The organism is Peribacillus sp. NPDC076916, assembly GCF_050269675.1.
Taxonomy (GTDB): domain Bacteria; phylum Bacillota; class Bacilli; order Bacillales; family DSM-1321; genus Peribacillus; species Peribacillus aracenensis.
The window spans coordinates 57,672-115,342 of record NZ_JBNNIU010000002.1 but is presented as its reverse complement, the minus strand read 5'-3'; the positions used below and the strand labels follow the sequence as shown (position 1 = coordinate 115,342).

Below are 57,671 nucleotides of genomic sequence, written 5' to 3'. Positions count from 1 at the left end.
TTTCAATATCCGAGGCGATTTTTATGGCAGCAATGATGCGCCTTAAATCAATCGCAACCGGCTGCTGCTTAGCAATCAGTAAAATCGCAAAGTCATTGATTTCCTCTTCCAGTAAATCAGCTATTGTATCATCATCGATAACTTCAAGAGCATCATCTACATTATTGTTTTCTAGTGCGGCATATGATTTCGATATGGCACCTGAAGCTAAATTAGCCAATTTCACGATTTTCTCCTGTAGCTCTTTCAATTGAAGCTCGAAATTTTCACGAACGATCATTATCGCATCTCCCTTTCTCTTTAACCGAAGCGCCCGGTAATGTAATCTTCTGTTCTTTTATCATTCGGATTAGAGAAGATGGTGTTTGTATCAGAATATTCGATGACTTCCCCATTTAAGAAGAAGGCCGTTCTATCAGAAATACGTGCAGCCTGCTGCATGTTATGGGTAACGATGATGATGCTGAAATCCTTTTTCAGTTCTTGGACCAATTCTTCTATTTTCAAAGTGGATATCGGATCAAGGGCAGAAGTCGGTTCATCCATTAAAATGACATCCGGTTCGATTGCCAAACATCTGGCAATACAAAGGCGCTGTTGCTGTCCACCTGAAAGTCCATATGCATTTTCATGCAGACGGTCTTTCACTTCATCCCAAATGGCTGCCCCTTTTAAACTCTTTTCAACGATCTCATCAAGAATTTTTTTATTTTTAATTCCATGGATCTTTGGTCCGTATACAACATTTTCATAAATTGATTTAGGGAAGGGATTAGGCTTTTGGAATACCATCCCCACCTGTGTCCTTAAATCTTCCACCTTATAGGACTGATCGAGGATATTTTTATTCCTATATTTAATCTGTCCTGTCGTTTTCACATCCGGGACTAGTTCTATCATACGGTTCAATGTTTTGATGTATGTGGATTTCCCACATCCTGAAGGCCCGATGATGGCGGTCACTTCATTTTGATGCATATCCAGATTAATATTTTTCAAAGCATGGTTTTCTCCATACCATAAATTGAGATTGGATGTTTCATACACCTTTTCCATCAAGGCAGCTGATCCGGCATTTTCGATCCCGATTGCCGGTGACTCTTTTTCTCTCGTTAAGGTCATATTCACGCTTCCTTCCTCCTATCAGTATCTTTTCTGGAATTTATTTCGAATTATAACCGCTATTGAATTCATGATTATTAACAGGATGAGTAGTACGATGATTCCCGCGGCAGCAACCTGCTGGAATTCCTCCTGCGGACGAGATGTCCAATTATAGATTTGCATTGGCAGCACTGTAAATGTATCCATGACCGATTGTGGCAGAAAGGCGATGAACATTGGTATGCCAACCACCACCAATGGCGCCGTTTCACCGATTGCCCGTGACAAAGCAAGTATTCCTCCAGTTAAAATGCCAGGTATCGCAGCCGGAAGGACCACTTTCAATATGGTTTGCCACTTTGTTGCACCCATTCCGAATGAAGCTTCTCTTAAATCACGAGGTACGGCACGTATGGCCTCTTGGGCAGCTACTATGATGACCGGGAGAACGAGCAGGCTCATGGTCAAGCCTGCTGCCAATATGGACCGGTCCAAGGCTAGAGCACGAACGAAAACCGTTAAGCCCAGCAGTCCAAATACAATTGAGGGGACACCTGCCAGATTGGAAATATTCACTTTGATAAAAGTGGTGATCCAATTCTTCTTGGCATATTCCTCTAAATAAATGGCCGTTCCAACACCAAGCAGCAGGGAAACTGGAGCCACGACTATCATCAACCATATTGAACCGATCAGTGCTGCTTTTATACCAGCCTCTTCAGGTTTCCTGGAAGCGAAATTCTGAAGGAAATCCCCATTCAGACTGCCAATTCCTTGAGTGAATATCCGATAAAATAAGATGGCCAATACGAGGAGGCCAACCAATGTTGCCAAGAAGAATAATCCTTTAAAAATCGTGTTAACAGCCAGCCTAGCTGGCATTTTTTTTGCAACATGACTTTTGTTTATCAGTTTCATGTCTTAATATTCCTCCCTGAACTTGCGAGAGATGAACTGCGCCAGTAAATTCATGACAAGCGTAAAGACGAACAGTGTCATTCCAACCGCATATATGCTGTAGTAAATCGTTGTCCCGTATCCTGCATCCCCTGAACTGACCTGAACGATATAAGCGGTCATCGTTTGAATCGATGAAGTGACATCCATGCTCATATTCGGAGTCGAGCCGCCGGCAACACTCACAATCATGGTTTCCCCGATCGCTCTTGATAAAGCAAGGACGATGGATGCCACAATTCCTGAAATGGCTGCTGGCAATACCACTTTAATTGTCGTTTCAAGTTTCGTTGCTCCTAAAGCATACGCACCTTCACGAATCGACTTAGGTACCGATACAAGGGCATCTTCCGACAATGAGGCTATCATCGGCATGATCATGATACCTACAACGATCCCGGGACTCAAGGCATTGAACATGTCAAGGGAAGGAAATAAATCGCGCAAAACCGGTGTTACGAAAGTTAAGGCAAAAAAACCGTAAACGATAGTAGGAATCCCAGCTAAAACTTCTAAAATCGGCTTAATGATTCTCCGTGTTTTCTCTGATGCATATTCACTCAAGAAAATGGCTGTTGCAAGCCCAACTGGAACTGCAACCACCGCTGCTATGATTGTTATCTTCAATGTTCCCACGATAAGGGGCATAATCCCATAGGAAGGTGTAGATGCAAATGGCAGCCATTTAGCTTCTGTAAAAAATTCGACGATCGATACTTTGTCAAAAAAGATAAATGTTTCAAATATAAGCGTCAAGATGATCCCGATTGTAGTAAAAACGGAAATTGCCGCCGTAAGGAACAAAAGCTTAGGTATTACTTTTTCCATATTTATTTTTTTCTTACTTTTCTTTTCCAGGATCATTTGCTGTACAGAATAGGTTTCTGTTTTTCTAAGTTCCAACTTGCATCCTCCATTTCAGACACGCAATATTTGGATTTACAAGCTGTTACCCCCGCCTTAATCGAATCAAGGCGGGATTTCAGTAGCCTGTAATATCGTTTATTTTTCCAGTTCTTTTAATTTATCAAGATCTTTCTGGTATTCTTCTTCCGGCAGGCTGATATAACCCACTTCTTCAGCAAGCTCTCCTGCATTTTCAATGACGAATTGAGTATAATCTGCGACTTGTTCCTTTTCAGCTACAGACTTATTAGCTACATATGTGAAAAGTGGACGTGATAATGGTGCATACTCCCCACTTTTGATCGTTTCATGTGTTGGCTCAACAGCGCCTTTGCCATTATCGATGGAAATGATCTTTAACTTATCCTTATTTTCTGCATAGTAGGCATAACCGAAGAATCCAATCGCATTTTTATCACCTTCAACACCTTGTACAAGGACATTATCATCTTCTGAAAGCGTAGCATTTTCCACCATCGGTTTTTCTTCAAGGATTACTTCATTGAAATAATCATATGTGCCTGAATCTGTTCCCGGAGAGTAGAATTTAATTTCTTCCTTCGGCCATTCAGGGCGTATATCAGACCATTTCTTCACCTTTCCATTATCCACCCACAGTTTTTGAAGCTCTTCGACTGTTAGTGAATCGATGAATTCATTATCTTTATTGGCGACGATTGAAATCCCGTCAAATGCCAGTTTCAATTCTGTATATTTAACTCCCTTTTCATCAAGTAAGGCACTTTCCTCTTCTTTGACCGGACGGGATGCATTGGCCAGGTCGGTATCACCAGCGATGAATTTCTTGAATCCCCCACCTGTTCCTGACGATCCTACTGAAACCTTCACATCAGGCTGTGTACCCATATATTCTTCGGCAACTGCCTCCATGATTGGAAAGACCGTTGAAGAACCATCCGTAATAACTTCTCCCTGCAGTTGGCTAGATCCTTTTCCTTCACCGCTGCTTGTCTTAGTGTCATCGGATCCACAACCTGCCGCTACTGCAATTACTCCACCCATCATTACAGTCATTGCCATACCTTTGAAACGTCTCATTTGTAAATCCCCCTAAGAATTTTTTTATGATTATTTTGTCCTACTCTCATATCATACTTTCAGACTGTAAATTCCGTTTAAAGCATTTGTAAATATTCAGTAAATAATTGTGTTTTATTTGTAAAGACGAAAAAACTGCACTGATCTCGTTCTCAAAACACAAAAAAAACACGTTTTCGGTTTTACCCAAAAACGTGTTTTAACCTTTTATTCATTTTCTTGGCTTTTCCTAACTTCAGCCTGATCCTTTTGAACGTCTTTACCATTCTCCACTTTCAAATCAGTCGAGGTTTCTGTATTTTCCTTATCCTTTTTAGCCCGTTCTTTTTTCAGTTCGAAATAAGTATCCATAATTTCTTCACCTATCTCTTTACTCATGCTGTGGCCTGTATGTCCTTGGTATGCCCACGGTACAACGACCGCAAAAGCGACCTCCGGATTTTTGGCTGGGGCATAGCCAACAAGCGTGATGTTCATCGTTTCTTGGGGCTCGCTATAATCCAACCGGTTCGGGCCGTCATAGAATGCTTCCGCCGTTCCGGTTTTAGCTGCAACTGTATACGATTTATTCCCAAAATACTTATAAGCCGTTCCGCCTTGTTCCATCGCCACTTTATCGAAACCGCTCTGAACACGTTCAATCCACTCTTCCTTCATATCAAGACGATTAAGGACAGTCGGTGAAACGTCTTCGGCAACAGGTCCCAATTCCTCATTATTATCAACTGGATCGCGGATTTCCTTGACCATATGTGGCTTCATGCGGTTACCGCCATTCGCAATGGTTGAAACATATTGCACGAGCTGCATCGGTGTGTACGTATCATACTGTCCGATAGCAAGGTCAAGCAGCTTACCTGGAGATGTTTCGGAGCCTTTGAACCCGCTCATTTCATTCGGGAGATCAATCCCCGTGCGGACACCCAAGCCAAACTGGGCAAATGAATTCCGCATGGTCGAAAAGGCGCTTGAACTAATATTCAATGGCTCATTCGGCACATAATGCGCACCTGCAATATTAATTGCCGTTCTGAACATATAAACGTTCGAAGAAACCTTCAATGCTGTCAAATCATTTATGTTTCCGAAGTTACTATACGAACCTTTGGCCGGTGTACCTTTGATTTTCAACTTCGTATCATAAAAGTACGTACCCGGCTGGATCGCACCTTGCTGATAACCGGTTAGAACGGTAGCACCTTTAACCGCAGAACCCATCGTATAGGAAGTCGTGATATTTCCTAATGCGAAGTCCTCAATCGAGGATTTCCCCGTTTTTGGGTCCTTCTCATATTTCTTGCCAGCCATCGTTAATACTTCCCCTGTATCGGGATCCATCATGACGACAAAGGCCCTGTCCAAGAATTTCGTGTTACCCATTCTTTTCTTGGCGATCAATTGCTTTTCAATGATTTCCTCTGTTGCAAGCTGTAAATCCATATCAACGGTCAATATTAGATCTTTTCCTCGCGAACCTTCGGTAACCACTTCGGAATCGACGACATTTCCTGATTTATCGGTCACATTCCTTACTTTCGCTTTCTGACCTTGGAGGATATCTTCATATTGCGCCTCAATATAACTCTTACCTACACGGTCATTCCGGCTGTAATCACGTGCAAGGTAGTAGTTCAGGCTTTCACTGGGCAACCCTTCTTCAGATGAAGAAACTTTACCCAATACAGATTTAAGTGTTTTATTATATGTATAAAAACGATCCCAATCTGTAGATATATCGACCCCTGGGAGAGAATCAAGGTTTTCACTCACCTTGGCGAATTCTTCTTTTGTTACTTTCTTGTTTTTCACAATTTGCGGGGTAAGGGCATATCCGCTTGCAAATTCCCTGTAGATGGCAAGGACTTCCAGATCTTTTTCCGAAAGCTTTGTTTCTTCATCAGTAATCCGTTCAATCTGAAGCTTATACAAATCACTTTCTTCCATCTCGCCCTCTTCCACTTTTTTCCGTTCTTTATCCGTTATCTTTTTCTCGGCCAGCTTTGGATTTTTTAAAATCCAAAAATCCTTTTTATCGCGCTCAGTCACTTTGTCTGTTTCCTTTTCGATCAACTTCGCGAGTTTCTCGGCCGTTTCCACCATTTCGGTTTGTTTCGTACCTTGCTTTCGTGTATATGTAATTGCATCCAGTGGTTGGTTATCGACCATCAATTTTAAATTCCGGTCATACATTTTCCCACGGGGCACCGAATTATTCACGGTCACTTCCTCTGTTCTTTCAATCTCACGCCGGTAATCATCACCATAAACAATCTGTACAACACCCAAGCGTAAAATTAAAGCGGAAAACAAAACAAACACTAAAAAGAAAAGAATATTCAATCTGAAAGGCACATGCGTCTTTTTCTTTTTCTTTTTATTCACACTAAGCCACACATCCTTTTTACATAGTCATAATAGGTCCTATACTATTCTATAGAACATTTATATTTTTTTCTACCTTAGTGTTCTAGAAATATTAAACAACTAACGAACTTTACATAAAAAGTGACTTACGGCTCATAAATCTTAAAACCGTAAGTCATGTATATTGAAAAGAGGCCGCTAAGGCCTCTTTTCAATCTTGGTCAATGATATCGATTTTCCGTACAAACCAATATATCACGGTATGCCCTGCACCGGCGATTAACAGATAAATCGGCAGTAATTGCTTTAGGTCGAATAACATGACGGAAATTATGAATCCTGATATGGATACAATCCTTCCAATATGAACGAACAGTTCCCTGACAACGATATATTCAATCCTCATTTCCGCTGCTTTCCAAGCGCGGCCTATAATGTCATAAGTCAATGATATATAAGGGACCAAAAGAATTGGATAAGCGGTAGCGACAATTGCCCCATAAATGAGAAGCTTCCCGAATGTGATATCAAATGCAATCAATAAGACCCCTGCATACAACAGGATTCCTCCAATAAGAATTGCTTTTTTTCGCATCGGCTGTTTTATATACCGTGAAGCTAAAAAATACGCAACGAATGATATGGCCGAATTTAACAGTCCATAGCTCCCTAATGCAAGTTCACTTTCCGTCTGAATGAAAACGATAATCGAAATGATGAACATGAATGTGCCCTCCCGTATCCCTTGAAAAAAGTGAGCACGAGTAATCAAGAGCCAATTCCGATTATTTTTCCGTTCCTGCAATATCCGAAGGAAACAGTATCTGCCATGCGCTGGACGTCTTTTTAACGAAAAGCTAAGAAACACCGCAACGGAAAACAAAAGTAAAGACAATCCGAATACAATGGAATAACCCGTGAATTTTTCTAGCCTCGAAATGATGAACCCTGAAAGAATCGGACCGACCATTCCCCCAAATGATGATAGAATCCCTAAAAAACCATTGAAGAAATCTCTTGTTTCCGGTTCAGTTATCTCAAAAGTCAATACATTATAGGCAAGCCAATAAAACCCATAACCAATTCCTAACAGTCCGCCAAGCAACCAAAGGAATTCTGTAGCCCGTGTGCCGACCAATAGGACTGATAAATAAAATAGGGCCAAAAAAATAACACCCAGACGCAAAACAATGATTCGATCAACCTTTTTCGCCAGCCTGCCAGCAAAGACAAAAGTCAGCGGTTGAAATAGCACCACGGTTAGATTATACACGGCAATATCAACAATTTGACCGGATTGTTTCCACAAGTACACATTAACGAATGTATTGGATAAAGCAATACTTAGGCTGTACAGTCCGCCAATAAACAAAAGGAGGTGCAGATCCTTCTTCCCTCCCGCTTCACCCAACCATCTCTCTAAAATACCCATTGTTTTAACTCTCCTTTAAATTCCACTCTAGTGTTTGAAAAAACAAAAGAATTTATGTAAAAAAAGGTAAAGAAAACTCTTCGATTGGCGAAGACAGAGAAGTAGTTGCCCTTACACTGTTTTCCTTTTGAACTTGAACAATAAGAACAGTGTAAAGAAAACTCTTCGATTGGCGAGCTAGGATAGCAAAGACGAAGGGGATGTTCATGAATTTGGAGTGATTACTCGTGAATTCGGGGCTTTTCCTCGTGAGTTTTGAGCGTTTACTCGTGATTTTGAAGATTTTACTCGTGAATTTCGAGATTTCACTCAGGAATTGGAGTGTTTACCCGTGATTTTGTACGTTACTCGTGAATTCGGGGCTTTTACTCGTAAATTGCGGGCGTTTACTCGTGATTTTTGAGTGTTTACTCGTGATTTTGAAGATTTTACTCGTGAATTTGTGCGTTTCTCTTAAATTCGCAGCGTTTACTCCTGCATTTCTTTCACTCTTTTGGCGAAACAGCAATACGAGTTGCCTTTATATTATTTTCCTTTAATGTTCCCGTTCGGATAAAAGAAACGAAAAAAAAGACAGGATTCCTTTTCACATAAGGAATCCTGTCTTTTTTAATTACAAATTATTTTGCAGCACTGTAACGTTTTGCAACTTCATCCCAGTTTACAACATTCCAGAAAGAATTGATGTATTCAGGACGGCGGTTTTGGTAGTTTAAGTAGTAAGCATGTTCCCAAACGTCCAATCCAAGAAGCGGTGTTTTACCTTCTGATAATGGATTGTCTTGGTTCGGTGTACTAGTTACTTCCAACTCGCCATTGTTGACTGCAAGCCAAGCCCAGCCAGATCCAAAACGAGTAGTAGCCGCTTTAGCGAACTCTTCTTTAAAGCTGTCAAAGCTTCCGAATTTTGAAGTGATAGCATCCGCTAATTCACCAGTTGGTTGTCCGCCACCGTTTGGTGAAAGGATTTCCCAGAATAAAGTGTGGTTAGCATGTCCGCCACCATTGTTGCGTACAGCTGTACGAACAGCTTCAGGTACTGCATCAAGGTTAGCGACGATTTCTTCAACGCTTTTGCTTAGAAGTTCTTGGTTGCCTTCTAGCGCATTGTTCAGGTTTGTCACATATGTGTTGTGATGTTTAGTGTGGTGAATGTTCATTGTTTCTTTGTCGATGTGCGGTTCTAATGCATCATATGCATACGGTAATTGTGGAAGTTCAAAAGCCATAATAAAATTCCTCCCTATGTAAGCTGTTTTTTTGAGGGCTTCAGTTCTCGAAAGATACCTAAAGCTCGCTAGCAATAGAGTATCAAATTTTTGTAACCGTTTCAAACCTTATGCCTCAAATTTTCATTTTTCGATTATATTTCCTATGAGAAAACCACGAATATAAAATATCCAATCATCAGAAGTTGAATGATGCCTTTTGTGATTACGCTGCTTATAAAGCCTACAACGGAACCAAGGCCGATTTTTGAAGCAGTAACCGGGTCTTTTTTATGTACAATTATCTCAGCCAGGAATGCCCCGATGAAAGGACCTATTAGTATTCCGACGAACGGAATCACGAATGGCCCGACCAGAAGCCCTATCGTACTTCCCCAAATCCCCGCTTTCGTGCCGCCATACTTTTTGACCCCGACCATATTCGCAATATAATCAGCTGCGAATAAAAGGATGACGAATAAAATTTGGACCGTCCAGAAAAACCAGCCAAATGGTTCAAAAGAATAAAATAGTCCATATAACAATATTCCGCCGAAAATGAACAAAACACTTGGGATGATTGGAAAAATCAGACCGACAAATCCCATTATGAACATGAGGGTAATTATTATCCAAAATAGTGTATCCATAACTAAACGCCCCTTTCTAAATCATTTATGATTTGACTTTATCTCTCCATAATTACCTCATTACTGATGATTGAAACCAATGAAGCGGAATACAGGTTGTTTTATTTTTCCGATATAGTTAAAATTGGTTAGGAATCTTATATAGTTAGGTGCTGAAAACATTGAACATATTCAAACAACTTTGGGTAAGCTTATATTCTCCTAAAGATATCGCTTCCTTTCAAAACCAAGGTATCGGGAAAACGATTTTATTCGTTTTCTTTATAAGTCTCATCGCCTTTCTCCCTTCAGCTTTTTATTTCGGTACAATGGTAGCTGACGGGATAGATGCCATGCATGAAACAGTATCCGAAGACTTACCGCCATTTGAAATCAAAAATGGCATGTTGACGACTGAAAAAGATGAGCCATTTAGCCTGAATAAAAACGGATATCAAATTTTTGTAGATGGCACGGGAACCTTGACCCCGGAAGATGTAGCTGCAAAAGCTGATGAGGCTGTTGCGCTTTTAAAGTCTGATCTGGTTTTCGTATCCGGAGGCAACGTGCAATCCTCTCCATATTCAGTTCTGGAGGGAGATAATCAGGAAATATCCACTTGGCTTGATTCAGTGGAATCTGTGCTGCCGATCATCCTTCCATTGCTTCTACTTATATTATACCTGTTTACTACTAGCGGAATCTTCATTAAAGTGACAATCCTTGCCGCTTTCGGTCTTTTTTTCAAAAATGCTCTTGGCCGTCCTCTTTCCTATAGGCATCTTTGGAGAATCGCTGCATACAGCATAACGCTTGCCACCGTATTCTTCACCATCATGGATGCTTTTCAAGCAATTGTACCATTCGCTTCCATCATTAGTTGGTTTGTGACATTGATGATGTTATATTTATCCATTAAAGAAACATCAGCCAATAAGATCGGAAAATGAATTAAAAAGATCCGAACTCATACTGTAGGCAAACTTGATTCTCATCCGGTTTGCCTACAGTCTTTATGCGTTTGTAAAATTCGAACGTTGATTGGAACGTAGGACACTGACTTTCTGCTGGCGGTTCTCTTTGCTCCTGAGGGTTCTATCAACTTGTTAAATTTAGATAGAACCCATTAGCCTCCAAACCAAGATCCGACGCACCTGGTCCGGATCTTTTTGCTCGTGTATAAAATCAATTAATCCGTGCCTTTCCCTCATATGACTACAGTAATCATTTTTTATATCTACTTAATTCGACAAAATACTCACCAAGTTATTCCTATACTTATGGTTGAAATAGTATTAAAGAGGTGATAGACGTGAAGGAGAGTCATATTGATGTACAGTGGTTGTTACTCATAATGGAGGCAAAAAAGATCGGCCTGACCCTAAAGGAAATTCGCTCCTTTCTTAGTACACATTCAAATATTAAGGATGTTCCTTAACCAAAATAGAAAATATGATTGGTCAATCCCACATTCCATTAAAAAAAACGCCCATTTTTAGGCATATTTTTTGTTCTCTCCAAGTATGATGAATTAAAGACAAGCTTGGGAGGATGGAAAATTGAAACGGCTACTGCTTTTTATCTCATTCTGTTTCACTTTATTCATTATTTATTTTGATTTGACTACGGGTACCCTGCCGGCTTCCCATCCACCGGCCTCTACAGGCGAACCGGCCGTGCCGGCCAGCCAGCCAGCATCCGCACCATCTGCCGCTTATAAAGAAATCACCATGAAACCCGGGGATACCTTACTCTCCATTGTTGAAACGGAAAAAGACGGATCCAATCAGCCAATCGAAACGATCATCGCTGACTTTCAAAGTTTGAATGAAGGATTGAAACCCGAAAATATGCAGATTGGCAAAACATATAAGATACCCGTTTATAAATAACTGTCAAAAGGGGTCTGAGCCTTCACAAGAACCATTAAAGTGGATTTCCAAGCACCAGGTATATCCTGAAATAGGAAATATCTCATATTGAAAAAAGATTATGAGTCCTATTTCCTTGTCAAGCGGTATGTACATTGATACAATATTTCAGAGAAGCAAATTAAAAATCAAAACTGATTTTTTCCTAAAGGAGAGAATTCCACTTGAGTGAAATCATACATCGCACCAAGACGCGGCCAATTAAAGTCGGAAACTTAACGATTGGCGGCAATAATGAAGTTATCGTACAAAGCATGACAACGACAAAAACACATGATGTTGAAGCAACGGTTGCAGAAATCCTTCGTCTTGAAGAAGCCGGATGTCAAATCGTACGTGTCGCCTGTCCGGATGAAAGGGCAGCTGATGCAATCTCTGAGATAAAAAAACGGATAAACATCCCTCTAGTAGTCGATATTCATTTCGATTACAAACTTGCTCTGAAGGCCATTGAAGGCGGAGCGGATAAAATCAGGATAAATCCTGGTAACATCGGACGCCGTGAAAAGGTTGAAGCAGTCGTGAAAGCTGCAAAGGCTAAAGGAATCCCAATCCGAATCGGGGTAAATGCTGGTTCTCTCGAGAAGAAAATCATCGAGAAATATGGCTTCCCGACTGCTGATGGAATGGTGGAAAGTGCTTTACACCATATCAAGATCCTGGAAGACCTCGATTTTCATGACATTATCGTTTCCATGAAAGCTTCCGATGTCAATTTAGCCATCGAAGCATATGAAAAAGCTTCAAAAGCATTCGATTATCCTTTACATCTTGGAATTACGGAATCAGGAACACTGTTCTCCGGGACCGTAAAAAGCGCTGCCGGACTAGGTGCCATCCTAAGTCAAGGAATCGGGAGCACGATGCGTGTTTCCTTAAGTGCCGACCCTGTCGAAGAGGTGAAGGTGGCAAGGGAGCTTCTAAAAGTATTTGGCCTTGCGTCTAACATGGCCACTTTAATTTCCTGCCCTACTTGCGGCCGAATCGAGATTGATTTGATTTCCATCGCCAATGAAGTTGAAGAGTACATCCAGACGATTAAAGCACCAATCAAGGTATCAGTGCTTGGTTGTGCGGTAAACGGCCCTGGAGAAGCCCGTGAGGCTGATATCGGCATTGCCGGGGCCCGAGGTGAAGGTTTACTGTTTAGAAAAGGTCAAATCGTACGTAAAGTGCCTGAAGAGACGATGGTCGAGGAACTGAAAAAGGAAATTGACAAAATCGCTGAAGAGTACTATGAAAAACAAAGAGCCGAAGCTGCAGCTACACTAAATAAATAAACCAAAAAAATCCCGAATTTTCATGATCGGGATTTTTTTGTTTTATTTGAAAAACCCTTTGATGCATAATGACATCAAAGGGTTTAATGATGCTAAAAGAACGGCAGGATGAATATAGCAACGATGATAGAGACTGCACCTATGCCGATGGCCCAGGTACCCAGGTTCGATCCACGGCTTCTGGCCACTATTCCTACAATGATACCTACAATCCCTAAAATGAAAGGCATCATGAATAACGATAAAATGGAGATGATCAATGATATGACACCAATCGCTTTTCCTCTTGATGCCACATCCCCCGAACCATTATCCTCTGCAGGTTCATCTTTTCTATATGACCCGATTCGCTGAGGTGGTGTTGAAATTTCGGCAGACGTTTCTTCCTGATACCGGTTATCCATATTCGTTATGGACCCACGACTCTCATATCGCCTGTCATCTTCAGGTGCATCTTCATTATAATACCGTTCATGATGCTGATCATCCACAACGGTTGGTTCACTGCCCTCTTTCGCCAATTGCATTTCATCGTCGATACTGGAGTATTGATCTTTTTCCATTCGCGCATCCCTCACTTTCGTTTGTGAAGCATTTATAGTGTATGTAAAAATTACAGGAACCATCGTGAAAATGGTTTCATGTCTTGGAAATAAATATGGGTTTTTCCCAAAGCTCTGAGGGGATATGTTACACTATTACAAGTATTGAAAATGAGGAGAGATTCATCATGAAAAAACGTTTTGGCATCGATATAGACGGGACTGTCACAAGACCTGATTCCATGGTCCCCTTTTTAAATAAAGCTTTTCAGCTGAATTTAGCTTATGAAGACATTACCGAATATGACTTATTCCCTTTCGTGAATGTTCCAAAAGAGGATTTCACTAAATGGTTCATTGAGACCGAGCCACTCATCTATTCCGAATCATTATTGGCTGAGGGTGCGAAAGATGTATTGGAAAAATGGACAGAACAAGCCAACCTTTACTTCATCAGTGCCCGGAGCACCCGTCTATTGGATGTAACGAAGGATTGGTTCTCGACTAATCAAGTCCTATATGATCATATAGAACTTGTAGGTTCACATGACAAGATTGCTGCAGCCAAAAAATTCGAAGTCGAACTCTTTTTAGAGGACAAGCACGATAACGCAGTGGCGATTTCAGAAGAGTGTAAAATACCCGTAATTTTATTTAATACCCCCTACAACCAAGATCCCGTGCCTGAAAGGGTGATTCGGGTCAACAATTGGCAAGAAGCCTCAGCCTGGGTAAATAATTGGATGTCAGGGAAAGTGGCGAGTATAAAATGAGACAAGAAAAAACCATTGACTGGAGGTCAATGGTTTTTATACTTCCAAAGATACGCTACATGCGGGACAGCGTCCGTAAATTTCAAATTTATGCCCCGAAACATCGTAGTCCTTCAAGCTTTCCTGAAGTTCCTGCATCGGGCACAGTTCGATTTCTTTCGTTTTTCCACAATTCAAACAGATGAAATGGTGATGGTGGGAAGAATGACCGCATGTAAAACGAAAACGCTTTTCCCCTTCCAACTCGGTCGCTTCAAAAATGCCAAGTTCGACAAATAAGGAAAGGTTCCTGTAAATCGTATCGAAGCTTAATCCTGGATAATCCTGCTTCATATTCTCCAATACATCTTTGGCCGTTAAATATTTATCACTGGAAGAGAAAAGCTGAAGCATTTCTTCCCTCTTTCCTGTATGCTTAAAACCATTATCCTTTAAAAGTTGCATGGCAGTAGTTACGTTCAAAATACATCACCCCATCTATCGATTTTTCCACTTATCAAACAAAATTGACAAGATGAGAATTAGTACAGCTATTATTACAATGGTCCCACCAGGAGCGAGGTCAAGGTTGTATGATAAGAATAATCCGCCAATGACAGAAACTTCACCGAATAATACCGAATAACCGATCATCTGCTTAAAGCCCTTCGCAAAGCGGAGGCTAGCTGCTACCGGGAGCGTCATGAGTGAAGAAACAAGTAATATGCCAATGATTTTCATGGAAGCCGCAATGACCAATGCGACCATGACAATGAAAATAAAATGTATCGCTTTATACGGTATTCCAGATGCTTTGGCATGCTCTTCGTCAAAAGATAACAGAAATAATTCTTTATACAATAAGGTAAGCATCAAGGCTACGACTAACCCCACTGCCAAAATGACATACAGGTCCGCCCGGCTGACGGCGCTGACACTGCCGAATAAATAACCATATAAATCGGTATTGAAACCATCTGCAATGGATATGAAAATGACACTAAGACCCATGCCTCCGGACATGATGATCGGGATTGCAAGCTCTTGGTAATGCTTGTACACCCCTCTTAATTTTTCAATGAATAATGAACCACCTACAGAAAACGCCATTCCAATATAAAGTGGATTCAATCCTGCTAAAGATAAAAAGCTCTTCTGCAGCAATAAACTAAACGCTATACCAGCAAGCGCTACATGACTGAGCGCATCGGAAATCATCGACATCCGCCTTACCACGACAAAAACGCCCACTAATGGCGCAATCGCTCCGATGATGATTCCGGTCAAGAATGCGTTCTGCAAAAATTCAAATTGCAATATCCCCGATATCATTGGGCTATCCTCCAAAACATATTAATGATCATGATTTAAAAATTGGACCCCATGTCCATAAATGGACGAAAGCTCACCTTCATCCAATTCCTTATATTCACGGGCATCCCCATGAAAATGAAGCTTTTTATTCAAGCAGGCGACATGCGTGACTTTATCGGTCACAGTACCAACATCATGTGTTACTAAAATCAGGGTTATTCCTAATTTTTTATTCAACATCTCAAGCATTTCGTAAAATTGATGGACGTTTTTTGAATCAACGCCAACCGTAGGTTCATCCAATATCATCAATTCCGGTTCGCTGACCAGTGAACGGGCAATGAATACCCTTTGCTGTTGGCCTCCGGACAATTCCCCGATATTACGGTTCTGATAATCAAGCATATCCACGGATTCCAGAGCCTTCTTCACCTTTTGCTTATCCTCTTTGCCTGCAAACTTAAACAAGCCAATTTTTTTGGTCAAACCGCTCTGAACCACTTCAAAAACAGTGGCAGGGAATCCTGAGTTGAAGGAATTCGCCTTTTGGGAAACGAACCCGACCTTTTGCCAATCTTTAAAGCGTCGTATGTCTTCCCCGAATATTTGAATTTTCCCCTTTTGGAGCTTAAACAGACCAAGCAACAACTTCAAAAGCGTTGACTTACCGGATCCATTCGGCCCAACGATAGCTAAGAAGGCCCCTCTGGGAATTTCAAGTGAAACATGTTCCAGCACTAGATCTTTTGTATATTTGTAAGATATATCTTCAAATTTAACTATGGGGTTTACTACATTGTCCAAAGAGATCACCTATTTTTTAAGAATCATTACGATTAACAATCGTTAGTATAAATCAAAGAAGTCCAGTTGTAAAGAATCCGGTCTTCTTAACATGTGCCGATACACCCCAAATCACAAAAAAATGTCACCTGAACCAATTTACCGTAACCAAAACGAAGTTTCATGTTCACATCCGTCTACCTCCTTCATATGTTTTAACAAAGGAGGAGATCGTTTGAAATTATTTGAAATGATGGTCAATCATAAAATCAACAATATACGCCCCGGTGAACTGCTTTCCCTTGCTAAACAGCATAAGGTTGCACTCACTCAAAAACAGGCACAGGATATCACTGCACTTCTAGCCGGTAAAAATATTAACATTTTTGATATACGTCAAAGACAGAACGTACTTGGTCAAATTACAAAAGTTGCCGGTGCAAGCACAGCCAGGGAGATAGAAGCCCTCTTCAACAACCTTACTTCCACTTTTTAAAGATCTTAAGCCTGTTGCTATTTGAGCATACTTAATCCCAATGCAAAATGAAAGGACGATTCATCTTCATTTCAATGAATCGTCCTTTTCTATAATGATTATTGTTGGAACCTGATCTTTTCCAATAAATCTTCTTCAAATTGATTATTCTTGAACATATCAATTTCGAATTTATAAGGTGCCCTTTTGTCTTTTTTGTCTTCCCCTACATAAGGTGTTTCCAGGATTTTCGGAACAGTGCTTAATTGAGGATGGTGCACAATATCATTCAACGCCTTAAAGCCGATATGACCAAATCCAATGTTTTCATGGCGGTCCTTACGGGTGCCGCGTTCATTTTTGCTATCGTTTATATGAAGGACCTTGATACGGTCAACACCGACCAATTTATCGAATTCATTCAGTACGCCATCAAAATCCTCGATGATGTTATAACCTGCATCATGAGTATGGCAAGTATCGAAGCATACCGATAATTTTTCATTATGGGTTACACCATCAATGATCATCGCCAGCTCCTCGAAAGACCTGCCACATTCAGAACCTTTACCCGCCATCGTTTCAAGGGCAATCTGAACTTTATCGTCGGCAGTCAGCACTTCATTCAAACCTTGAATGATTCTCTTGATCCCCAGTTCACTGCCTGCACCAACATGAGCACCTGGATGAAGTACGATTTGCCTTGCGCCAATCGCTTCGGTCCGGTCGATTTCGCTGCGTAAAAAGTTGACTCCAAGCTCATATGTGGCTGGATTCGTGGTATTTCCTATATTAATGATATATGGAGCATGGACTACGATATCGCTGATTCCATTCTCCTCCATATGCAGTCTTCCGGCTTCGATATTTAAATCCTCGATTTTTTTACGTCTTGTGTTTTGAGGGGCCCCTGTATAGATCATGAATGTGTTGGAGCCATACGAAGCCGCTTCTTGACTCGCAGCAAGAAGCATACCTTTCCCGCTCATTGAAACATGCGATCCAATCTTCAGCATCTGAATTCTCCCCTATTTCTTTCTCTGTATACGACGTTCGCGTTTTTTAAAGTTTTCCACATCTCGTTGAATTTTCTTCTTGTATCCTGGCTTGACTTTAGTTGGCTTCTTGACGTGCCTGCTCGCTTTAACATCAATATCAGATTTTTGTTTTTTACGGTTTTTTCGTTTATTACGTTCGTCGATATCAACCCAATCACCGTTTTGGATATCGGCATCACGGAACTGAATGCCCATTTTTTCAAGGCGGTTCAATGAATCTTCATCGGAAGTATCGTATATGGAAGTGGCAATTCCTGAATATCCTGCACGAGCGGTCCTACCCGTCCTATGGATATAAAAGTCCAAGTCTGAAGGCAATTCATAGTTAATGATATGACTTACACCTTCAATATCGATTCCACGTGATGCCAGATCTGTCGCAACAATGAATTGATACTCCAAATCATTGATTTGCTTCATCATTTTTTTACGCTCACGAGGCGTTAAATCCCCATGAATACGGCCGACATTCAATCCTTTTTCGCTCAAGGAATTAGCCACATGATCCGCCATTTTCTTTGTGTTCGTGAAAACAATCGCCAAATATGGATTATAACGAACGATGATATCATGAAGTAACTGCTCTTTGTTACGGTGGCGAAGCGGTATAAGAACATGTTCAATTTTCGAAGCTGTCGCCTGCTTGGGATTCACTTGAACATACTTTGGATTCTCCATATATTTATTCAAAAACGGCTTCAATTTTTCTGGAATGGTTGCCGAAAAGACAAGCATTTGAATTTTTTCAGCCATACGTGAAGCAAATAAATCGACATCTTCAATGAATCCCATGTCTAGCATAAGGTCCGCCTCATCGACTACAAGCATTTTAGCTGTATACACCTGTAATGCCTGAGCTTCAACCAAGTCCTTGATCCGGCCCGGCGTACCAATTACCAATTGTGGCTGTGTCTTCAATTTATCTATCATTCGCTGTTTATCAGTGCCACCGATGAAACAACGGACTTGAATCTGCTCATCCTCAGGGAAATGGTCAGCAATTTTCAAAGCTTCTTTGTAGATTTGGTTCGCTAACTCACGGGTTGGTGCGGAAATAATCGCTTGAACCTCATTTTTACCAGCATCAAGCCTGTTCATGATCGGCAGCAAATAGGAATGTGTCTTTCCTGTACCTGTTTGCGACTGGCCAATTAAGCTACTTCCCTTTAAAAGCGACGGAAGCACGCGCTCTTGAATTTCCGTCGGCTTATCGAACCCTAAAGTACGAACCGCATCTAGAATGTAGCTTTTCAAATTAAATCGTTCAAATTGATTTTGTTTCATCAAAAAACTCCTTTATCCTGTCAGTCATTAGACATGTCCTGTTATTATAATAAATTTTACACAAAAAGCGCAAGCGCCTGGGTTGCTCGTGAAGAAAATAGGGATTGCCCCATAAGGCGCTTTTTGCCTTGTGAGGGCAATCTTCTTTTTCACAACGAGCTAGGCGCTGAAGCTGGATTACACAAAAAGCGCAAGCGCCTGGGTTGCTCGTGAAGAAAATAGGGATTGCCCCATAATGGTCAGGCCATCTATTTTTTTCCCTGTGACCCATTTACTTAAATCACAAAAGCGCATGCGCTGAGGTTAGTTCTCTTAAAATGGACTCTTGCAAACGAAAAGCCCCTGTCCTGGTCATAGCGTATCCCCCGCAGACATGGAGCTAAAAAGACTACCGTTACCATCTTACCTTCTTTCCGGTTACTTCACAACTGCCCAGTCACTCTTTCCTCAAACCTTTTTTGCCGAATTGCATAATTTATATAGAAGAGTACATCGCATATAAAAACTGAGGAGGTGAAACCTATGTTCCCAAATAAAAATCGTCAACCCGGACCCGGTTTTCAGCCACCCAATGGCGGAAGGATGCAGCAGCAACCTGCTCCTTTCAGACAGCCACGGCAAATTCCCCATCCTTATCAGCAGATGCAGCGGCCAATGGTCCAAAACAGACAGCAGATGCCACAGGGACCCCAAGGTTTCCGAGGCCCTTTCTCCCAACCGCAGCGGCAGGAAATGCCGCCAGCAAAGAAAGAGGGGCTATTGTCAAAAATACTCGGTAAGTCGAAACAAAAAGGAGCTTCCCCCAATTTGTTTGCGCCAGCCGCTTCCACTAACAAAAGTTCTTCAAGAAGCAGCGGAGGCGGTATTTTAGAAACATTAAAAAACCCCGATTCGCTTAATAATATGCTTTCCAACACGCAAAAAGTGTTGCAGGCCGCGGAACAATTCACGCCCATGGTGGAACAATACGGGCCAGTGATTAAAAATCTGCCTTCCATGTGGAAAGTTTTCAGGAGCATATCATCAGCCGATGAGACCAAGGATGCGGGAGCTACCGTGGCAAGCGAGCCAAAGGTTGAGGAACAAAAAAGCATTGAGGTAAAAACGGATTCGAAGAAAAAAGATAAAGCTAAAGAAGCTAGCCCCATCGCCCAAGTTCGTACCGAAACGAAAAGGGAAAGATCATCCGGACCCAAGCTTTATATATAATGTCTGAAAAAATTTTTCCAATAACTGATTTTATGTAAATATGATGTTTTGTAATATCATCTATGGTCTTATATAATAGAAAGGTATAAAAAGTGGGAGTTTCTTGCCTTGAAGGAGGACACATAGATGAAAGTGATTAAAATTTCCCCGCGCGGCTATTGTTATGGCGTTGTCGATGCCATGGTCATCGCCCGAAATGCGGCTTTAGATAAAACCTTGCCACGTCCCATTTACATTTTAGGAATGATCGTGCATAACAAACATGTGACGGATGCGTTCGAAGATGAAGGCATCATCACGTTGGACGGAAGCAACCGCAACGATATCATCGAACAGGTGGACAGCGGAACAGTCATCTTTACTGCTCACGGCGTTTCACCTGAGATTAGGAAGATCGCTGAGAAAAAAGGGCTCGTGACACTTGATGCAACATGTCCCGATGTTACGGCAACACATGACTTAATTCGGGAAAAACAAGCGGAAGGCTATCAAATCATTTATATAGGCAAAAAAGGCCATCCGGAACCAGAAGGTGCTGTCGGTGTTGCCCCTGATGTCGTTCACCTGGTTCAAAAGGATGAAGACGTGGAAGCCTTGAATTTGAATAGTGATAAGATCATCGTCACCAATCAAACAACGATGAGCCAATGGGATGTTTTGGATATCATGGATAAGGTCAAGGAAAAGTTCCCGCATGCCGAAGTCCATAAGGAAATTTGTTTAGCGACACAGGTTCGCCAAGAAGCGGTTGCCGAGCAAGCTGGCGAAGCTGATGTATTAATCGTTGTCGGAGATCCCAAGAGTAATAATTCAAACCGTCTTGCACAAGTATCCCAAGAGATTGCCGGCACGAGAGCTTATCGAATCGCCGACATTTCCGAGCTGAACCTTGAATGGCTAAAGGATGCAGAAACGGTTGCCGTCACTTCGGGGGCTTCTACACCAACTCCGATCACGAAGGAAGTCATCACATTTCTAGAGCAATATGAAGCAAATGATGAATCGACTTGGAATACCGAAAAGAAAACGCCATTGCATAAGATTTTACCAAAGATTAAAGTGAAGAAATGATTGCACAAAACAAAGGCAGCCACTAAGGGCTGCCTTTTTCGTGTTATTTAAATGAAGCGGAAAGGGTCTGTATTCAGCCGGGATGGAATGAATTCAACATCGTAGTTCTTTTCGCGGCACATTTTTTCAAGGATTCGTGCAACACCTTTTTTCATCACCTTTTCAACATTGTGGCCCGGATCCACAATATTCAATCCAATCATCATCGCGTCATGGGCTGTATGGTAATACATATCACCTGTAACGTAAACATCAGCCCCCTTGAATTTCGCTGTCGTAAAGTATTTATTGCCGTCTCCGCCCAAAACGGCCACTTTTTTTATCGGACTTTGCAAATCTCCAACGACACGCACCTTTTCAACATCGAGAGTCCGCTTCACATGTTCAGAAAATTGTTCGAGTGTCATCTCTTCAGCAAGTACACCAATCTTTCCTAAGCCAAGAGACTCACCTTTGTTCTCCAGTTTATAAATATCGTGAGCAACTTCTTCATATGGATGGGCTTTAATCATCGCAGCTAGCACTTTCTTCTCGATATTTTCCGGGAATATCGTTTCAATCCTCATTTCAGCTACCTCTTCAAGCTTACCTTTAGAGCCAATTACCGGTTCACTGCCTTCACCTGGCAAGAAGCGTCCGGTCCCTTCCCCGGAAAACGAACAATTGCTGTAGTTCCCGATCGCTCCGGCCCCTGCCTTACCTAAGGCTTCCCTCACCTTCTGTTCGTCAGTCTTTGGAACATATACGACCAATTTCTTTAGAGCTGTCTCGTAAGACGGAATCAAAACCTCTGTATCCTGCAATTGTAGCGCTTCGGCAAGTAAATCATTCACTCCGCCCTTAGCAACATCCAAATTGGTATGTGCAGCATAAACAGCGATATCATGTTTGATCAGCTTTTCGATGATTCGGCCTCCAGCTGCGTTTGTATCGATCCGTTTCAATGGTCGGTAAATAAGCGGATGGTGGGCGATGATCAATTCCACTCCGTGTTCTATCGCTTCGTCTACAACCTCTTCCAGCACATCAAGGGCAATCAGCACTTTAGTAACCGGCTTATTGAGCTGCCCGACATGCAGCCCGATTGGATCTCCCTCCATTGCATAATGCTTTGGGGAGAATTGTTCAAACGTTTCAATGATTTCGTGGCCATTCACTGTCTTCACCCTTTAAGCACCTCCTCAATTACTGAAATCTGAGATCTTAATTCATTGCGCTTCGTTTCCAGTCCGCTTCTTCCGCTTTCATCCAATTGTTCGATGATTCTTTCCAAATGTTTTTTCTCAAGCTGCCATTTTTTTATGAAAATGTCACTGAATTGCTCTCTTAAATATGGACCGAAAGTGAGGCCTGCTTGCTTGTTCACCCCATAAGGGCGGAGCGGTTCTCCTTTTTTGGCAATTAAGATCTCGTAGATTTTCCCATCTTCTTCAAGGATTTCCTCTCCACTAAGTTCCCAGCCGTTTTCGATTAGCCAGCTGCGAACATTCGCTGCACCTACATTAGGCTGAAGGATAAGTCTTTCTGCCTTGCCGAGTTTTCTTTTTCCGCTTTCCAATATACTTGATATTAACGTCCCACCCATTCCTGCAATCGTAATGCATGTCGCTTCATCAGGATTCAATACTTCAAGCCCGTCTCCTTTACGGACTTCTATCTTGTCCCCAAGCCCCGTCATTGCCACTTGCTTGCGTGCTGACTGATAGGGACCTTCTACAACCTCACCTGCTATAGCGCTGTCACACAAGCCGTTAGTCACCGCATAGCACGGTAAGTAAGCATGGTCTGAACCTATATCTGCTAGAATGCTTCCTTTTGGTATATGTATGGCTACACGTTCTAATCTCATCGATAGTTTTTCATGATTCATATTTATCAACTCTCTTAATTCAAATAATGTCTTACTATAATAAGTTTCCCATTCGATTATACCAAGTTCAATCGAAAAATTACAGATAGGAGAAATGGGGCCCTTTCTATCAGTTGGCAAAAGAAATCTTCCATCTGGAATCTCCCTTTTCCGAAAAATGAAAAACTGACTCAAAGAGCTCGCTTTCCAACGATTTCTTGAGTCAGTTTCATGACTTATTTCAGTCCATGAATATATTCGGCCATGGCGTCAATATTCTGTTCTTCGACTAGACCTGACGGCATTGCACCTCGTCCATTAGTGATCACTTCTTTAACCTCGTCCACCGACAGACGATCGCCTACTCCTTTTAGAGCAGGCCCTACACCGCCTTGATAGGCGTCACCATGACAAGAGATACAGTTTTGCTTATAAATGTCCTCAGGTGATGCTGAGGCATTTTCTGTTTCTTCTGTCTTTTCGCCGCCCTCTTTTTCCTTAGCAAGATCTTTGGCATCACCCAAACCTTTAAACGAAAGTAAAAACATAAGTCCAATACCAAAAACCATGATAATAATAAAAGGCATTACTGGATTGCGATTCATAGTATTTCCTCCCCTATGTAGAACCTAAACTTACCATAATTAATATTATATACAAACAACTATATATTATTTTACTTGAAAAGAGTTTCAAGTAAAAGCCCAAAAATAGAAGATATTATATAATTTCTTAAAATTGTCAAAAACTTATGTATATTTCCAAACATTTTACTTTTTCTTACATATGCTCATAATACCCTAAATTCATCATTTAAAACCGCTGGTTATATTAATAAAAAGTAAAGAATGACAAGTGCTCCCAGGCCTCCCGCTATGGAAAAATGGAGCAGCTTCAGTTTTTTGCCAATTAGTATCCAGAGTCCGCAATTAATGAACAAGAAAATATAAAGGATACCTACTTTGCCGGGTGCCATGAATTCCGCAAAACTGATGGTTAGTAAAAGCAATGATAGCACCATTCCCATCAACGACATTTGAAAAATGATTTTCCTGCCGATAAAGCGTCGGACCGCCAGCCAAAAGACAAGTATTGAAATTGTTGTCATAAGCATTTGCATTCTTATGGGTATTTCAGTAAAATAATTCAAAAATACAATAAATGCAAAAAGGACCCCAATCAACATCCCTGAAAAGATACCGTTTTTTTTGCTCTCGGTTTTAATCGATTTAGATGGCGGCTGTTCGCCTTGACAGTATAATGCAAGCAGGTAATTACAATATTGTTCTGGAAGCATACGGCTTTCCTTCCAGGAGTTTATTTCTTGAATGATGATTTTCTTTCTCATCTCATCCATGGATCTCACTTCCTCTTCACTTTTTAACGGCTTAGCTTTTTAGTTATGCAAATTGTTTCCGATTCCATTATACGGAAAAACGGATAAGTATTGTTCTTTCAAGGATATTTTTACATTAAAATTCAAAAAAAAGAGCCGCTCCCGAACGCTAGGCATTCAAAGAGGGCTCTGTAAAGGACATATAAATTCTATTCCAGGAAATCTTTCAAGCGTTTGCTGCGGCTTGGATGTCTCAGTTTACGTAGCGCCTTCGCTTCGATTTGACGGATACGCTCGCGGGTTACCCCAAACACTTTACCCACCTCTTCAAGAGTACGGGTGCGGCCATCATCAAGTCCAAAGCGGAGTCTCAAGACGTTCTCTTCACGGTCTGTAAGAGTATCCAATACGTCTTCAAGCTGTTCTTTCAAAAGTTCATATGCTGCATGTTCCGATGGGGAAGTCGCATCCTGATCTTCAATGAAATCACCTAAATGTGAATCGTCCTCTTCACCTATTGGCGTTTCCAATGAAACAGGCTCCTGAGCTATTTTCAAGATTTCACGAACTTTTTCAGGTGTTAAGTCCATATCCTCCGCAATTTCTTCCGGAGAAGGTTCACGTCCTAAATCCTGAAGAAGCTGTCTTTGGACACGGATCAATTTATTGATGGTTTCCACCATATGCACCGGTATCCGGATCGTTCTTGCTTGGTCGGCAATGGCACGGGTTATCGCTTGGCGAATCCACCATGTTGCATACGTACTGAACTTGAATCCCTTGCGGTAATCAAATTTTTCCACTGCTTTGATAAGGCCCATATTACCTTCCTGAATCAAATCAAGGAAAAGCATTCCGCGTCCGACATAGCGCTTGGCGATACTGACAACAAGACGAAGGTTAGCTTCTGCCAAACGGCGTTTCGCTTCTTCATCTCCATCTTCAATTCTCGTCGCCAGAGATATTTCCTCTTCTGCCGATAAAAGGTCGACCCGACCAATTTCCTTTAAATACATGCGTACTGGGTCATTAATTTTAACGCCAGGAGGAACACTTAAATCATTTAAGTCAAACTCTTCTTCTTTTGCAAGTTTCTTCTCATCAGGATCGTCTTCATCTTCGTCTTCCTCACCATCAGTGAGTATTTCGACGCCGTTTTCTGCTAACACCTCATAGAACTCATCCATTTGATCGGAATCCAACTCAAAACCGCCAATCATTTCAGCAATTTTTTCTAAAGTCAAAGAGCCCCGTTTTTTACCTAGCTCTAGTAATTTTTCTTTCACCTGTTCAAGGCTAAATTCATTATCAACTTGTTTGGAACGTGCTGGTTTTTCAGCCATTAGTTCCCCTCCTTCCAGGACTTACACCTAAACGACTACAACATTTTACGCAATTTAATGATTTCCATGGCAATTTGTGCAGCAGTGACATAATCACTTCGTCTAACTGCATCTTTTTCTTCAACTTGTTTTTCTTTTATCTTTAACAACTTTTCATATTTCAACACTTGATTTATACAATCGGTCAGTTCTTTATCGGTAACTTCCTCATTCACTGACATCATTTCTATTTCAGAAACGATCCTTCTCAAGTTTGGATCCGGTAAATAAGTAAGGAAAAAGCTTGTATCCGGTTCGTGTCCATCTTCATAGAACGCATATAAATAGGTGATGATTGCCTGATGTTCATCTACATGAAAGACCGTTTGACCAAGCAACTGCTGAATTTTGAATGTCATATCCCTGCTTTTTAGCATATGGGCAATCAACTTCATTTCAGCATTATGGTGAGCAGGCTTTAACTTATGCTCATATTGCAGGGCCATCTTCTTTGGAGCTGCTGGCTGCGGCAGTGTCCCCTTCTTGCGTTCCGTAAAGAACACCTGACGCTGCTGCTGTTCCAGCGCATCCAATGAAAGGGAAAATTCAGAGGATAGCTGCCGGAGATAATGATCCCTCTCCACTGCATTGGGCAATCGCGAAATTTCTTTAAGGACTTCTTCGATATATTGAATTCGATCTCCTTCATTATTTACATTTTTCCCTCGACGCAAATAATGCATTTTGAATGCCATGTAGGTTAAACTGGCCCCTATTACTTCAGAAACAAAGCTTTTTTCACCGAATTCCTTTATGTAGTCATCGGGGTCCAAGTTATCAGGCATGAGAGCGACTTTCACGGAAAACTCATGGTCCTGTAACATATTAACTGCACGATTGGCAGCGTTCAATCCCGCAGAGTCCGAATCGTAGCAAATAAGTATCTGGTCAGTATTTCTTTTTAAAAGCTGGATATGCTGGTCCGTCAGGGCAGTGCCCATTGTAGCGACCGCATTCTCCACACCTGCGCCAACTGCTGAAATGCAATCGGCAAAGCCCTCAAAAATGACAGCTTGTTCTTTCTTTCGTATGTGTGGTCTTGCATGGTGGAAATTATATAAAGTTTTACTTTTATTAAAGATTGGCGTTTCAGGACTATTCAAATATTTGGGCTCATCGTCCCCCATCGCTCTTCCTGAAAACGCAATCGTATTTCCTTGATGATCCATAATTGGAAACATGACTCTATTTCTGAAACGGTCAAAATATGACTCGTCTTTTTCCCTGTAAATAATAAGCCCTGCCTGCTCCATGTATTCCGCTGGAAACCCGCGTTTTAAAAGGAATTTGGACACGAAGTCCCATGAATCCAAAGAGTAGCCAATTTGGAACTTTTCTATCGTTTCTTCAGTAAACCCGCGTTTAAGTAAATATTCGAGAGCATCCTGCCCCTCTTTCGTATTAACGAGGAGATGATGATAAAACTTCCTCAGCAGGTCATGGGCTTCAATCATTTGCTGAGAGCCTGCCGGCATGTTAGATCGCTTGGAATCCTTATTGATTTCAACATCCAAAGGAACATTTCCTTTTTCAGCTAAAACTTTTGCAGATTCCACAAAGCTGTAGCCTTCTATATCCATCAAGAAGGTAAAAATATTCCCGCCTGCCCCGCAACCAAAACAGTGAAAAATTTGTTTTTCCGTTGAAACGGAAAACGAGGGCGAGTTTTCACCATGAAAAGGACATAGGCCAAAGTAATTGCGCCCCTGCTTCTTCAGCTGGACATACTCCCCAATTAAATCAACAATGTCAACAGCTTCACGAATTTGATTAATTTTCTCATCTTCTATACGGCCATTTATCATTTTTCCACCTTGCAATATTGGTGATAGTTTTTAATTCGATACTGTTTCCTAATTCCCTGCAAAGTTCGACAATGTTTTCATAAGTTTATTTGTAAAACATGCACGATCTTCCTTTGTGAATGCTTTCGGCCCCTTCGTATGCTTACCCTGCCTGCGGAGTTTCGCCGACTGATAACGCATATCCAAGAGCATGAAAATATTCTCGTCAGTGTATTCTTTTCCCCTTGGCGAAAGGACATAAACGTTTTTAGGAAGCAGGGTCCCAGCCAAACCAATATCTGCTGTAACGACAATATCACCCTTTTTTACTGAGTTTACTATATAAAGATCTGCCGCTTCTTTGTCTGCATCGACATAAACCCATTTACCTTCAGGGTTATTCATCATATTTTTATATGATGCAACAAAACAGACTTCAACATCGTGCAAATTTGCACAATGAAGGATTTCGTCTTTCACCGGGCATGCATCGGCATCGACGTGTATCGTAGGTTTATTATTCATACCTTCTAATTCTACATCTTTCTGCATAATCCTTTTTCTCCCCTAAAATTTATGAAGATATGGTGAATTTTCAGCATTGATTCAGAGGATTCCCTCTAAAAAGAGCACAAATCATTCTTCAAAGAATACCTGCTTATTTAAGTGAAAGCACCTCTTTTGCCTTGAAAAAGACCAGCCCTTCCGGAATTATACGGAACATGTCGAATTATTTTTACAATAAAAACCTTGACATCTCATTAACCTTTAGTTTATTCCTTATTAATTAAGTCTAAACCTTAAGATTACTTTTTTCTCACAATTTTTTATTATAGTCTATTTGATTAGAAGATGCCAACATTTAAATCCTGAATGTTTTTTCATGCAAATCAGCGGATTTGCACTTGGAAACCAAGAGGGATTTTATGTAATTATTTTGAACTTATTCTTGTTATTCCCTTTTTCGACCTTGGCATTAAAATGTGAGCTGACACATAGAGTGTCTAGCTCACATTTTAATTTGCCTTAATTATAAGGATCAACGGTTTTTATTTTGAAGGATATTGATTATCAAATTGGCTGTTTCTTCGACAGCCTTATTGGTTACATCAATGATAGGACAGTTCAACCTTGATATGATTGTATCAAAGTATGTCAATTCTTCTTTTATTCGCTCCACATTTGCGTAAATGGCATGATCATTGAGCCCAAGTGACTTTAATCGTTCTTTACGAATATGGTTCAGCTTTTCCGGGCTGATCTTCAAACCGATGCATTTTTCAGGAGGTACCAGGAACAGCTCTTCTGGAGGTTCCACTTCAGGCACTAAAGGTACGTTCGCCACTTTATAGCGCTTGTGGGCTAAATACTGTGATAATGGTGTTTTGGAAGTGCGCGAAACACCCACAAGGACGATATCTGCACGTAAAATGCCCCGTGGGTCACGTCCATCATCATATTTTACAGCAAATTCAATGGCTTCCACACGCTTGAAATAGTCATCATCCAGCTTTCTCACCAGACCAGGCTCATTAAGCGGCCCTTTTGGCGCCCTTTCCTGAAGGATGTCCATGAGCGGCCCTAAAATGTCATAAGCAGACAGGTTTTCTTTCTCGACCTGTGCTTTCATATACGCTCTAATGGCTGGCTTGACAAGAGTATAAGCAATGATCGCCCCATCCAACTTAGCCAGTGATATCACTTCATCCACGTTTTGTTCATCTTCAATATACGGAATTCTCTTTATGGAAAAAGCAGATCCCGAGAACTGGCTTGCAGCGGCTTTTGTAACCAATTCCGCTGTTTCCCCTACTGAATCCGATACAACATATATAATAGAACCGTTCATATTCTCCGTCATTCCTTTTGCAAGCCCCCTAATAGCCTTCATCAGCCAAAGCTACGAATGCTTTCGTAATATTGGTTTTTGTAATCCTTCCAATTACTTCATAGCCTTTTTCTGTGTCTTTGACGACCGGTAATGAGTCGATTTGTTTATCAATCAATTTTTTGGCAACATCAATCAACAAGTCTTCTTTTGAACACATGGTAATATTGGGCATCCTAGTCATGATGATGTTGACTGGAATGGAGTTAAGCTCTTGTTTCCCAATACTCGCACGCAACAAGTCTTTCCTTGATAAGACACCAACAAGCAATGCATGCTTATCGACGACGAACATTGTTCCGACATCTTCTAAAAACATCATGACTATTGCATCATATACGGAAATGCCCTCGTCAACAACGACAGGTATCGATTGGTAGTCTCGTACATAAAGATGGTTGAGGCTATCTGTCAAAAGCTGTGTCCCTGACCTGCCTGTATAGAAATACCCCACCCGGGGCCTGGCATCAAGAAAACCTGCCATCGTTAAAATCGCTAGATCTGGACGAAGTGTCGCCCTGGTAAGGTTCAATCTATCCGCAATATGCTCTCCAGTAATCGGTCCGTTTTCTTTTACGATTTGTAAAATATGTTCCTGACGCTTATTCAATTGGATTATAATCACCACCCCACTGCTTTCGCAGAGTAAAGTAACAAAAGTTGTTCATTTAATAATTATATACTAAATTATTTAATTAGGGCATTTTTGTCCTATTTATTGACCATTTATCTTTTGAAGAAATCGGAAGCTCTTATTAAGGGTTTCCGATTTCCATACATCCTTTCGATCATGTAAGGATGATTTTATTCATGGCAGCAAAACCTGCAACTAAATCACTGATTTCCTTCATTAAGGATAAACGGTTATTACGGATTGCTTCATCCTCTGCCATGACCATTGTATTCTCGAAATATGACTCTATTTCCTTTTGCAGCGAAACAAGCTGTTCAAACCGCTCATTCTCATCTTTGGATTCCAAATAACGCTTTGCCACTTTTTGATATTTTACGTATAACGCATTCTCTTGATCATTCTCAAAGGCACTAGGGTCGACAGTTACCTTTTTGTCACATTTCACGGCAATGTTCATGACCCGACTCAAAGCTTCCAAACTTTCTTTAAAGCCAGCTTCGTCTTTTTTCGCATTCAAGACATGTGCACGTTCCACGATGGAATGGATATAGCCGATCTCATTGAACAGAACTGCATCAATCAAATCATAACGGATTTGCTGTTCTTGAAGCAGGTGTTTGACACGGGCTTTAAAGAATGTGAACATATCCGCTTTAACTTCTTCAAGATCACGTTTTAGGATGCCTTTTGATTCCAGTCCTTTAAGGCCTAAAACAATAAGCTCCTCTAAAGAAATATCCCATTTTTTCTCAGCTAGGATTTGGACGACTCCGCTCGCCTGCCTTCTTAATGCGTAAGGATCCTGGGAACCTGTCGGAATGACACCAATGGCGAAGAATGAAGACAAAGTATCAATTTTTTCAGCTAAACTCACAACCGCACCAATGACTGAAGGCGGTACAATGTCATCCGCATGTCTTGGCATATAATGTTCATTGATAGCCACGGCCACTTCTTTGGCTTCCCCTTTTAGGAGTGCATATTTTTCACCCATATACCCTTGCAATTCAGGGAATTCATAAACCATATGACTCACTAAATCGAACTTGGCAATTGCCGCTGTACGAAGCGCCATTTCTTTTTCGGCCTTTAAATTCAAAGCATCCGCAAGGGCACCGGTCACTGCAGTTACCCGGGCAGTTTTCTCGGCCAATGTACCAATTTCTTCATGATAAACGATGCTGTCAAGTTTTTTCAAAGCATCCGAAATCTCTTTTTTCTGATCTTCTTGATAGAAGAATGCTGCATCCGATAAGCGGGCACGCAATACTTTTTCATTCCCTTTAGAGACCTTATCCAAATGACGGTCATCGCCGTTACGCACGGTTACAAAGTAAGCAAGCAGTTTCCCGTCCTTATCTTTAACAGGGAAATAACGTTGGTGTTCCTTCATTGATGTGATAAGTACCTCAGCAGGAAGCTCTAGGAATTCTTCTTCAAAATGTCCAAATAACACCGTTGGATACTCTACCAAATTATTGACTTCTTCAAGCAGATCTTCATCGACCGGGATGATCCAGCCTTTCTCCTGCTCAAGCTCTTTAATCTGATCCAATATAACTTGTCGGCGTTTATCTGGATCCGCCATTATAAATTGTTCTTTTAGCGTATCTTCATACCGTTCCGGCTGCTCGATGATTGCGCTATTGCCCAAGAAACGGTGTCCTTTTGTTTCACGGCCCGTTTCCACGTCAGCAATGCTAAATGGAACTATGTCATTGCCGAATAAGGCAATCAGCCATTTAATCGGACGGACGAAGCGGAGCTCCTGATTGGCCCAGCGCATATTTTTCGGGAACGTCATGCCGCTGATGATTTCCTGAAGCTCAGATAAAAGCTGAGCAGTCTGCTGTCCTTTTATGAATTTATTCACATGGGCATATTCCACACCCTTGAGTTCTTTAAAATAAATGTCCTCTGGAGTCATGCCTTGACCCCTGACGAATCCCAATGCGGCTTTAGACCAGTTGCCTTCACTGTCCAAAGCGATTTTCTTAGCCGGACCTTTTGCTTCTTCTTCGATATCCTTTTGGGATTCTTCCACATCTTTCACCAATACAGCTAAACGTCTTGGTGTGGAAAAAGCTTCAACCGTTCCGAATTCAATCGCTTTTTCCGTTAGCCATTGCTGTACTTTATCTGACAATTGTTTCATTGATGCTGTCACAAAACGGGCAGGCAGCTCTTCCAATCCAATCTCCAATAACAAATCACGCTTGCTCATTTGTATTCTCCCCTTTCACTTTCAGGATCGGGAAGCCTAATTTTTCCCGCTCTTCATAGAAGGTTTTGGCAACCTTACGCGCTAAGTTACGGCAACGGGCAATATAACCCGTTCTTTCCGTCACCGAGATGGCACCTTTGGCATCCAAAAGGTTAAATGTATGTGAACATTTCAAGACATAATCATATGCAGGATGTACAAGTCCTTCTTCCATTTGGCGATGCGCTTCCTTTTCATACATCGTGAAAAGCTGGAATAGCATATCAAGGTCGGAGGTTTCGAACGTATATTTCGAATGTTCGTATTCCGGCTGACCAAATATATCCCGAACTGTGAATCCATCTGTCCATTCTAGGTCAAATACATTTTCCTTATCTTGAATGTAAGAGGCGAGACGTTCGATTCCGTATGTAATTTCCACTGAAACCGGCTTACACTCAAGGCCGCCCACTTGTTGGAAATATGTAAATTGAGTGATTTCCATTCCATCAAGCCATACTTCCCAACCTAGACCAGCACAACCTAGTGATGGATTTTCCCAGTTGTCCTCCACAAAGCGAATATCATGCTCAAGCGGATTTATCCCTAATGCGCGTAATGAATCCAAATATAACTCTTGGATATTGTCAGGCGACGGCTTCATGATCACTTGGAACTGATGATGCTGATACAGTCGATTAGGGTTCTCGCCATATCGGCCGTCAGCAGGACGGCGTGAAGGTTCCACGTAAGCAACGCTCCAAGGCTCCGGTCCAATGGCTCTCAGGAACGTGTATGGGCTCATCGTTCCTGCCCCTTTCTCTACATCATAAGCATTCATCAATATGCAGCCTTGTTCAGACCAATGCTTTTGTAACGTTAAAATCATATTTTGAATATTCATCGTACACCTCCAGATTATTTAAAACGGCTCTTATAAAATTAAGGAATAGGAACCCATTACATCTTGGCAAACAAAAAACTCCCGTCCCTATGCGAAATGCATAGGGACGAGAGTTTACCCGCGGTTCCACCCTAATTGCCGTTTATAAAACGGCCTCTTTTCAAAGCAACATGCTCCGGAAACGCCCTTCCCTGTAAATCCATATCCCGGCTTCCACCGTCCCGGGTTCGCTTTTTATGGAGAATGACAGATACTCTTTTCCATCAACGCAATCTTCTTATTTTGATGATTAGAATTTTATACAAACTAGCATGGAATGTCAATAGGGCAGATCCTAAAACATATCTTTCATCGTATCAATCTGTTTCAGGAACTTTTTTGATTTCAAATGCAGACCGGAATATTCCTCATAATATGCATCGATGATCTTCCGAAGTTCTTTTTTCGTTTCAGGCTTAACGGAAATGTTTCCGAGCCTTGATAAATCGAAATAATAAAAGATTCGAAGCAATTTGACGGCTGCAGGTGAAATTTTATAATGATAGGGGTCTTTCCCCAGACAGCGGTGACAGATAAAGCCCGCTTCCCGAAGCGAGAAGGAGAATTCCCCTTCCGTTTCACCACATACAGCACACTGATTCAGCACTGGGTTAATCCCATTTACGGGCAGCATCTTCATTTCAAAAATGAATGTCAAAACCTCTGCGTCATATTCCTCGTTTATGTAATGCAAGGTTTGCGAAAGCAATTCATATAAATACGGATTCGGTTTCTTATCCTCGACGCTTTTATCAAGCAATTCAACAATATATGAAGCATAAGCAGTGGCAAAAAGATCCTCCCGTATGAAACGGAGTGAATCGACCATTTCGCCTTGCTGAAGACTACCGAGTCCGGTTGATGTGGTTACAAGAAAATACCCGGAGCAAAAAAGCTGTGTGACGGCAGAAAGCCTGCTGTTTGGTTTACTGGCTCCTCTAGCCATAACGCCAATTTTACCTAGCTCACGGGTATATATAGTAATGATTTTGTTATTTTCTCCATATGCAGTTCGCCTTATGACAATGCCCTCACATTTTTGGAGCATACCAAGACACCACCCATGCTCGCCAAGACTAACCTATGAAACAGGAAAATCAATTTCTGCTAGCTCATCGTTCAATACCAAGTGTCTTTCCTGTCTCTCGACTTCTATCTCCTTAAACAGCAAATAGGTGTCCACATTACCTGTTTCAGTAAATAACTCCCAGGTAAAATCCAACATATAAAGCCCACCTTTCATTTTTAACTAGCAATGAATATCCGACCATATGGTTAGCTTGACCGTTTTCCGAACTTTCATGAAGCGTAAATTTTGTTAATTAATACTCGCTCTCATTGAAGCCATAATCGCGAAGCTGGCTTGCTTTGTTCCGCCAATCCTTCTGTACTTTCACCCATAGTTCCAAGAAAACTTTCGAGCCCAATAAGTTTTCGATATCCACTCTGGCACGGCTGCCGACTTCTTTAAGCATTTTCCCTTGCTTTCCGATGACAATGCCTTTTTGTGAATCACGTTCGACAACGATCGTCGCCATGACATTAATGGTATCACTGTTGTCCATTTTTTTAATTGAATCGATGACAACAGCCACTGAATGCGGAATTTCTTCCCGTGTCAGGTGCAGTACCTTCTCGCGGACCAATTCGGAAATGATAAAGCGTTCCGGGTGGTCTGTCACTTGGTCAGCCGGATAAAACTGGGGACCCTCTGGCAGATGCTCCTTGATTTGTTCAAGCAGTGTATCGACATTATTTCCTTCAAGCGCTGAAATCGGAACGACCGCCGCAAAGGGGTATAGCTGTTGGTATTTTTCAATGATCGGAAGTAAATCATCTGGGTGCATCGCATCGATTTTGTTTACAACAAGGAAAACAGGCGTTTTTACGGATTGAAGTTTTTCGATGATAAACTCGTCACCGCGTCCGTATCCTTCAGTCGCATTGATCATGAAGAGAATCAAATCGACTTCCTTCAATGTATTCGTGGCCACTTTCATCATGAAGTCACCAAGCTTATGCTTTGGTTTATGAATGCCGGGTGTATCGATGAAAATCATTTGTGAATCGTTTTGAGTAAGTACACCCTGGACCTTATTTCTTGTAGTTTGCGGTTTATCGCTCATGATGGCGATCTTTTGACCGATGACCCGATTCAGAAATGTACTCTTTCCAACATTAGGTCGTCCAATAATCGAAATGAAACCTGATTTGTAATCTTTTACTTGTTTATCATCAAATAGTTTATCCATTTAAATCCTCCGGTGAAAAAGCTCCTGGAAGCAATTCCTGTACTGTTAGTTCTTTTATATCCCCATGTAAGTTGGTCAAAACGACCGGCATATCCTTTTCACACAGTTCCGAAATAACCTGCCTGCATGCCCCGCATGGGGAAACGGGACCATCGGTATCTGCCACGACTGCAAGTTTAGTGAATTTTTTATCATTATGGGCATAAGCGCTGAATAAAGCTGTCCTTTCGGCGCAATTACACATGCTGTATGCAGCATTTTCTATATTACAACCATGATAGACCTTTCCATCAGAGGTTAAAAGGGCAGCCCCCACCTTAAATTTGGAGTAAGGCACATAAGCTTTATCCCTTGCTTTTTTAGCTTCCTCAATCAATTCTTTTGTATTCAATTCACATCTTCCTTTCAAATTGAGTACCATTTTGGCAACCTACAGGCCAAACTTGGGCAAAAAGATAATCAATCCAACTATTATAGAAAATATAGCATATATGAATACAGCACCGGCTGCAATATCTTTTGCCTGCTTGGCAAGCGGATGGATTTGATCCGTTACCAGGTCCACTACCCTTTCAATCGCTGAATTAACGAGCTCCAGCGTAATCGTACCGGCTATTGCCGCTAAAATGAAAAGCCACTCCATCCCATTCAATGAGAAGTACCAACCAAAGAATACGACGATTGCCGTTAACACGAAATGTATCTTGATATTGCGTTCAGTCCTAACGGCCTCCAAAATTCCCTGACAGGCAAAAGAGAAACTTTTTAATAAAGGATACCTTTTTTTACCCTTCTCTTGAAAGTCCATATTCTTCCAAGATCTCCTTTTGTTTAGTGAACATCACTTTTTCATCTTCTTCATTCATGTGGTCGAATCCTAATAAATGCAGAAAACCATGCAGTGCTAAAAATCCAAGTTCCCGGTCAAATGAATGACCATACTCTTCAGCCTGTTCTTTCGTGCGTTCAATGGAAATGATGATATCCCCTAACATGCGGGGCATTTCCGCACCGACAATTTCCACTTCATCTTCCCCCATTTCTTCAAGTGCAAAGGAAATGACATCTGTAGCTGAATCTTTATGTCGATATTCTTTATTGATTTCCCGAATCCTATCATTGTCTACAAATGTAACTGACAGCTCGGTGTCTTTTTCAATGTTTTCTTTTCTTGCCGCAAATTGCAGAATGCTTTCAACAAGCCGCTGTGCTTCCTCCGTTACTTCATTCGTTTCATCCATTAAATCGATAGCTAAAATCATTCTTTCACCTTCTGTCCTAATTTATCCGGCTCCGGATATTCAATCCTGGAGTGGAAGATACCATTCAGCGATTCACATAAGGAATGCTTCACGATACTCAATTCTCTCATAGTAATGTCACATTCATCAAATTGACCATCAGAAATCCTGTCCTGAATGATGAAACTTACCAACTCTTCAATCTTCTCCGGAGTTGGGTGCTTCATCGATCTCACTGCGGCTTCCACACTATCGGCTATGCCGATGACGGCCACTTCCTTCATTATCGCCCTCGGCCCGGGATATCGGTAGGCAGCTTCAAGTGTGGACTCATCCTGTTTTTTTGCCTTATGGTAGAAAAACTTCAATAAAGTCGTACCATGATGCTGCTCTGCAATATCCACAATCTCTTTCGGGAATTTGTGACCTCGCAGCATCTCCCCGCCATCTACGGCATGGGCAATGATGATATCCCTGCTCGTTTCCGGCTGCAGCCGATCATGCGGGTTCTCTTCATTCATCTGATTTTCGATGAAGAAATGCGGCCGCTTCGTTTTACCTATATCATGATAATAGCTGCCGACCCTTGCCAGCAACCCATTCGACCCGATGGCTTCACAAGCCGATTCCGCCAAATTGGCGACCATAACACTGTGATGATATGTCCCCGGTGCCTCAATCAAGATCCTCCGCAATAACGGATGATTGGGATTCGCGAGCTCTATAAGCTTAATCGATGATAAGATCCCGAAACCTGCCTCGAAAAACGGTAACAGGCCCATTGTCAAAACGGCTGAACCCACTCCAGAACCTATGGCGGCAGCAGCATAATACAAGTACTCCATTCTAGTATAATGGCTGTCCATAATAAAGATGAGAGAAAAAACAAATGCCATATTGATTAAAGACAATAGCAGCCCCGCTACCAGCACCTTTGATTTGAAATTCGGCCTGGATAGAATGATGATTGCCGTCAATCCCCCGAAAATGATATAAAGCCCCATCGAGAAATCCAGATTTCCAGGTGTATCACCATTAAATATAATCGTACCATACGAACCTAACAATATGATCATTGCCACCGCTAACTTATCATTCAATAATATCTTGATGATCATCGCCGCCATGGCACCCGGAAAAATGTATTCCAAGTTCGAGTTTTTCAAGTCTGCCAGAACGCTGACCGTTTTCATGGTAGCCATTGAAAGGATAAAGACAAGACTGAAGATCAATAATTGGTTGTACTTGTTATCCTTTTTGGAAATGGAATAGTAGAAATAGTAATAAAAAGCGGCAAAGGTCAGGAATATGAATAACAGCAGGCCAATATACGGGTAAATGGTAGACTCCGTATTTAAGAAGCCTGCCAGTTCAAGCTGCCTATATACATCCCTGTCCACTAATTGATTTTCTTCAACGATGATCTGACCTTGAAGGATCCTGATCGGCTCCACGCTTTCAATCGCTTTCCTTCGCTGTTCCTCGGTTTTGTCCTTATCGAAAAATACATTCTGAATGATTGCCGTACGTGCAAGGGAAGTGGAGGCTTTTTTCATATCGCCACTAATGCTCATATAATCCAATTCCTCTACAACCTTTTTCTTGGCATTTTCGACGTCACTTGCAGCGATCCGCGAGCTCATCACATTATTCACGGCTGTAATGGTTGAATCCTTCGCTATTTTCAACTCATCTTCATCCGCCTGAACTAATGCCAGGAAAACGGATTCCTCGATATTTCTATTCACTTCATCGGTCAATTTTTCTTTTAATATGGAAACTTTTTGAGCATCCGTCTTTACGGTCCCTTTTTTATCGTCTTTTCCCTCATCTTCTTTATGGTCTTTATCGGGGTCCGTTTCTTTATTGACCTCTATTGCTGAATCGAAAATGGATGAAATCAGATCGACTTTATTTTTGGCATATTCCTTTTTTAAAGAATAAACATCCGCCACCTGTTTTGAAATCTCTTCTTTTTCCTGTTCCGTCTTATAGGTATCTTCCACAGTCTTAGTTGAACGGATTGTTTGTTCCGCAGGCTTAAAAAGCTCTACCTGGACCCTTTCAGGCTTAACATTGGAGAACATTAACGCATACGCAAATAAACCAAGTATGATGAACAGAAGCACTTGAAAAAAGCGATGGACCAACAGCCCTTTTATTTGAGTGAAAAATTTCTGGATACGATTCAAGGAAGGTCCTCCTAAAAAATGATGTTTATTATTCTAGATATGTAAAATCATAACAGTTTTTATGTGAATTTTCACCTTCGTATTGATAAATGTAGCTTCTTATCCACTTTTTCCCCATAAAGTTTGTCATTTAGACACATCACGAAAAATCCGCCGATTGAAATGGCGGATTTTTTCTTATGACTTCGCCTGCTCGTAAGCAGTAATGATTTTGGCGACAAGCGGATGCCTTACTACATCACTTTGTTCAAAATAAACAAAGGAAAGGCCTTTAACATTCTTCAAAATCTCTTCTACTCGGACTAGACCTGACTTCATGCCTTTCGGAAGGTCAATCTGGGTCCGATCTCCCGTAATGACCATTTTCGATCCGAAACCAAGCCGGGTCAAGAACATCTTCATTTGGGCTTCCGTCGTGTTCTGGGCTTCATCCAATATGACAAAGGCATCTTCAAGCGTACGGCCCCTCATATAAGCCAGAGGAGCTATTTCGATCGTTCCGCGCTCTATCATCCTTTGCGTCTGTTCCATCCCTAGGAGGTCATGGAGAGCGTCATACAGCGGCCGTAGATAAGGATCTACCTTTTCCTTCAGATCACCAGGCAGAAAGCCAAGGCTTTCCCCCGCTTCGACGGCAGGCCGTGTCAGGATGATCCGTTTAACATGTCCATTTTTCAATGCGTTGATGGCCATCACTACAGCAAGGTAGGTCTTCCCGGTTCCGGCAGGCCCAATTCCAAATACAAGGTCCTGTTTCTTTATAGCCTGGATATAGTATCTTTGCCCGATTGTTTTGACTTTAATGGATTTCCCTTTAGCCGTTTTAGCGATTTCCTCATCATATAATTCACCGAAGTACTCCAATGTGCCTTTTCTTGCCATTTCAATTGCATAAAGCACATCCCTGGAACTGATTGCAATTCCTTTTCTCACAACTGTCAATAATGCGTTGAGGATTTCCTCCCCCATCGTTACCCGCTCGATATCCCCGGCAACACTCACCGCTTCACCTCGGGTTATGACGGAAATGCCAAGCTCCTCTTCGAGCACTTTTACATTTGAATCTCCATTGCCCAATAATGCGATCGCTTCATTGGGTGATTTTATTTCGAGCTTAATTACTTTCACATCATCTGCCATTCGTTAGTCTCCTTGAATGATTGGCTGTCCAATCGCTATATCTTCAATAACTTGGTAATGTATAGATAATTTAACTTTACCATTCTCCATGCTTTCGTGCAAAATTTTTTCCTCGATGATTTCATCTTCCTCTTCTAAATGCTTTTTCAATTCTGCTTTAGCCATTTTCCGGCCTTCCTTGACCGCTTCTTTCTCGGTATAACTTCGTACAATGTCTTCCTTGCTCCTCAATGTCACTTGTTTATAGGAAATGGGTAGTTCCCATTGAAGAAAGTGAAAAGGCCTCACTGTCGTTTCTTTTTCCTGTTTTTCATATCCCGGATCCTTGAAACCCCATACCGGAAGGGAAAAGCCCCCCATTTTCAAAAAGTGCCTGCTCGTTTCATCCCCGTTAAAAACAGAAAACTTGGTTTTTAACGGAACTTCCACTTTCGCTTTATACCACGTTTTCCCTTTTATTACTCCCTGTGCCGATACAATCTCCTGTTTATCCTCTTTTCCAATCAATCCTGAAACAAGAAGCTGCCCTTTTCCTACATAATCATTTACATTAACAATAGATTGTCCCTTTTCAACGAACATATCAGAGATGATCGCTTTTTTTGAAGCAACCAAATTTTGCGGAGATGTTTTCTCGACCTCTTTAGGCTGCCGTTTTTCTACTACCCGAAAATGATATGTCGTTCCCTTTAACTCTACCCCTACCCATGTCAATGCCCCAATCCGGTCTGACAGCTTACGCTGAATCGTATCCACATCATCAACAAAGAATTGTACTTTCCCGATCTTCACTCCCATCTTGTCCAATTCTTTCCGGATGGCATGCTCGGTTGCCGGTTTGGCATCTTGAACCTCGATGCCCCAAACCATATTGGAAAGTACAAATATACAGAGCAGGAAAGCGATCATCCCCGCTAAAAACCCGCTGTTTTTCATGACTCTCTTCATTAGGAAAGGGAAACCCTTTCCCTGCATGAACTTTACTTTACAATCGCTCTTACGCATGACCTGACGGAGTTTGGGGATATCCCTGATATCCAGATGGAAAATCAGGGCTTCACTTCCGACACGCTTCACATCCCAGATATGAAGCCCCCTTCTCGTCAGCATATTAATCAGCCGTTCTGCACCTTTGCCATAAGCCTTCACCTTTACATAGCCTGTATAATAGTTTGTCCATTGGTTTTTCATGGAGACCTCCCGGGATCATTCATTAATAAAATAGACCTTATCGATTTTGCCTTCGAGCATGATTTCTTCCGGCAAAATCGTCTTTATGACAAAGGCATTTCCCTTTATCAACAACTGCCCATTTTTCAGCATCAATCGCACTTCGCTGTCTGTAAAAGCCAATAAGCCACGATGGTTTTCAATATAAATATGTAATTGACCGATCATTGTAATTCGCGGCAGGTCCATCATGACATCTTGCGGAAGGTCCATTGTTTTGGTCATAAGCTGTTTCACTTTTTTTCCCCAATTGCGTGCCATAAAAAAGAACCCCCTTTCATCTCAATGTATGAAATGAAAGAGGGTTCTAGCACAAAATTATAAGTGATGAAAGTCTATTTTTTCATGCTCATTTAATGACGGGCTTAAAAAAGCCCATGGTTCCGAATCACCTTCTGGACCTCTGAAGACTTCTCTTCGCCCTTGGCGGTCCCAGCACTTCTGACATGATGATGCCATCAATCAGCTGCTTTTTACCAAAAGACGGCCCTTTGCGATAGACCGGACTGTTATTATCTGAAATCGTTGATGTGATTTGATCCGCCTTCGCTTTTTGATATAAACGCTGCTGATCGTACTTCTGCTGAAGCCTTCTAAGCTCCGCAATCCGTTCGTTCGCCTCATTCGTCGTCTCATCGATCACTTCAACAGCCTGAGCTGCCTGCTGTTCGACTTTCCTTACGGGAGCAGGCGCAGGGCTTTGCTGCGGATTCTCCTGCTGCATTTCACCTTGAAGCTCCCGCATGACCTCCTGCCATTTCTTTTTCGGAGGCTTGTTAGGATCATCATATTGCTGAGGCTGCTTCTTCTTTCCTAACATGGACGTTAAAATACCGATCAAGACAATGATAAGGAATGGGTTCTTGAGAAAGAAATCAATAAAATCTCCCATTTAAAGACCTTCCTTCCCTGACCTAATTATTATTATTGTTATTGTTGTTATCTTTTGGATTGTCTGATATTTTACTGATGGAATCGCGCATGTCCGTATCGGCCGTGATATTTTGGATATTCATATAATCCATCACTCCAAGGTTTCCGCTTTTCAGTGCATCGGCCATGGCCAATGGAACTTCCGCTTCGGATTGAACAACCTTCGCTCTCATTTCCTGAACACGGGCAACCATTTCCTGTTCAAGTGCAACAGCCATCGCACGGCGTTCTTCGGCCTTTGCCTGGGCTATTTTCTTATCGGCTTCGGCTTGGTCCGTCTGTAATATGGCCCCGATATTTTTACCGATATCCACTTCAGCGATATCAATGGAAAGAATTTCGAATGCCGTCCCTGAATCCAACCCTTTCGATAATACCGTTCTTGAAATCAAATCGGGGTTCTCAAGTACATCTGTATGCATTTTCGAAGCACCGATCGTCGATACGATCCCTTCACCTACACGGGCAATGATCGTCTCTTCACCGGCACCACCGACAAGGCGTTCAATATTGGCCCGGACCGTTATCCTTGCCTTCGCTTTCACTTCAATACCATTCATCGCCACACCAGAGATGAACGGAGTTTCGATCACTTTCGGGTTAACGCTCATTTGAACGGCTTCCAGTACATCACGTCCTGCAAGGTCAATGGCTGCACCCCGTTCGAAAGGAAGCACGATATTGGCACGTTCTGCAGCAATTAATGCATTCACCACTCGATCGACATTACCGCCTGCAAGGTAATGGCTCTCCAATTGATTCGTTGAAACATTGATTCCAGCCTTATGGGCCTTGATAAGCGGGTTGACGACCCTGCTTGGTATAACACGGCGAAGCCTCATCCCAACTAATGTAAATATACTGATTTTGACTCCTGCCGCTAAAGCGGAAATCCATAGCATTACTGGTACGAATGTGAAAAACACTGCCAATACGATGATGGCAGCAATCACTGCCAGTACAATAAATATCGTTCCTGAAGTTATCACTTAATGATTCATCCTTCCTGTATCTTTTAATTTTAATTTGAATCCGGAATTTCCCGGACGACTACCCTTGATCCTTCAACTTTAACGATGATGATTGATGAACCCTTGGAAATAAAGCTTCCTTCGGTCACGACATCCACTCTTTCTTCTTTGACCAAAGCTGTTCCTGAAGGCCTCAAATCTGTAAGGGCCTTCCCTTCTACACCTAATAAATCCAAACGGTTCGGATTGCTGACATATCCTTGTTCCGTTTTTGTTGCATCGGTTAATATCATTTTCCTGAAAAATTTCATCTGTTTTCCAAACACCTTTACAAGTAGGATGAATACCAAAATGGATACGGTGACCGCAATTAGCAAGGATATCGTCATATGGACCGGATCACCTGTTGCGAGGAATAAACTCCCCACTATCGCGGTAAATCCGAGCAGCCCGATAATCCCCCCTGGGATAAAAAATTCAATTAGTACGAGAATGACCCCGATGATGAACATCGCTAACGATTCGTATCCCGTGATACCGGCGACAAGATGACCATAGAAAAATAAGACAAGACTGGTGATCCCAATGACCCCCGGAATTCCAAAACCGGGTGAAAACAATTCGATCACTATCCCGATTCCCGCTATCGTTAACAAAATGGGAACGACGATCGGATTGGTCAAAAAGCGGGCAAGTTTCTCAGGAAAGCTTTCTTCGATTGACCGAATATCAGCATCCTCGACTCCAAGTATACTATACAGCTCCGCTTTCCCAGAGACGGTGCCTTCACTATATCCAGCCTTTTTTGCCTGTTCAGCTGTAAATGTCAGCAACTTCCCTTTTTCCGCTCCATATTCGGGCAGATCGATGTCAACATCCGCCATCGCCTGGGCGTATATGGGATCACGTCCATTTTGTTCTGCAGCAGTCTTCATGGCAGCTAACCAATAAGATTGCGCTTTCTTACCTGCAGCATTCCCCGTTGAATCTATCACAGCCGCAGATCCCATGGTGGCGCTCGGAACCATATAGATCTCATCTGCACTTAGAGAAATGTATGCCCCTGCAGATAATGCCCTGTTATTGACATAGGCAACTGTCTTGATTGGTGAATCCGACAGTAACTTTGCAATTTCCCCCGCTGCATCCACAGCACCTCCAGGGGTATTCACCTCGAAAACGACAAGATCTGCATCAGCTGCCTCAGCAGTGGTCAGCGCGCGCTCCAAAAAGGCCGAGAGTCCCTTTTCCACCGTTTCTTCAATTGGAACATGGTAAACGATCTTCTCGTTTGCAGATGCCGTCGCCCCCCAAAAAGAAGACATGGTGAACAGCAATCCAAATAATAGTACAGATAAATAACGCCAAATTTTCAACGGAACGCCCCCTTTCCCGTATTAAACGCGGTAAGTGCCTCATCGCTCAGGAGGAACACCTACCAGTAAATTCAGCACGCAACTAAATTCGAATAAGGAGCAAATGAAGCGACCCTTTACTCTGTTCTTTAGTTATTACGTATGTATATGAAAAAGGTTTCAAAAAAAAAGCAAATAAAATTAAAAGTGACCCCATTTTCTTGGGCTGCGTCTCAATAATATACGCTAAAAATTCATGAAATACACAAAAACCACAGGCAATTTGCCTGCGGTTAGGTTTCGAGTTTTAAGTTTAGAGTTTAAGATAGATGTTGTTGTACTAATTTGTTTACTAGAGAACCATCCGCTTTACCTTTAACTTTAGGCATTAAAGCTCCCATAACTCGCCCCATATCTGCTTTGGATGTTGCTTTGACTTCTTCAATCGTTTGTTTAACGATTTTAGAAATGTCTTCTTCTGAAAGTTGCTCAGGCATATATGCCTCTACGTATACTAGTTCGGTGCGGACTTTATCCACGAGATCTGAACGACCTGCGTTTTCAAACTCCTGGAGGGAGTCTTTGCGTTGTTTTAATTCGCGAGAGAGCACTGTCAATTCTTCATCATCTGTTAAATCTTGTCTCTGCTTCATGGCTTCGTTTTGAATAGAAGCTTTCAGCATCCGAATAACAGATAGTTTGTCCTTTTCCTTGTTCTTCATCGCTTGTTTCATATCATTATTTAAACGCTCGAGAAGACTCATCTTTCCACCCTCTCTTAGAATTTACGTTTTCTTGCAGCTTCAGACTTTTTCTTACGTTTTACGCTTGGTTTTTCATAAAATTCACGCTTCCTAGCTTCCTGAAGCGATCCTGCTTTAGATACAGTACGTTTGAAACGACGAAGAGCATCTTCAAGCGATTCGTTTTTACGAACGACGGTTTTAGACATCTCTTTCCCTCCCTCCGAAAACAACACACTAACTCAAGTTGTCAACATGTTATACATGTACTAAACAATTATAATATATCATCTTTAGCAGGTCAACTAATAAAATCAAACTTATTTTGAATATCATCATGTTATTATCATAATTTTTCACGAAACGTTGATTCAATTTGCATGAGAATCCAAATTATAGCATGTCTCCCGTCATTGGGCCATAAGCTTACTATGAGGTGACAGTCATGCATGAGCTATTTTCATTCCTTTTATTCATTGCGATATTTTTGGCAGGTATGTCGGTTTTACGAATCGGACTGTTCAATATGTCGGGTACAGCATTAAAAACCTTTCTCTCAAAGGTTACGGATAAGCCATGGAAAGGCTTCATGGCCGGAACCATCTTTACCGGGATCCTGCAGAGCAGCTCGGCGGTCATGGTCATGACGGTCGGCCTCGTTTCCGCAGGAAGCATAACGTTCCCGCAAACAATCGGGATTATTCTTGGAACGAATATCGGATCCACCTTTACAGCCGAGTTCATGACCTTCTCTCTGGATCGTTGGATCATTCCCGGTGTCGTAAGCGGCGCACTCCTTTGCTTCTTGCCGAAAGCATTACCGAGAAGCATAGGGATGTCACTGATCGGAATCTCGGCCATCTTCGCGGCGATGAGTGGTTTTAAAACGCTTTCGACACCGATTGCAGCCTACCCATCCATACAAACGCTCATCCATTACATAGAGGGCCACATGAGCTATGCCCTATTAGCCGGGATATTATTGACAGCACTCATCCACTCCAGTTCTGCAACCATCGGGATAGCCATGAGCTTTTTGATGAATGGGGAGTTATCCGTCTCTTCCGCAATCATCATCATGCTCGGATCGAATATAGGCACTTGCATCACCGGATACATGGCCAGCATCGGTTCTGGTAGACAAGCCGCCTTCACAGCTTATGCACATATTTGGCTAAACATCATCGGGGTTGCCGCATTCCTGCCTTTTGTGGACATCTTGGAAAGGACGGCTGCCCTTTTCACCGAAAACAAAGGGACACAGCTGGCCCATGCCAGTGTCATTTTCAATATCTTGACTTCTTTGGCCGTCTTGCCATTAGCAAGGCAATTCTCCAACCTCATTCTTTTGGTGCATCGGCCACACTTAAAAAAATAAGGAGCTGTCCAAAAGTCATTGGAGACTTTTGGACAGCTTCGCGGGAAGGATGGATATCACATGTAGCTGCACCAGATATAAATGGATGAATGATTACTGATTACTGGGGGTTTTTCAATAAGCTCAAACCACTCGATATAACGGCAGCTGAAATCAAAATCATCAAACCTTTATTAGAGAAAGATGTTAGATAATAAACAGATACTGCCACTATATTGAAGTGTCATATACTCAAAATTTCACCACTCATATAAAGTAGTGTTAATGATAAAAGAAAATTAAAAACCTTTTTCATTTCCTTCCCCCTGTTGCATTTATATAAGCAATTTTACTTCCTGTTTGATTCCCCTTAATATTTATTAAATCCACAATAAGTTTTTTTTGAATTCATGGGTTCAAAAAATGATACGGGTCCTCTTTTTTATGGGCATGGGATATCACCAGTTCAATTACAATCCGATTTTTTTATGGAAGTAATAAAAAAAAGGCGGAGAAAAATAAAATATTTTTCTCCGCCTTTTTTATTTTCGGGGACTTATTATACGGTCCCTTTTTAAAATCAATAATCGGAATCAGCCGTTAAGCCCTTTACGATGGAGACACCTGCACTCGCTCCAATTCTTGTTGCACCAGCTTCAATCACTTTCTGGGCATCGCTCGTGTTGCGGACTCCGCCTGAAGCTTTGACACCGATATCCGGGCCAACCGTTTTTCTCATAAGCGTGATATCTTCAACAGTCGCTCCGCCGGTAGAAAAACCAGTTGATGTTTTCACATAATCCGTTCCTGCCTTTACGGCCAATTCACATGCACGGACCTTTTCTTCATCAGTCAATAAAGAAGTTTCAATGATCACCTTTGAAAGAGCCTTACCAGTGGATGCGGCTACAACAGCACGAATATCCCGCTCCACCAACTCATCATCCTTGTCCTTCAATGCGCCGATATTGATTACCATATCGACTTCGTGAGCGCCATTGGAGATGGCGTCTTTCGTTTCAAAAGCTTTGGTTTCCGGTGTGGTTGCACCTAGAGGGAAGCCGATGACCGTACAAACTTTCACTTCTGAACCTTCCAAAAGTTCGCTTGCATATTTCACCCAAGTCGGGTTTACGCATACGGAAGCAAAGTTATACTCTCTCGCTTCTTCGCATAATACCTTTATTTGCTCTTTGGTTGCATCTGCTTTTAATAACGTGTGGTCAATTATACCTGCTACATTTTGTGACATTAATAAATCCTCCTCAAAAACAATCTGTAACTAGTTGTACGTACCTCTAATGATACCATAGTTTTTCCACTTTGACGATATATATAGTCTTTACCCGAAAGTGCCAAGAAAACACATCAAAATGAGGATAAAAAAAGACAGCGATTAACCGCTGTCTTAGATATTGGATGCTTGTTGCAACGGAAAATCCTTCACTACCGTCACGAACTGACCTTCACTAGATGGATAGCCAGACTTTGTAATCTTCACTTTGACGATTTCACCGACCATATCATCTGAAGCCGGAAAGATGATTTTCATGTAATTATCGGAGTAGCCTTCATAAAGGCCACTTTCCAACTTCGTTTCAGGAATGACTTCCAGAACTTCACCCTCGAATCGGGAGGCATACTCTTTTGCCAGCTGATCCGACAACGCGATAAGGCGGTGGACGCGTTCATTTTTGATATCTTCATCCACTTGATCTTCCATACGGGCAGCTGGAGTCCCTGTCCGTTTTGAATAAGGGAAAACATGAAGTTCGGAGAATTTATATTTTTCTATAAAGTTATATGTCTCCATGAATTCTTCTTCGGTTTCACCCGGGAAACCTACGATGACATCAGAGGTAACAGCAAGACCCGGAAGTGCAATTTTCAACTTTTCGATTCGATCACCGAAGAAATCCATCGTATATTTACGTCTCATCCGTTTTAGAACTGTATCGGAACCCGATTGGATTGGTATATGCAAATGACGTACCACTTTTTTGGAATTCGTCAGCACTTCAATGATTTCATCTGTAATTTGGCTGGCTTCAATGGAGGAAATACGGATACGCTTCAGCCCATCGACTTTTTCCAAGTCCTGCAGCAGCATCGCCAAATTATAGTCTTTTAAATCGTCTCCGTAACCGCCAGTATGAATTCCGGTGAGGACTAGCTCTTTATAGCCTGCCTCGACAAGCTGTTCAGCTTGGTGAATGACTTCTTTTGGGTCGCGGGAACGCATCAAGCCACGGGCCCAAGGGATGATGCAGAAAGTGCAGAAATTATTGCAACCTTCCTGGATCTTAAGTGAAGCGCGTGTACGGTCTGTAAAAGCAGGTACATCCAATTCTTCGTAGACACGGTTTTTCATGATATTTCCTACAGCATTGATTGGTTCACGTTCCACCTTGAATTGCTCAATGTAATCAAGGAGTTTAACCCTGTCTTGTGTTCCTACAACAATATCCACACCTGGTATGGCCATGATTTCTGCCGGCGATGTCTGTGCATAACATCCCGTTACCGCTATGACGGCATTCGGGTTCTTACGAATGGCACGACGGATGACCTGACGGCTTTTCTTATCGCCAGTGTTTGTCACCGTGCATGTGTTGATGACATATACATCCGATGCATTTTCAAACTCAACACGATCATATCCCCCAGTTTTGAATAATTGCCATATAGCCTCTGTTTCATAATGATTCACTTTACAGCCTAATGTATGGAAAGCGACCGTTGCCATTTTTCATCACCTCAAAAGTTCTACATGATAAGAAACAGCGGAAAGTGCATATAAAGGTGCTGTTTCAGTTCTTAATATTCTTGGTCCAAGACCGCAAGCCATAAAACCGGCATCGGTCAGTTTTTCAATTTCCTTATCTGCTAAACCACCTTCAGGCCCAAATACGAATAGGATGGATTGCCCAGCGGTTAAATCTTTCAAGACAGAAGCGAGTACAGAAGCTTCCCCCCGTTTCGCCTCTTCTTCAAAAGCGATTAATTTATGATCGAAACCGGAAGCATAACCAGCAAGCTGATCTGCCGTCATCGGTTCCTTGATGGCAGGGATAACCGTTCGGTGGGATTGCTCAGCCGCCTCTTTTGAAATCTTCTGGAGTCTCTCCAATTTCTTACCTACCTTTTTGTGGTCCCATTTTACCACCGAACGAGCAGCAATAAAAGGGATAAATTCAACGGCACCCAGTTCAGTACCCTTTTGAACGACATATTCCAATTTATCCCCTTTAGGCAGACCGCTCGCTATCACAACCCTTACAGGAAGTTCCTTTTCTTCATTCTTCCATTCGGTAACTGTCCCTATAACAGCAACATCAGTAATTTCCGAAATTTCCGCGATAGCCGTCATACCATTACCTTTCACCGTGATGATCCGTTCTCCTGGTCCCATTCTCATCACCCTGGCTATATGGTGAAAATCATCGCCTGATATCTTCACCGTGTTTCCATTGATGTCTACTTCGTTAAGAAAATACCGTTGCACACTGCCACCTACTTCGTCTAGTCTAAAAAACTCACAGGCTAACAGTCAGGAATCCGGAATGCAAGCCGTGCAAAGATTCAAGCTAAAAAAAGGTACTCTGACTATCAAAAAACCCGATAATCAGAGTAACTTTTCAATTAATCATTTCTTTTCGCGATTATTGCCACCCAATCTTCCATCAAGATCGTTTCCTCAACGGTGAATCCGGATGCTATAATCGCTTCCTTCACATCTTGTTTCTTAGTTTGAATGATTCCGGAAGCGATGAAATATCCGCCAGGTTTAACCACTTTCGCTACATCATCTGTAAAACGCATGATCACTTCGGCAAGAATATTAGCCACGACGATATCCGCTTGTTCCTTCACACCATCCAGTAAATTGCCTTGTGAGACAGACACTTTATCCTGCACTTTATTTAGTTCCACGTTTTGTTTGGCTGACTGTACTGCCACTTCATCCAAATCAAGGGACTGGATTCGTTTTGCGTCCAATAATGCAGCTGCTATACTCAGAACACCAGAACCAGTTCCTACATCAACGACTAAATCCCCAGGCTGCACTGTACGCTCCAGCGCTTGGATGCACATGACCGTCGTCGGGTGTGTACCCGTTCCGAAGGCCATGCCCGGATCAAGTTCAATGATCAATTCGTCACTGCTTACTGGAGTGTAGTCTTCCCATGTTGGCACGATGGTAAAACGTTCGGATATCTTGACAGGGTTATAATATTTTTTCCAAGCCGTCGCCCACTCTTCTTCATTCACTTCACTAATTGAAACAACATTCTTCCCAAGGTCTATATCAAAAAGAAGGAGATTATTGATTGATTCCTTAATAGCATCAATGGTATCGCCAAGGAAGCTGTTAACAGGCAGATAAGCCTTAATGACTACACCTTCATTCGGATAATCATCTGGGTTTAAGTGGTAGATTTCGCCAAAAACATTTTCTCGTTCCTTGACTAATTCTAGAGGATCCTCAATGACAACACCACTTGCACCTGCCTCATGAAGAATATTCGAAACAGGTTCAACCGCTTCATTCGTTGTTTGGATTGCAAATTCAGACCACTTCATAATCTACCAACTCCCAATTTGTTCTTTTACTTTTATTCACCTATCTTTAAAAGCACGCTTTACTTTTGAGAAAAATCCATCATCTTGTTCATCAATGCCTTGTCCGCTGATATCACTGAACTCACGAAGCAGGTCCTTTTGTTTTTCCGTTAATTTCTTAGGCGTGACCACTAATACGACCACATGCTGATCTCCTTGGCCATATCCTCTGACATTCGGAACCCCTTTTCCTTTTAAACGGAAACGAGTGCTTGTTTGTGTACCTGCAGGAATCTTCAGCTTCACTTTTCCATGAAGCGTCGGAACTTCTATTTCATCCCCTAATGCTGCCTGGGCAAAAGTAACCGGCATTTCGCAATAAATATCATCGCCATCCCGCTCAAAGAATTCATGGCTGCGCACATGAAAGACTACATATAGGTCTCCTGCCGGACCGCCATTGATTCCTGGCTCTCCTTGGCCGGTTACACGCAACTGCTGGCCATCATCAATGCCTGCTGGCACCTTGACTTGGATCTTTTTACGTTTTTGGACTTTTCCGTCACCGCCGCATGTTGAACATTTATTAGGAATGATTTTTCCTGTTCCTTGACAATGGTGACATGCTCTCCGGTTCACAATCCTTCCGAACGCTGTGTTTTGTTCAACATTCAATTGACCGGTTCCATGGCAATGTGAACAGTTTTCCACTTTTGTACCTGGTTTGGCACCGGATCCTTTACAAGTATCACAATTCTCTTCACGCGGAATTTCGATCTCAGTATCTTTTCCGAATGCAGCTTCTTCAAAAGAAAGCGTCATCGTATACTGTAAATCCGCCCCTTGACGCGGTGCATTAGGATCTCTCCTGCGTCCGCCGCCGCCAAAAAAACTACTGAAAATATCTTCAAAACCGCCGAAACCGCCAAAGTCCTGACCGCCAAAGCCTTGATTTGGATCTGTGTGTCCGAATTGGTCATAATGGGCCTTTTTCTGTTCGTCACTCAATACTTCGTAAGCTTCCTTGATTTCCTTGAATTTATCCGCAGCATCGTCCGCTTTATTAATATCAGGGTGATATTGTTTGGAGAGCTTTCGATACGCTTTTTTGATTTCATCCTTCGAAGCACTCTTCGAAAGGCCTAACACCTCATAATAATCGCGTTTACTCATATCTAAAATCCACTCCCGATTCGATTCACATAAAGGTAATATTATCACTGAACGAAGATAATAATCAACTAGAAAAGTGCAAACGGCTTTAATACATTTTTGCAAATGGTATTGCCAGTGCCGATTTGCACACATTTCCCTCTAAAATCCAACGATTCCCCAACAGTGATTGTAGCACTTCAATAATTCCATTCACTGTAAAAAAAGCCAAAGTCAAGAAAACCTGACTTTGACTTTTTTTACAATGGCAGGCAGAAATACTGCCCAATATATCAGTGTCCCGATTGGGCCACTCTTTATTTTTTCTCTTCTTCGTTAACTTCCGTGTATTCAGCATCCACCACATTATCGTCTTTAGCAGACTCGCCAGCACCGGCTTCGCCAGCTTGCTGAGCTTTTGCCGCTTCTTCATAAAGCTTCATTGTCAAAGCTTGAACGATTTCGTTAAGCGCATCTTTTTTCACGCGGATTTCTTCAAGCTCATTTTTCTCGATTGCAGCTTTCAGTTCATCCTTCGCTTCATTCGCTTTTGTTACTTCCGCTTCGTCCACTTTACCTTCTAGATCTTTAAGTGTTTTTTCCGTTTGGAAAACTAATTGATCAGCTTCGTTACGAAGTTCGACTTCTTCTTTACGTTGTTTGTCGCTATCGGCATTTTCTTCCGCTTCACGTACCATGCGTTCGATCTCTTCATCAGAAAGTCCTGAAGATGATTTGATCGTGATCGCTTGTTCTTTGTTCGTGCCAAGATCTTTCGCACGAACGTTCACGATACCGTTTTTATCGATATCGAATGTCACTTCAACTTGTGGAATTCCACGAGGTGCCGGTGGAATGTCACTCAATTGGAAACGACCAAGAGTTTTATTATCCGCTGACATTGGACGCTCACCTTGAAGGACATGGATATCAACTGCCGTTTGATTATCAGCAGCTGTCGAGAATACTTGTGATTTACTTGTCGGAATCGTAGTATTACGGTCAATCAATTTCGTGAATACTCCGCCCATCGTTTCAATTCCAAGTGAAAGTGGTGTCACATCAAGAAGGACAACGTCTTTAACATCCCCTGTCAATACGCCACCTTGAATTGCAGCACCCATAGCCACTACTTCATCAGGGTTTACACCTTTGCTTGGTTCTTGACCGATTTCCTTTTTGATCGCTTCAACAACCGCAGGAATACGTGTGGATCCACCAACAAGGATTACTTTGTCGATTTCAGATGCTGAAAGACCAGCATCTTTCAATGCTTGACGAGTTGGTCCCATAGTGCGTTCCACAAGACCTGTAGAAAGCTCATCGAATTTAGCTCTAGTCATCGTTACATCCAAGTGAAGCGGGCCAGCTTCCCCAGCAGTGATGAACGGTAAAGAAATTTGAGTTGACGTTACGCCGGAAAGATCTTTTTTCGCTTTTTCAGCTGCATCTTTCAAACGTTGAACCGCCATTTTATCTTTTGAAAGGTCGATTCCGTTTTCTTTCTTGAATGCTTCAACTAAGTAATCGATGATGACTTGGTCGAAATCATCCCCACCTAGGCGGTTGTCACCAGCAGTGGACTTAACTTCGAAAACGCCGTCCCCAAGTTCCATGATTGAAACGTCAAATGTACCGCCGCCAAGGTCGAATACAAGGATCGTTTGATCTTCTTCCGTTTTATCCAAACCGTATGCAAGTGCTGCAGCTGTCGGTTCGTTGATGATGCGTTCCACTTCAAGGCCGGCAATTTGACCAGCATCCTTAGTTGCTTGACGTTCTGCATCATTGAAGTAAGCAGGTACAGTGATAACCGCTTTAGTAACTTTTTCGCCAAGGTACTCTTCAGCATATGATTTCAAGTATTGAAGGATGATTGCAGAAACTTCTTGAGGTGAGTATTCTTTTCCTTCAATGACTTCTTTATGGTCGGTACCCATATGGCGTTTAATGGAAATGATCGTGTTAGGGTTTGTAATCGCTTGGCGTTTCGCCACTTCCCCTACTTGCCTTTCTCCATTTTTGAATGCCACTACGGATGGAGTTGTACGGTTTCCTTCTGGATTCGGGATTACTTTTGGTTCCCCGCCTTCAAGTACAGATACACAAGAGTTTGTTGTACCTAAGTCAATACCAATAATCTTGCTCATAGTTTCACTACCTCCCAATTATTTATATGTAAAAATCCTATTCGTTCACTTTTACCATTGCAGGTCGAATCACGCGGTCTTTAAGAATGTATCCTTTTTGGAATTCCTCGACGACGATGTTCGAACCGAAGTTTTCATCTTGAACTTGCATGACCGCTTGATGCAGACGCGGATCGAACTCTTCGCCAACCGAACTGATCGGTTCGATGCCTTCTTTAGTCAATGCATCAATAATTGCTTTATAGACCATTTCCATGCCAGATAGCAAGGATTTTGTCTGTTCATTATCCGCTTCGATTTTTGTAGCTCTTTCAAAATTATCAAGAGCCTCCACCAAATCACTAGCAATACTTTGAACTCTATATTTTTGGGCCGCCTCCATATCAAGCTTGGCACGGCGTCTTGAATTATCAAAATCGGCCTGCAGACGAAGGTAACGGTTATCCATTTCTTCGATTTTCGCCTCAAGTTCGGCAATCTTTTCATGAGCCAATTGAAGTTCATCTTTTTCAACCGGAGTTCCCTCATGGTTTTCTTCCGCCGGAATTTCTTCTTCAGCGAAAACTGCTTCTGGAGCGCTTTCCTCGATTGTTTCATTTTCCAATGTTTGTTCTTCGTTTTTATTTTCTGTCACAATCTCACCTCCCTAAAAGGGTTATACAATTTATGCTAAAGTAATATGCCAGGCCGCGGAATATACTCCTCCGCCACCTTAACAATATTACCTTTGCTACTATTTTTGATACAGTCTTGTCATCAGGGCCGTTAAATCTTTCGAGAAAAACGAAAGCAAACTGATCACTCTCGAGTATTCCATTCTCGTTGGACCCAATATGGCCAATGTGCCAACTTGCTCCTGCCCGATTGAATAGGTTGCCGTAATCAAACTGCAGTCATCAAGCACTGTGTTTTGATTTTCACGGCCGATCTTGACGTGGATGCCCGATGGATTTTGAGTAATAAGTTCATAAAATCCCTGTTCCTGCTCAATCATCGATAAAAGCGTGCTTACTTTAGCAATATCATGGAACTCCGGCTGCCTCAGCATATTCGTTTTCCCGCCGAAAAATATTTTTTCGGGCTTTGTGTCCGTCAAGGTCTCCGCAAGGATCGAGACCATCGATCCATAGTTATGAATGTGGCGGCTCAATAGAACTGCAACTTCCTTATAGATCTTATCCTTTAAATCAACCAACGGAACATCGACCAAACGGGAATTCAATATGTTCACCATCTTTTCAATTTCGTTTATATCTAAAGAAGGCGGTAAGGAAATCATTCGATTTTCCACATGACCTGTATCCGTAATAATGATGGCTATTGCCGTTTCAGGACTTAAAGGAATGATCTGGATTTTTTTCAGCTTATGCTCATTCACTTTTGGCCCGAGTACAATCGCCGTATAATTCGTCAGTTCCGAAAGTATTTTCGCTGACTTCTGAACGATCTTTTCCAATTCATAAATTCGTTCTACAAAGACGGATTTTAATATCTTCATTTCATTCTTTTTCGGAGCTTGAGGAGAAAGTAAATGATCCACATAATATCTATACCCTTTTTCAGAAGGGATCCTACCGGAAGAAGTATGGGTTTTTTCTAAAAATCCCATTTCTTCTAGATCAGACATTTCGTTGCGAATTGTGGCAGAGCTGAACGTAATTTCATCTTTCTTCGACAAGCTTCGCGACCCGACTGGCTGGGCAGAATGGATGAAATCCTCGATTATCACTTGTAGAATCAATAATTGACGATCAGTTAGCATGTATGATCACCTCTGTTAGCACTCTGTCTCATCGAGTGCTAATATACTAATAAATTATCAAATGAAGCTTATGATGTCAACAATGAAAACCGCTAATTCATCGTTAAAATTACATAGATTTCCTTCAGTCGGAATCAATAACGCCTAAAAATGATTGGAACACTTCATTTCCCAGCAGTTTGCCGCGCTCAGTCAAGTGCACAAACCCGTCTTCCACCTTTAGCAGACCCTTTACCGCCCCTTCTTCGAGCGGTTTCTTGAAAATCTCCGTCATTTCAACAAAAAATTTATTCTTAAAGATTTCCAATGAAACTCCTTCCGTTTTCCGGAGCCCCAAAAACATCTCCTCTTCCATCCGTTCATGAAGCGGTACCGGGTGTTCTTCCAGCACAGGGAGCTCGTTCGCCAGCAATGGCGTCATATATTTCTTCACAGGCCCATGATTGGCCACCCTTTTACCTCCAGTATAGCCATGTGCACCTGCACCAATCCCATAATACTCCACATTATTCCAATATGTCAGGTTGTGCCTGCTTTCAAATCCAGCTCGGGCAAAATTACTGATTTCATATTGATGCAGACCATGCTTCTCCATCTCTTCCATCAGCCTCTCATACATCGAAGCCTCGAGCTCCTGCGGCGGCAGGTTTAATTTCCCCCTCCGCATCTGATTATAAAAAACCGTCTTCGGCTCAACGATCAATGAGTAGCTGGAATAGTGCGGCAATCGAAGGGCAATCGCTTTATCCAGCGTATCCTTGAAATCTTCCATCGTTTGGCCCGGCAACCCATAAATCAAGTCGATGCTTATATTCGTAAAGCCAACCTCTTGGGCCAAATGAATCGTTTCATATACTTCAGAGGCCCGGTGGGTCCGGCCAATTCGTTTTAATAATTCATCATTGAAGCTTTGCACTCCAAAGCTAAGCCTATTGACCCCCGAATCATAAAGTATCTCGAGTTTTTCCCTCGAAAGATCCCCTGGATTGGCTTCGAATGTATATTCAGCCTTTTCGGGATCAAAGGGCAGGGTTTCATTGATTGCTTCACATAAGAATGCAAGCTGCTTTTCATCTAGAGAGGTCGGTGTCCCTCCACCGACGAAAACTGTCTCCAAACCTGCAGTCGGGTATTTGGAAAGCTGCATCACCATTTCCCTTTTCATCATCTGTAAATATTCGTCGACCGGCTGTCCCTGCAAAAATACTTTATTGAAATCACAATAATGACAAATATGTTCACAAAATGGTATA

The 57,671-nt window shown here is 41.9% G+C and carries 60 protein-coding genes and 1 other annotated feature (2 of these 61 cut by a window edge); of the genes, 9 read left to right on the top strand and 51 right to left on the bottom strand.

Translation table 11 applies throughout. From position 1 onward, the window contains the following. The 10 genes from phoU to ACQKFG_RS05470 all read right to left on the bottom strand — a co-directional run. Positions 1-280, bottom strand: partial view of a phosphate signaling complex protein PhoU gene (gene phoU, locus ACQKFG_RS05515; RefSeq protein WP_192205541.1) — the start only. 374 nt of this gene lie to the left of the window's left edge; the window shows 280 of its 654 coding nt (coding positions 1-280); it begins with the start codon at positions 278-280; its stop codon lies beyond the left edge, outside the window. A 20-nt stretch (positions 281-300) separates the two neighbouring features. After that, positions 301-1,056, bottom strand: coding sequence for a phosphate ABC transporter ATP-binding protein PstB (pstB, locus tag ACQKFG_RS05510; protein WP_228467711.1), 756 nt, complete (start codon positions 1,054-1,056; stop codon positions 301-303). 87 nt (positions 1,057-1,143) lie between these two features. Continuing rightward, complete coding sequence (gene pstA, locus ACQKFG_RS05505) at positions 1,144-2,022, bottom strand: phosphate ABC transporter permease PstA (RefSeq protein WP_427556902.1); 879 nt, start codon at positions 2,020-2,022, stop codon at positions 1,144-1,146. A 3-nt stretch (positions 2,023-2,025) separates the two neighbouring features. Then, positions 2,026-2,925 carry a phosphate ABC transporter permease subunit PstC gene (gene pstC / locus ACQKFG_RS05500; RefSeq protein ID WP_349728551.1) on the bottom strand — a complete coding sequence of 300 codons (900 nt, stop codon included), beginning with the start codon at positions 2,923-2,925 and terminating at the stop codon, positions 2,026-2,028. A 138-nt stretch (positions 2,926-3,063) separates the two neighbouring features. Next, on the bottom strand, positions 3,064-4,026 hold the full coding sequence (locus tag ACQKFG_RS05495; RefSeq protein ID WP_349727980.1) for a PstS family phosphate ABC transporter substrate-binding protein: 963 nt from the start codon (positions 4,024-4,026) through the stop codon (positions 3,064-3,066). A 207-nt stretch (positions 4,027-4,233) separates the two neighbouring features. Further along, a complete protein-coding gene (locus ACQKFG_RS05490) occupies positions 4,234-6,408 on the bottom strand; it encodes a peptidoglycan D,D-transpeptidase FtsI family protein (protein ID WP_427556899.1) in 2,175 nt (724 codons plus the stop codon). Between the two features lie 193 nt (positions 6,409-6,601). After that, positions 6,602-7,822, bottom strand: a complete 1,221-nt coding sequence (locus ACQKFG_RS05485) for an MFS transporter (protein ID WP_427556896.1) — start codon at positions 7,820-7,822, stop codon at positions 6,602-6,604. Positions 7,823-8,147: 325 nt separating this feature from the next. Beyond that, entirely contained in the window at positions 8,148-8,330 is a 183-nt protein-coding gene (locus ACQKFG_RS05480) for a hypothetical protein (RefSeq protein WP_427556893.1), read from the bottom strand. Positions 8,331-8,442: 112 nt separating this feature from the next. Further along, positions 8,443-9,051: a superoxide dismutase SodA gene (sodA, locus tag ACQKFG_RS05475; protein WP_034308436.1), complete on the bottom strand. Its 609-nt coding sequence runs from the start codon at positions 9,049-9,051 to the stop codon at positions 8,443-8,445. A 143-nt stretch (positions 9,052-9,194) separates the two neighbouring features. Further along, entirely contained in the window at positions 9,195-9,680 is a 486-nt protein-coding gene (locus tag ACQKFG_RS05470; RefSeq protein WP_098369794.1) for a DUF456 domain-containing protein, read from the bottom strand. 161 nt (positions 9,681-9,841) lie between these two features. On the opposite strand from ACQKFG_RS05470, the gene ACQKFG_RS05465 reads away from it, so the two are divergent. From ACQKFG_RS05465 to ispG, 4 genes are all read left to right on the top strand, one after another. Continuing rightward, positions 9,842-10,609 carry a DUF1189 domain-containing protein gene (locus tag ACQKFG_RS05465; RefSeq protein ID WP_427556891.1) on the top strand — a complete coding sequence of 256 codons (768 nt, stop codon included), beginning with the start codon at positions 9,842-9,844 and terminating at the stop codon, positions 10,607-10,609. Between the two features lie 353 nt (positions 10,610-10,962). Continuing rightward, entirely contained in the window at positions 10,963-11,097 is a 135-nt protein-coding gene (locus tag ACQKFG_RS05460) for an anti-repressor SinI family protein (protein WP_349727975.1), read from the top strand. Between the two features lie 121 nt (positions 11,098-11,218). Then, complete coding sequence (locus ACQKFG_RS05455; RefSeq protein ID WP_192205555.1) at positions 11,219-11,551, top strand: LysM peptidoglycan-binding domain-containing protein; 333 nt, start codon at positions 11,219-11,221, stop codon at positions 11,549-11,551. A gap of 212 nt (positions 11,552-11,763) precedes the next feature. Then, positions 11,764-12,870: a flavodoxin-dependent (E)-4-hydroxy-3-methylbut-2-enyl-diphosphate synthase gene (gene ispG / locus ACQKFG_RS05450; RefSeq protein WP_228467712.1), complete on the top strand. Its 1,107-nt coding sequence runs from the start codon at positions 11,764-11,766 to the stop codon at positions 12,868-12,870. A gap of 92 nt (positions 12,871-12,962) precedes the next feature. Here ispG and ACQKFG_RS05445 read toward each other — a convergent pair whose 3' ends face one another. Further along, positions 12,963-13,433 carry a DUF4190 domain-containing protein gene (locus ACQKFG_RS05445; RefSeq protein WP_228467466.1) on the bottom strand — a complete coding sequence of 157 codons (471 nt, stop codon included), beginning with the start codon at positions 13,431-13,433 and terminating at the stop codon, positions 12,963-12,965. Positions 13,434-13,600: 167 nt separating this feature from the next. Here ACQKFG_RS05445 and ACQKFG_RS05440 point away from each other — a divergent pair, with 167 nt between their 5' ends. Next, positions 13,601-14,185, top strand: coding sequence for a 5' nucleotidase, NT5C type (locus ACQKFG_RS05440; protein WP_342614163.1), 585 nt, complete (start codon positions 13,601-13,603; stop codon positions 14,183-14,185). A gap of 36 nt (positions 14,186-14,221) precedes the next feature. Here ACQKFG_RS05440 and ACQKFG_RS05435 read toward each other — a convergent pair whose 3' ends face one another. Genes ACQKFG_RS05435 through ACQKFG_RS05425 form a run of 3 tightly spaced genes read right to left on the bottom strand, consistent with a single transcriptional unit; the run spans position 14,222 to position 16,282 of the window. Beyond that, complete coding sequence (locus tag ACQKFG_RS05435; RefSeq protein ID WP_427556886.1) at positions 14,222-14,647, bottom strand: Fur family transcriptional regulator; 426 nt, start codon at positions 14,645-14,647, stop codon at positions 14,222-14,224. 15 nt (positions 14,648-14,662) lie between these two features. Then, positions 14,663-15,496 (bottom strand): metal ABC transporter permease, encoded by an 834-nt coding sequence (locus ACQKFG_RS05430; RefSeq protein ID WP_034308452.1) that lies wholly within the window; start codon positions 15,494-15,496, stop codon positions 14,663-14,665. Between the two features lie 21 nt (positions 15,497-15,517). Then, on the bottom strand, positions 15,518-16,282 hold the full coding sequence (locus ACQKFG_RS05425) for a metal ABC transporter ATP-binding protein (protein ID WP_427556883.1): 765 nt from the start codon (positions 16,280-16,282) through the stop codon (positions 15,518-15,520). A gap of 214 nt (positions 16,283-16,496) precedes the next feature. Between ACQKFG_RS05425 and ACQKFG_RS05420 the strand changes: the two genes are divergently transcribed. Further along, complete coding sequence (locus ACQKFG_RS05420; protein ID WP_192205565.1) at positions 16,497-16,757, top strand: DUF2624 family protein; 261 nt, start codon at positions 16,497-16,499, stop codon at positions 16,755-16,757. A 98-nt stretch (positions 16,758-16,855) separates the two neighbouring features. Here ACQKFG_RS05420 and ACQKFG_RS05415 read toward each other — a convergent pair whose 3' ends face one another. Together ACQKFG_RS05415 and ACQKFG_RS05410 are read right to left on the bottom strand one after the other, a co-directional pair. Then, positions 16,856-17,752 carry a deoxyribonuclease IV gene (locus ACQKFG_RS05415; RefSeq protein WP_427556880.1) on the bottom strand — a complete coding sequence of 299 codons (897 nt, stop codon included), beginning with the start codon at positions 17,750-17,752 and terminating at the stop codon, positions 16,856-16,858. 12 nt (positions 17,753-17,764) lie between these two features. Then, positions 17,765-19,078 carry a DEAD/DEAH box helicase gene (locus tag ACQKFG_RS05410; RefSeq protein ID WP_342614164.1) on the bottom strand — a complete coding sequence of 438 codons (1,314 nt, stop codon included), beginning with the start codon at positions 19,076-19,078 and terminating at the stop codon, positions 17,765-17,767. 522 nt (positions 19,079-19,600) lie between these two features. Between ACQKFG_RS05410 and vrrA the strand changes: the two genes are divergently transcribed. Further along, on the top strand, positions 19,601-20,287 hold the full coding sequence (gene vrrA / locus ACQKFG_RS05405; protein WP_427556876.1) for a VrrA/YqfQ family protein: 687 nt from the start codon (positions 19,601-19,603) through the stop codon (positions 20,285-20,287). A 126-nt stretch (positions 20,288-20,413) separates the two neighbouring features. Continuing rightward, entirely contained in the window at positions 20,414-21,358 is a 945-nt protein-coding gene (locus ACQKFG_RS05400; protein ID WP_427556873.1) for a 4-hydroxy-3-methylbut-2-enyl diphosphate reductase, read from the top strand. A gap of 47 nt (positions 21,359-21,405) precedes the next feature. Here ACQKFG_RS05400 and ACQKFG_RS05395 read toward each other — a convergent pair whose 3' ends face one another. From ACQKFG_RS05395 to rpsU, 26 genes are all read right to left on the bottom strand, one after another. Further along, positions 21,406-22,524: a Nif3-like dinuclear metal center hexameric protein gene (locus ACQKFG_RS05395; RefSeq protein WP_427556870.1), complete on the bottom strand. Its 1,119-nt coding sequence runs from the start codon at positions 22,522-22,524 to the stop codon at positions 21,406-21,408. Next, positions 22,521-23,228 carry a tRNA (adenine(22)-N(1))-methyltransferase gene (locus ACQKFG_RS05390; RefSeq protein WP_427556867.1) on the bottom strand — a complete coding sequence of 236 codons (708 nt, stop codon included), beginning with the start codon at positions 23,226-23,228 and terminating at the stop codon, positions 22,521-22,523. Before ACQKFG_RS05390 ends, ACQKFG_RS05395 begins: the two co-directional genes overlap by 4 nt. A gap of 215 nt (positions 23,229-23,443) precedes the next feature. Further along, positions 23,444-23,812, bottom strand: coding sequence for a cytochrome c550 (gene cccA, locus ACQKFG_RS05385; RefSeq protein WP_192205585.1), 369 nt, complete (start codon positions 23,810-23,812; stop codon positions 23,444-23,446). 221 nt (positions 23,813-24,033) lie between these two features. Continuing rightward, positions 24,034-24,564 (bottom strand): hypothetical protein, encoded by a 531-nt coding sequence (locus ACQKFG_RS05380; RefSeq protein WP_342614166.1) that lies wholly within the window; start codon positions 24,562-24,564, stop codon positions 24,034-24,036. A 188-nt stretch (positions 24,565-24,752) separates the two neighbouring features. Next, a complete protein-coding gene (rpoD, locus tag ACQKFG_RS05375; protein ID WP_034308477.1) occupies positions 24,753-25,886 on the bottom strand; it encodes an RNA polymerase sigma factor RpoD in 1,134 nt (377 codons plus the stop codon). Positions 25,887-25,921: 35 nt separating this feature from the next. Next, on the bottom strand, positions 25,922-27,727 hold the full coding sequence (gene dnaG / locus ACQKFG_RS05370) for a DNA primase (RefSeq protein WP_192208344.1): 1,806 nt from the start codon (positions 27,725-27,727) through the stop codon (positions 25,922-25,924). A 51-nt stretch (positions 27,728-27,778) separates the two neighbouring features. Continuing rightward, positions 27,779-28,234 (bottom strand): YaiI/YqxD family protein, encoded by a 456-nt coding sequence (locus tag ACQKFG_RS05365; RefSeq protein ID WP_144526817.1) that lies wholly within the window; start codon positions 28,232-28,234, stop codon positions 27,779-27,781. Between the two features lie 514 nt (positions 28,235-28,748). Then, positions 28,749-29,570: a pyruvate, water dikinase regulatory protein gene (locus ACQKFG_RS05360; protein ID WP_370662553.1), complete on the bottom strand. Its 822-nt coding sequence runs from the start codon at positions 29,568-29,570 to the stop codon at positions 28,749-28,751. A gap of 16 nt (positions 29,571-29,586) precedes the next feature. Beyond that, on the bottom strand, positions 29,587-30,225 hold the full coding sequence (locus ACQKFG_RS05355) for a helix-turn-helix transcriptional regulator (RefSeq protein ID WP_286182260.1): 639 nt from the start codon (positions 30,223-30,225) through the stop codon (positions 29,587-29,589). A 160-nt stretch (positions 30,226-30,385) separates the two neighbouring features. Next, the gene (glyS, locus tag ACQKFG_RS05350) at positions 30,386-32,455 is read right to left on the bottom strand and encodes a glycine--tRNA ligase subunit beta (RefSeq protein ID WP_427556862.1); all 2,070 of its coding nucleotides are present in this window, start codon (positions 32,453-32,455) and stop codon (positions 30,386-30,388) included. Then, positions 32,442-33,338, bottom strand: a complete 897-nt coding sequence (gene glyQ / locus ACQKFG_RS05345; protein WP_034308488.1) for a glycine--tRNA ligase subunit alpha — start codon at positions 33,336-33,338, stop codon at positions 32,442-32,444. The genes glyS and glyQ overlap by 14 nt, the downstream gene beginning before the upstream one ends. Positions 33,339-33,437: 99 nt before the next feature. Beyond that, positions 33,438-33,614, bottom strand: a binding site (T-box leader). A 58-nt stretch (positions 33,615-33,672) separates the two neighbouring features. Further along, positions 33,673-34,425, bottom strand: a complete 753-nt coding sequence (gene recO, locus ACQKFG_RS05340) for a DNA repair protein RecO (protein WP_076365248.1) — start codon at positions 34,423-34,425, stop codon at positions 33,673-33,675. A gap of 33 nt (positions 34,426-34,458) precedes the next feature. Beyond that, entirely contained in the window at positions 34,459-34,602 is a 144-nt protein-coding gene (locus ACQKFG_RS05335; protein ID WP_076365246.1) for a YqzL family protein, read from the bottom strand. A 97-nt stretch (positions 34,603-34,699) separates the two neighbouring features. Further along, positions 34,700-35,629: a GTPase Era gene (gene era / locus ACQKFG_RS05330; protein ID WP_076365244.1), complete on the bottom strand. Its 930-nt coding sequence runs from the start codon at positions 35,627-35,629 to the stop codon at positions 34,700-34,702. After that, positions 35,622-36,020 (bottom strand): cytidine deaminase, encoded by a 399-nt coding sequence (locus ACQKFG_RS05325; protein WP_192205595.1) that lies wholly within the window; start codon positions 36,018-36,020, stop codon positions 35,622-35,624. Before ACQKFG_RS05325 ends, era begins: the two co-directional genes overlap by 8 nt. Before the next feature lie 39 nt (positions 36,021-36,059). Further along, the gene (locus ACQKFG_RS05320) at positions 36,060-36,437 is read right to left on the bottom strand and encodes a diacylglycerol kinase family protein (RefSeq protein ID WP_192205597.1); all 378 of its coding nucleotides are present in this window, start codon (positions 36,435-36,437) and stop codon (positions 36,060-36,062) included. Beyond that, positions 36,415-36,891, bottom strand: a complete 477-nt coding sequence (gene ybeY, locus ACQKFG_RS05315; protein ID WP_076365237.1) for an rRNA maturation RNase YbeY — start codon at positions 36,889-36,891, stop codon at positions 36,415-36,417. The genes ACQKFG_RS05320 and ybeY overlap by 23 nt, the downstream gene beginning before the upstream one ends. Beyond that, positions 36,888-39,062, bottom strand: a complete 2,175-nt coding sequence (locus ACQKFG_RS05310; protein WP_369619333.1) for an HD family phosphohydrolase — start codon at positions 39,060-39,062, stop codon at positions 36,888-36,890. Before ACQKFG_RS05310 ends, ybeY begins: the two co-directional genes overlap by 4 nt. A 177-nt stretch (positions 39,063-39,239) precedes the next feature. Continuing rightward, complete coding sequence (locus ACQKFG_RS05305) at positions 39,240-40,202, bottom strand: PhoH family protein (protein WP_260284728.1); 963 nt, start codon at positions 40,200-40,202, stop codon at positions 39,240-39,242. A 3-nt stretch (positions 40,203-40,205) separates the two neighbouring features. Next, complete coding sequence (yqfD, locus tag ACQKFG_RS05300) at positions 40,206-41,393, bottom strand: sporulation protein YqfD (protein WP_427556853.1); 1,188 nt, start codon at positions 41,391-41,393, stop codon at positions 40,206-40,208. Positions 41,394-41,408: 15 nt separating this feature from the next. Further along, positions 41,409-41,693, bottom strand: coding sequence for a sporulation protein YqfC (yqfC, locus tag ACQKFG_RS05295; protein WP_034308511.1), 285 nt, complete (start codon positions 41,691-41,693; stop codon positions 41,409-41,411). 127 nt (positions 41,694-41,820) lie between these two features. Further along, positions 41,821-42,324 (bottom strand): hypothetical protein, encoded by a 504-nt coding sequence (locus ACQKFG_RS05290; protein WP_192205604.1) that lies wholly within the window; start codon positions 42,322-42,324, stop codon positions 41,821-41,823. Positions 42,325-42,346: 22 nt separating this feature from the next. Further along, positions 42,347-43,336 carry a flotillin-like protein FloA gene (gene floA / locus ACQKFG_RS05285; RefSeq protein WP_370662593.1) on the bottom strand — a complete coding sequence of 330 codons (990 nt, stop codon included), beginning with the start codon at positions 43,334-43,336 and terminating at the stop codon, positions 42,347-42,349. A gap of 50 nt (positions 43,337-43,386) precedes the next feature. After that, entirely contained in the window at positions 43,387-44,706 is a 1,320-nt protein-coding gene (locus ACQKFG_RS05280) for an NfeD family protein (protein ID WP_370662594.1), read from the bottom strand. 305 nt (positions 44,707-45,011) lie between these two features. After that, positions 45,012-45,455: a GatB/YqeY domain-containing protein gene (locus ACQKFG_RS05275; RefSeq protein ID WP_192205606.1), complete on the bottom strand. Its 444-nt coding sequence runs from the start codon at positions 45,453-45,455 to the stop codon at positions 45,012-45,014. 14 nt (positions 45,456-45,469) lie between these two features. Beyond that, positions 45,470-45,643, bottom strand: a complete 174-nt coding sequence (gene rpsU / locus ACQKFG_RS05270) for a 30S ribosomal protein S21 (protein WP_028391853.1) — start codon at positions 45,641-45,643, stop codon at positions 45,470-45,472. 236 nt (positions 45,644-45,879) lie between these two features. Between rpsU and ACQKFG_RS05265 the strand changes: the two genes are divergently transcribed. Further along, positions 45,880-46,812 (top strand): Na/Pi symporter, encoded by a 933-nt coding sequence (locus ACQKFG_RS05265; RefSeq protein WP_427556850.1) that lies wholly within the window; start codon positions 45,880-45,882, stop codon positions 46,810-46,812. A gap of 559 nt (positions 46,813-47,371) precedes the next feature. Here the strand turns inward: ACQKFG_RS05265 and deoC are convergent. The 9 genes from deoC to hemW all read right to left on the bottom strand — a co-directional run. Further along, positions 47,372-48,043, bottom strand: a complete 672-nt coding sequence (deoC, locus tag ACQKFG_RS05260) for a deoxyribose-phosphate aldolase (protein WP_192205610.1) — start codon at positions 48,041-48,043, stop codon at positions 47,372-47,374. 156 nt (positions 48,044-48,199) lie between these two features. Then, the gene (mtaB, locus tag ACQKFG_RS05255; RefSeq protein ID WP_192205617.1) at positions 48,200-49,537 is read right to left on the bottom strand and encodes a tRNA (N(6)-L-threonylcarbamoyladenosine(37)-C(2))-methylthiotransferase MtaB; all 1,338 of its coding nucleotides are present in this window, start codon (positions 49,535-49,537) and stop codon (positions 48,200-48,202) included. Positions 49,538-49,543: 6 nt separating this feature from the next. After that, positions 49,544-50,296: a 16S rRNA (uracil(1498)-N(3))-methyltransferase gene (locus ACQKFG_RS05250; RefSeq protein WP_353872236.1), complete on the bottom strand. Its 753-nt coding sequence runs from the start codon at positions 50,294-50,296 to the stop codon at positions 49,544-49,546. A 137-nt stretch (positions 50,297-50,433) separates the two neighbouring features. Continuing rightward, entirely contained in the window at positions 50,434-51,375 is a 942-nt protein-coding gene (prmA, locus tag ACQKFG_RS05245) for a 50S ribosomal protein L11 methyltransferase (protein ID WP_192205621.1), read from the bottom strand. A gap of 36 nt (positions 51,376-51,411) precedes the next feature. Further along, a complete protein-coding gene (gene dnaJ / locus ACQKFG_RS05240; protein WP_192205629.1) occupies positions 51,412-52,527 on the bottom strand; it encodes a molecular chaperone DnaJ in 1,116 nt (371 codons plus the stop codon). Positions 52,528-52,823: 296 nt separating this feature from the next. Beyond that, the gene (gene dnaK / locus ACQKFG_RS05235; protein ID WP_076365208.1) at positions 52,824-54,656 is read right to left on the bottom strand and encodes a molecular chaperone DnaK; all 1,833 of its coding nucleotides are present in this window, start codon (positions 54,654-54,656) and stop codon (positions 52,824-52,826) included. Positions 54,657-54,693: 37 nt separating this feature from the next. Then, complete coding sequence (gene grpE, locus ACQKFG_RS05230) at positions 54,694-55,290, bottom strand: nucleotide exchange factor GrpE (RefSeq protein ID WP_192205631.1); 597 nt, start codon at positions 55,288-55,290, stop codon at positions 54,694-54,696. 99 nt (positions 55,291-55,389) lie between these two features. Beyond that, complete coding sequence (gene hrcA / locus ACQKFG_RS05225) at positions 55,390-56,418, bottom strand: heat-inducible transcriptional repressor HrcA (protein ID WP_192205639.1); 1,029 nt, start codon at positions 56,416-56,418, stop codon at positions 55,390-55,392. Between the two features lie 124 nt (positions 56,419-56,542). Next, positions 56,543-57,671, bottom strand: the 3' portion of a protein-coding gene (hemW, locus tag ACQKFG_RS05220) for a radical SAM family heme chaperone HemW (protein ID WP_342614174.1). The gene runs 23 nt beyond the window's last position; only the last 1,129 of its 1,152 coding nucleotides appear in the window; its start codon lies beyond the right edge, outside the window; the stop codon is at positions 56,543-56,545.

Excerpts from the sequence above, each read along its gene's own strand:
- pstB (WP_228467711.1), bottom strand. The coding sequence starts at position 1,056 with ATGGAAAAGGTGTATGAAACATCCAATCTCAATTTATGGTATGGAGAA.
- pstA (WP_427556902.1), bottom strand. The coding sequence starts at position 2,022 with ATGAAACTGATAAACAAAAGTCATGTTGCAAAAAAAATGCCAGCTAGG.
- pstC (WP_349728551.1), bottom strand. The coding sequence starts at position 2,925 with ATGATCCTGGAAAAGAAAAGTAAGAAAAAAATAAATATGGAAAAAGTA.
- ACQKFG_RS05495 (WP_349727980.1), bottom strand. The coding sequence starts at position 4,026 with ATGAGACGTTTCAAAGGTATGGCAATGACTGTAATGATGGGTGGAGTA.
- ACQKFG_RS05485 (WP_427556896.1), bottom strand. The coding sequence starts at position 7,822 with ATGGGTATTTTAGAGAGATGGTTGGGTGAAGCGGGAGGGAAGAAGGAT.
- sodA (WP_034308436.1), bottom strand. The coding sequence starts at position 9,051 with ATGGCTTTTGAACTTCCACAATTACCGTATGCATATGATGCATTAGAA.
- ACQKFG_RS05470 (WP_098369794.1), bottom strand. The coding sequence starts at position 9,680 with ATGGATACACTATTTTGGATAATAATTACCCTCATGTTCATAATGGGA.
- ACQKFG_RS05445 (WP_228467466.1), bottom strand. The coding sequence starts at position 13,433 with ATGGAAAAAGATCAATACTCCAGTATCGACGATGAAATGCAATTGGCG.
- ACQKFG_RS05440 (WP_342614163.1), top strand. The coding sequence starts at position 13,601 with ATGAAAAAACGTTTTGGCATCGATATAGACGGGACTGTCACAAGACCT.
- ACQKFG_RS05430 (WP_034308452.1), bottom strand. The coding sequence starts at position 15,496 with ATGATATCGGGGATATTGCAATTTGAATTTTTGCAGAACGCATTCTTG.
- ACQKFG_RS05415 (WP_427556880.1), bottom strand. The coding sequence starts at position 17,752 with ATGCTGAAGATTGGATCGCATGTTTCAATGAGCGGGAAAGGTATGCTT.
- ACQKFG_RS05410 (WP_342614164.1), bottom strand. The coding sequence starts at position 19,078 with ATGAAACAAAATCAATTTGAACGATTTAATTTGAAAAGCTACATTCTA.
- vrrA (WP_427556876.1), top strand. The coding sequence starts at position 19,601 with ATGTTCCCAAATAAAAATCGTCAACCCGGACCCGGTTTTCAGCCACCC.
- ACQKFG_RS05400 (WP_427556873.1), top strand. The coding sequence starts at position 20,414 with ATGAAAGTGATTAAAATTTCCCCGCGCGGCTATTGTTATGGCGTTGTC.
- ACQKFG_RS05390 (WP_427556867.1), bottom strand. The coding sequence starts at position 23,228 with ATGAATCATGAAAAACTATCGATGAGATTAGAACGTGTAGCCATACAT.
- cccA (WP_192205585.1), bottom strand. The coding sequence starts at position 23,812 with ATGAATCGCAATCCAGTAATGCCTTTTATTATTATCATGGTTTTTGGT.
- ACQKFG_RS05380 (WP_342614166.1), bottom strand. The coding sequence starts at position 24,564 with ATGGATGAGATGAGAAAGAAAATCATCATTCAAGAAATAAACTCCTGG.
- rpoD (WP_034308477.1), bottom strand. The coding sequence starts at position 25,886 with ATGGCTGAAAAACCAGCACGTTCCAAACAAGTTGATAATGAATTTAGC.
- ACQKFG_RS05365 (WP_144526817.1), bottom strand. The coding sequence starts at position 28,234 with ATGAATAATAAACCTACGATACACGTCGATGCCGATGCATGCCCGGTG.
- ACQKFG_RS05360 (WP_370662553.1), bottom strand. The coding sequence starts at position 29,570 with ATGACGGAGAATATGAACGGTTCTATTATATATGTTGTATCGGATTCA.
- glyS (WP_427556862.1), bottom strand. The coding sequence starts at position 32,455 with ATGAGCAAGCGTGATTTGTTATTGGAGATTGGATTGGAAGAGCTGCCT.
- glyQ (WP_034308488.1), bottom strand. The coding sequence starts at position 33,338 with ATGAATATTCAAAATATGATTTTAACGTTACAAAAGCATTGGTCTGAA.
- recO (WP_076365248.1), bottom strand. The coding sequence starts at position 34,425 with ATGCTCCAAAAATGTGAGGGCATTGTCATAAGGCGAACTGCATATGGA.
- ACQKFG_RS05335 (WP_076365246.1), bottom strand. The coding sequence starts at position 34,602 with ATGTTGGATTTTACCTGGGAGTTATTTACTGAAACAGGTAATGTGGAC.
- era (WP_076365244.1), bottom strand. The coding sequence starts at position 35,629 with ATGGATAAACTATTTGATGATAAACAAGTAAAAGATTACAAATCAGGT.
- ACQKFG_RS05320 (WP_192205597.1), bottom strand. The coding sequence starts at position 36,437 with ATGGACTTTCAAGAGAAGGGTAAAAAAAGGTATCCTTTATTAAAAAGT.
- ybeY (WP_076365237.1), bottom strand. The coding sequence starts at position 36,891 with ATGATTTTAGCTATCGATTTAATGGATGAAACGAATGAAGTAACGGAG.
- ACQKFG_RS05305 (WP_260284728.1), bottom strand. The coding sequence starts at position 40,202 with ATGGCAGATGATGTGAAAGTAATTAAGCTCGAAATAAAATCACCCAAT.
- yqfD (WP_427556853.1), bottom strand. The coding sequence starts at position 41,393 with ATGAAAAACCAATGGACAAACTATTATACAGGCTATGTAAAGGTGAAG.
- yqfC (WP_034308511.1), bottom strand. The coding sequence starts at position 41,693 with ATGGCACGCAATTGGGGAAAAAAAGTGAAACAGCTTATGACCAAAACA.
- ACQKFG_RS05290 (WP_192205604.1), bottom strand. The coding sequence starts at position 42,324 with ATGGGAGATTTTATTGATTTCTTTCTCAAGAACCCATTCCTTATCATT.
- ACQKFG_RS05275 (WP_192205606.1), bottom strand. The coding sequence starts at position 45,455 with ATGAGTCTTCTCGAGCGTTTAAATAATGATATGAAACAAGCGATGAAG.
- rpsU (WP_028391853.1), bottom strand. The coding sequence starts at position 45,643 with ATGTCTAAAACCGTCGTTCGTAAAAACGAATCGCTTGAAGATGCTCTT.
- ACQKFG_RS05265 (WP_427556850.1), top strand. The coding sequence starts at position 45,880 with ATGCATGAGCTATTTTCATTCCTTTTATTCATTGCGATATTTTTGGCA.
- deoC (WP_192205610.1), bottom strand. The coding sequence starts at position 48,043 with ATGTCACAAAATGTAGCAGGTATAATTGACCACACGTTATTAAAAGCA.
- mtaB (WP_192205617.1), bottom strand. The coding sequence starts at position 49,537 with ATGGCAACGGTCGCTTTCCATACATTAGGCTGTAAAGTGAATCATTAT.
- prmA (WP_192205621.1), bottom strand. The coding sequence starts at position 51,375 with ATGAAGTGGTCTGAATTTGCAATCCAAACAACGAATGAAGCGGTTGAA.
- dnaJ (WP_192205629.1), bottom strand. The coding sequence starts at position 52,527 with ATGAGTAAACGCGATTATTATGAGGTGTTAGGCCTTTCGAAGAGTGCT.
- dnaK (WP_076365208.1), bottom strand. The coding sequence starts at position 54,656 with ATGAGCAAGATTATTGGTATTGACTTAGGTACAACAAACTCTTGTGTA.
- hrcA (WP_192205639.1), bottom strand. The coding sequence starts at position 56,418 with ATGCTAACTGATCGTCAATTATTGATTCTACAAGTGATAATCGAGGAT.